This is a genomic window from Miniphocaeibacter massiliensis, assembly GCF_900232905.1.
Taxonomy (GTDB): Bacteria; Bacillota; Clostridia; order Tissierellales; family Peptoniphilaceae; genus Miniphocaeibacter; species Miniphocaeibacter massiliensis.
The window spans coordinates 1-57671 of sequence record NZ_OCTQ01000001.1 but is presented as its reverse complement, the minus strand read 5'-3'; the positions used below and the strand labels follow the sequence as shown (position 1 = coordinate 57671).

At 27.8% G+C, this 57671-nt stretch carries 64 protein-coding genes, 1 tRNA gene, 1 rRNA gene and 1 riboswitch; of the genes, 9 read left to right on the top strand and 57 right to left on the bottom strand.

The genetic code is table 11. The features are described from left to right. Positions 1-230 precede the first annotated feature (230 nt). The 8 genes from CS899_RS00325 to CS899_RS00290 form a co-directional block, all read right to left on the bottom strand. On the bottom strand, positions 231-944 hold the full coding sequence (locus CS899_RS00325) for a phosphatase (RefSeq protein WP_099202974.1): 714 nt from the start codon (positions 942-944) through the stop codon (positions 231-233). A gap of 1 nt (position 945) precedes the next feature. Continuing rightward, positions 946-1962, bottom strand: coding sequence for a tRNA (adenosine(37)-N6)-threonylcarbamoyltransferase complex transferase subunit TsaD (gene tsaD, locus CS899_RS00320; RefSeq protein WP_099202973.1), 1017 nt, complete (start codon positions 1960-1962; stop codon positions 946-948). Continuing rightward, the gene (rimI, locus tag CS899_RS00315) at positions 1955-2407 is read right to left on the bottom strand and encodes a ribosomal protein S18-alanine N-acetyltransferase (protein ID WP_099202972.1); all 453 of its coding nucleotides are present in this window, start codon (positions 2405-2407) and stop codon (positions 1955-1957) included. Before rimI ends, tsaD begins: the two co-directional genes overlap by 8 nt. Next, a complete protein-coding gene (tsaB, locus tag CS899_RS00310; protein ID WP_099202971.1) occupies positions 2401-3099 on the bottom strand; it encodes a tRNA (adenosine(37)-N6)-threonylcarbamoyltransferase complex dimerization subunit type 1 TsaB in 699 nt (232 codons plus the stop codon). Before tsaB ends, rimI begins: the two co-directional genes overlap by 7 nt. Further along, positions 3080-3553, bottom strand: coding sequence for a tRNA (adenosine(37)-N6)-threonylcarbamoyltransferase complex ATPase subunit type 1 TsaE (gene tsaE / locus CS899_RS00305; protein ID WP_099202970.1), 474 nt, complete (start codon positions 3551-3553; stop codon positions 3080-3082). The genes tsaB and tsaE overlap by 20 nt, the downstream gene beginning before the upstream one ends. A gap of 45 nt (positions 3554-3598) precedes the next feature. Continuing rightward, positions 3599-4180, bottom strand: coding sequence for an ECF transporter S component (locus tag CS899_RS00300; protein ID WP_099202969.1), 582 nt, complete (start codon positions 4178-4180; stop codon positions 3599-3601). Between the two features lie 83 nt (positions 4181-4263). After that, a riboswitch (FMN riboswitch) is annotated at positions 4264-4377 on the bottom strand. A 56-nt stretch (positions 4378-4433) separates the two neighbouring features. Further along, entirely contained in the window at positions 4434-5024 is a 591-nt protein-coding gene (locus tag CS899_RS00295) for an STM3941 family protein (RefSeq protein ID WP_099202968.1), read from the bottom strand. Between the two features lie 20 nt (positions 5025-5044). Next, positions 5045-5623: an STM3941 family protein gene (locus CS899_RS00290; RefSeq protein WP_099202967.1), complete on the bottom strand. Its 579-nt coding sequence runs from the start codon at positions 5621-5623 to the stop codon at positions 5045-5047. A 101-nt stretch (positions 5624-5724) separates the two neighbouring features. Between CS899_RS00290 and CS899_RS00285 the strand changes: the two genes are divergently transcribed. After that, entirely contained in the window at positions 5725-7011 is a 1287-nt protein-coding gene (locus CS899_RS00285) for a M18 family aminopeptidase (protein ID WP_099202966.1), read from the top strand. A 36-nt stretch (positions 7012-7047) separates the two neighbouring features. On the opposite strand, the gene CS899_RS00280 is transcribed toward CS899_RS00285, so the two are convergent. The 4 genes from CS899_RS00280 to CS899_RS00265 all read right to left on the bottom strand — a co-directional run bounded on the left by CS899_RS00280 (position 7048) and on the right by CS899_RS00265 (position 9912). Beyond that, positions 7048-7509: a hypothetical protein gene (locus tag CS899_RS00280; RefSeq protein ID WP_242491839.1), complete on the bottom strand. Its 462-nt coding sequence runs from the start codon at positions 7507-7509 to the stop codon at positions 7048-7050. 68 nt (positions 7510-7577) lie between these two features. Beyond that, a complete protein-coding gene (locus CS899_RS00275; RefSeq protein WP_164995804.1) occupies positions 7578-8231 on the bottom strand; it encodes an alpha/beta fold hydrolase in 654 nt (217 codons plus the stop codon). A gap of 11 nt (positions 8232-8242) precedes the next feature. Then, the gene (locus CS899_RS00270; protein WP_099202964.1) at positions 8243-8854 is read right to left on the bottom strand and encodes a response regulator transcription factor; all 612 of its coding nucleotides are present in this window, start codon (positions 8852-8854) and stop codon (positions 8243-8245) included. Then, positions 8851-9912 (bottom strand): histidine kinase, encoded by a 1062-nt coding sequence (locus tag CS899_RS00265; protein WP_099202963.1) that lies wholly within the window; start codon positions 9910-9912, stop codon positions 8851-8853. Before CS899_RS00265 ends, CS899_RS00270 begins: the two co-directional genes overlap by 4 nt. Before the next feature lie 294 nt (positions 9913-10206). Between CS899_RS00265 and CS899_RS00260 the strand changes: the two genes are divergently transcribed. From CS899_RS00260 to CS899_RS00250, 3 genes are read left to right on the top strand one after another with little or no spacing between them, the layout of a single operon-like run. Beyond that, positions 10207-11139, top strand: a complete 933-nt coding sequence (locus CS899_RS00260; protein ID WP_242491838.1) for an ABC transporter ATP-binding protein — start codon at positions 10207-10209, stop codon at positions 11137-11139. Next, entirely contained in the window at positions 11132-12238 is a 1107-nt protein-coding gene (locus CS899_RS00255; RefSeq protein ID WP_099202961.1) for an ABC transporter permease, read from the top strand. The genes CS899_RS00260 and CS899_RS00255 overlap by 8 nt, the downstream gene beginning before the upstream one ends. Beyond that, positions 12225-13307 (top strand): ABC transporter permease, encoded by a 1083-nt coding sequence (locus CS899_RS00250; protein ID WP_099202960.1) that lies wholly within the window; start codon positions 12225-12227, stop codon positions 13305-13307. The genes CS899_RS00255 and CS899_RS00250 overlap by 14 nt, the downstream gene beginning before the upstream one ends. A gap of 100 nt (positions 13308-13407) precedes the next feature. On the opposite strand, the gene CS899_RS00245 is transcribed toward CS899_RS00250, so the two are convergent. The 3 genes from CS899_RS00245 to CS899_RS00235 all read right to left on the bottom strand — a co-directional run bounded on the left by CS899_RS00245 (position 13408) and on the right by CS899_RS00235 (position 16644). Then, on the bottom strand, positions 13408-14115 hold the full coding sequence (locus CS899_RS00245) for an aspartate/glutamate racemase family protein (protein ID WP_242491837.1): 708 nt from the start codon (positions 14113-14115) through the stop codon (positions 13408-13410). Between the two features lie 98 nt (positions 14116-14213). Next, on the bottom strand, positions 14214-15974 hold the full coding sequence (locus CS899_RS00240; protein ID WP_099202959.1) for a cell wall-binding repeat-containing protein: 1761 nt from the start codon (positions 15972-15974) through the stop codon (positions 14214-14216). A 172-nt stretch (positions 15975-16146) separates the two neighbouring features. Continuing rightward, complete coding sequence (locus tag CS899_RS00235) at positions 16147-16644, bottom strand: hypothetical protein (RefSeq protein WP_099202958.1); 498 nt, start codon at positions 16642-16644, stop codon at positions 16147-16149. Between the two features lie 146 nt (positions 16645-16790). On the opposite strand from CS899_RS00235, the gene CS899_RS10910 reads away from it, so the two are divergent. Then, the gene (locus tag CS899_RS10910) at positions 16791-16961 is read left to right on the top strand and encodes a hypothetical protein (RefSeq protein ID WP_207204710.1); all 171 of its coding nucleotides are present in this window, start codon (positions 16791-16793) and stop codon (positions 16959-16961) included. A gap of 51 nt (positions 16962-17012) precedes the next feature. Here CS899_RS10910 and CS899_RS00230 read toward each other — a convergent pair whose 3' ends face one another. Both CS899_RS00230 and CS899_RS00225 read right to left on the bottom strand, forming a co-directional pair. Continuing rightward, a complete protein-coding gene (locus CS899_RS00230) occupies positions 17013-17792 on the bottom strand; it encodes a hypothetical protein (RefSeq protein WP_099202957.1) in 780 nt (259 codons plus the stop codon). Positions 17793-18196: 404 nt separating this feature from the next. After that, positions 18197-18273 (bottom strand) — tRNA-Pro (locus tag CS899_RS00225). A gap of 141 nt (positions 18274-18414) precedes the next feature. On the opposite strand from CS899_RS00225, the gene CS899_RS00220 reads away from it, so the two are divergent. Continuing rightward, positions 18415-19050 (top strand): YczE/YyaS/YitT family protein, encoded by a 636-nt coding sequence (locus CS899_RS00220; RefSeq protein WP_099202956.1) that lies wholly within the window; start codon positions 18415-18417, stop codon positions 19048-19050. 26 nt (positions 19051-19076) lie between these two features. Here CS899_RS00220 and CS899_RS00215 read toward each other — a convergent pair whose 3' ends face one another. The 20 genes from CS899_RS00215 to CS899_RS00120 form a co-directional block, all read right to left on the bottom strand. After that, the gene (locus CS899_RS00215) at positions 19077-19763 is read right to left on the bottom strand and encodes a 5'-methylthioadenosine/adenosylhomocysteine nucleosidase (RefSeq protein ID WP_099202955.1); all 687 of its coding nucleotides are present in this window, start codon (positions 19761-19763) and stop codon (positions 19077-19079) included. Then, positions 19753-20829: a tRNA 2-thiouridine(34) synthase MnmA gene (gene mnmA / locus CS899_RS00210; protein WP_099202954.1), complete on the bottom strand. Its 1077-nt coding sequence runs from the start codon at positions 20827-20829 to the stop codon at positions 19753-19755. The genes CS899_RS00215 and mnmA overlap by 11 nt, the downstream gene beginning before the upstream one ends. 9 nt (positions 20830-20838) lie before the next feature. After that, positions 20839-21672 carry a DegV family protein gene (locus CS899_RS00205; RefSeq protein WP_099202953.1) on the bottom strand — a complete coding sequence of 278 codons (834 nt, stop codon included), beginning with the start codon at positions 21670-21672 and terminating at the stop codon, positions 20839-20841. A gap of 8 nt (positions 21673-21680) precedes the next feature. Next, positions 21681-23024, bottom strand: a complete 1344-nt coding sequence (glmM, locus tag CS899_RS00200) for a phosphoglucosamine mutase (RefSeq protein ID WP_099202952.1) — start codon at positions 23022-23024, stop codon at positions 21681-21683. Between the two features lie 16 nt (positions 23025-23040). Next, positions 23041-24282, bottom strand: a complete 1242-nt coding sequence (locus tag CS899_RS00195; protein ID WP_164995803.1) for a CdaR family protein — start codon at positions 24280-24282, stop codon at positions 23041-23043. Beyond that, positions 24263-25093, bottom strand: coding sequence for a diadenylate cyclase CdaA (cdaA, locus tag CS899_RS00190; protein ID WP_099202950.1), 831 nt, complete (start codon positions 25091-25093; stop codon positions 24263-24265). The genes CS899_RS00195 and cdaA overlap by 20 nt, the downstream gene beginning before the upstream one ends. Before the next feature lie 86 nt (positions 25094-25179). Continuing rightward, entirely contained in the window at positions 25180-25623 is a 444-nt protein-coding gene (locus CS899_RS00185; protein ID WP_099202949.1) for a GatB/YqeY domain-containing protein, read from the bottom strand. Positions 25624-25635: 12 nt separating this feature from the next. Then, positions 25636-26262 (bottom strand): phosphatase PAP2 family protein, encoded by a 627-nt coding sequence (locus CS899_RS00180; RefSeq protein ID WP_099202948.1) that lies wholly within the window; start codon positions 26260-26262, stop codon positions 25636-25638. Beyond that, positions 26255-26872, bottom strand: coding sequence for a phosphatase PAP2 family protein (locus CS899_RS00175; RefSeq protein WP_099202947.1), 618 nt, complete (start codon positions 26870-26872; stop codon positions 26255-26257). The genes CS899_RS00180 and CS899_RS00175 overlap by 8 nt, the downstream gene beginning before the upstream one ends. Further along, positions 26872-27897, bottom strand: a complete 1026-nt coding sequence (locus CS899_RS00170; RefSeq protein ID WP_099202946.1) for a molybdopterin-binding protein — start codon at positions 27895-27897, stop codon at positions 26872-26874. The genes CS899_RS00175 and CS899_RS00170 overlap by 1 nt, the downstream gene beginning before the upstream one ends. Positions 27898-28012: 115 nt before the next feature. Next, positions 28013-29413, bottom strand: coding sequence for a dihydrolipoyl dehydrogenase (gene lpdA / locus CS899_RS00165; protein ID WP_099202945.1), 1401 nt, complete (start codon positions 29411-29413; stop codon positions 28013-28015). Continuing rightward, positions 29406-30872, bottom strand: a complete 1467-nt coding sequence (gene gcvPB / locus CS899_RS00160; protein ID WP_099202944.1) for an aminomethyl-transferring glycine dehydrogenase subunit GcvPB — start codon at positions 30870-30872, stop codon at positions 29406-29408. Before gcvPB ends, lpdA begins: the two co-directional genes overlap by 8 nt. Then, positions 30872-32224, bottom strand: coding sequence for an aminomethyl-transferring glycine dehydrogenase subunit GcvPA (gene gcvPA, locus CS899_RS00155; protein ID WP_099202943.1), 1353 nt, complete (start codon positions 32222-32224; stop codon positions 30872-30874). The genes gcvPB and gcvPA overlap by 1 nt, the downstream gene beginning before the upstream one ends. 3 nt (positions 32225-32227) lie before the next feature. Beyond that, complete coding sequence (gene gcvH, locus CS899_RS00150; RefSeq protein WP_099202942.1) at positions 32228-32608, bottom strand: glycine cleavage system protein GcvH; 381 nt, start codon at positions 32606-32608, stop codon at positions 32228-32230. 34 nt (positions 32609-32642) lie between these two features. Then, a complete protein-coding gene (gene gcvT, locus CS899_RS00145) occupies positions 32643-33734 on the bottom strand; it encodes a glycine cleavage system aminomethyltransferase GcvT (RefSeq protein WP_099202941.1) in 1092 nt (363 codons plus the stop codon). Between the two features lie 290 nt (positions 33735-34024). Beyond that, complete coding sequence (locus CS899_RS00140) at positions 34025-34471, bottom strand: MarR family winged helix-turn-helix transcriptional regulator (protein ID WP_099202940.1); 447 nt, start codon at positions 34469-34471, stop codon at positions 34025-34027. Between the two features lie 33 nt (positions 34472-34504). After that, on the bottom strand, positions 34505-35833 hold the full coding sequence (locus CS899_RS00135; RefSeq protein WP_099202939.1) for a sensor histidine kinase: 1329 nt from the start codon (positions 35831-35833) through the stop codon (positions 34505-34507). Then, a complete protein-coding gene (locus CS899_RS00130) occupies positions 35830-36519 on the bottom strand; it encodes a response regulator transcription factor (protein WP_099202938.1) in 690 nt (229 codons plus the stop codon). The genes CS899_RS00135 and CS899_RS00130 overlap by 4 nt, the downstream gene beginning before the upstream one ends. A gap of 104 nt (positions 36520-36623) precedes the next feature. Then, on the bottom strand, positions 36624-37553 hold the full coding sequence (gene whiA, locus CS899_RS00125; RefSeq protein WP_099202937.1) for a DNA-binding protein WhiA: 930 nt from the start codon (positions 37551-37553) through the stop codon (positions 36624-36626). A 2-nt stretch (positions 37554-37555) separates the two neighbouring features. Continuing rightward, positions 37556-37969, bottom strand: a complete 414-nt coding sequence (locus CS899_RS00120; RefSeq protein WP_099202936.1) for an NUDIX hydrolase — start codon at positions 37967-37969, stop codon at positions 37556-37558. A 254-nt stretch (positions 37970-38223) separates the two neighbouring features. Here CS899_RS00120 and CS899_RS00115 point away from each other — a divergent pair, with 254 nt between their 5' ends. Further along, positions 38224-39261: a M42 family metallopeptidase gene (locus tag CS899_RS00115; protein ID WP_099202935.1), complete on the top strand. Its 1038-nt coding sequence runs from the start codon at positions 38224-38226 to the stop codon at positions 39259-39261. Positions 39262-39292: 31 nt separating this feature from the next. Here the strand turns inward: CS899_RS00115 and CS899_RS00110 are convergent, their stop codons facing one another. Beyond that, the gene (locus CS899_RS00110; RefSeq protein WP_099202934.1) at positions 39293-39658 is read right to left on the bottom strand and encodes a hypothetical protein; all 366 of its coding nucleotides are present in this window, start codon (positions 39656-39658) and stop codon (positions 39293-39295) included. Between the two features lie 210 nt (positions 39659-39868). Here CS899_RS00110 and CS899_RS00105 point away from each other — a divergent pair, with 210 nt between their 5' ends. Further along, on the top strand, positions 39869-40873 hold the full coding sequence (locus tag CS899_RS00105; RefSeq protein WP_099202933.1) for a serine hydrolase domain-containing protein: 1005 nt from the start codon (positions 39869-39871) through the stop codon (positions 40871-40873). Positions 40874-40898: 25 nt separating this feature from the next. Here the strand turns inward: CS899_RS00105 and CS899_RS00100 are convergent, their stop codons facing one another. From CS899_RS00100 to CS899_RS00070, 7 genes are all read right to left on the bottom strand, one after another. Continuing rightward, positions 40899-42044 carry a double-cubane-cluster-containing anaerobic reductase gene (locus CS899_RS00100; RefSeq protein WP_099202932.1) on the bottom strand — a complete coding sequence of 382 codons (1146 nt, stop codon included), beginning with the start codon at positions 42042-42044 and terminating at the stop codon, positions 40899-40901. Continuing rightward, positions 42041-42829 (bottom strand): acyl-CoA dehydratase activase, encoded by a 789-nt coding sequence (locus CS899_RS00095; protein WP_099202931.1) that lies wholly within the window; start codon positions 42827-42829, stop codon positions 42041-42043. The genes CS899_RS00100 and CS899_RS00095 overlap by 4 nt, the downstream gene beginning before the upstream one ends. 94 nt (positions 42830-42923) lie before the next feature. Then, positions 42924-43931, bottom strand: a complete 1008-nt coding sequence (locus CS899_RS00090; protein ID WP_099202930.1) for a gluconeogenesis factor YvcK family protein — start codon at positions 43929-43931, stop codon at positions 42924-42926. Continuing rightward, positions 43897-44760, bottom strand: a complete 864-nt coding sequence (rapZ, locus tag CS899_RS00085; protein WP_099202929.1) for an RNase adapter RapZ — start codon at positions 44758-44760, stop codon at positions 43897-43899. Before rapZ ends, CS899_RS00090 begins: the two co-directional genes overlap by 35 nt. Positions 44761-44770: 10 nt before the next feature. After that, positions 44771-45532 carry a PHP domain-containing protein gene (locus tag CS899_RS00080; RefSeq protein ID WP_099202928.1) on the bottom strand — a complete coding sequence of 254 codons (762 nt, stop codon included), beginning with the start codon at positions 45530-45532 and terminating at the stop codon, positions 44771-44773. After that, positions 45519-46427: a UDP-N-acetylmuramate dehydrogenase gene (gene murB, locus CS899_RS00075; RefSeq protein WP_099202927.1), complete on the bottom strand. Its 909-nt coding sequence runs from the start codon at positions 46425-46427 to the stop codon at positions 45519-45521. Before murB ends, CS899_RS00080 begins: the two co-directional genes overlap by 14 nt. Before the next feature lie 10 nt (positions 46428-46437). Continuing rightward, entirely contained in the window at positions 46438-47691 is a 1254-nt protein-coding gene (locus CS899_RS00070; RefSeq protein WP_099202926.1) for a bifunctional folylpolyglutamate synthase/dihydrofolate synthase, read from the bottom strand. Positions 47692-47828: 137 nt separating this feature from the next. Between CS899_RS00070 and CS899_RS00065 the strand changes: the two genes are divergently transcribed. Beyond that, positions 47829-48257 (top strand): GNAT family N-acetyltransferase, encoded by a 429-nt coding sequence (locus tag CS899_RS00065; protein ID WP_099202925.1) that lies wholly within the window; start codon positions 47829-47831, stop codon positions 48255-48257. Between the two features lie 77 nt (positions 48258-48334). On the opposite strand, the gene prfA is transcribed toward CS899_RS00065, so the two are convergent. The 12 genes from prfA to rrf form a co-directional block, all read right to left on the bottom strand. After that, positions 48335-49402, bottom strand: a complete 1068-nt coding sequence (gene prfA, locus CS899_RS00060; protein WP_099202924.1) for a peptide chain release factor 1 — start codon at positions 49400-49402, stop codon at positions 48335-48337. Position 49403: 1 nt separating this feature from the next. Continuing rightward, complete coding sequence (locus CS899_RS00055) at positions 49404-49952, bottom strand: chromate transporter (protein WP_242491836.1); 549 nt, start codon at positions 49950-49952, stop codon at positions 49404-49406. Positions 49953-49962: 10 nt separating this feature from the next. Beyond that, positions 49963-50481, bottom strand: coding sequence for a chromate transporter (locus CS899_RS00050; RefSeq protein WP_099202923.1), 519 nt, complete (start codon positions 50479-50481; stop codon positions 49963-49965). A 2-nt stretch (positions 50482-50483) separates the two neighbouring features. Then, a complete protein-coding gene (prmC, locus tag CS899_RS00045) occupies positions 50484-51284 on the bottom strand; it encodes a peptide chain release factor N(5)-glutamine methyltransferase (protein WP_099202922.1) in 801 nt (266 codons plus the stop codon). Beyond that, positions 51278-52201, bottom strand: a complete 924-nt coding sequence (locus tag CS899_RS00040; protein ID WP_099202921.1) for a DUF1385 domain-containing protein — start codon at positions 52199-52201, stop codon at positions 51278-51280. Before CS899_RS00040 ends, prmC begins: the two co-directional genes overlap by 7 nt. 52 nt (positions 52202-52253) lie before the next feature. After that, positions 52254-52457 (bottom strand): 50S ribosomal protein L31, encoded by a 204-nt coding sequence (gene rpmE, locus CS899_RS00035; RefSeq protein WP_099202920.1) that lies wholly within the window; start codon positions 52455-52457, stop codon positions 52254-52256. A gap of 69 nt (positions 52458-52526) precedes the next feature. After that, positions 52527-53873 (bottom strand): transcription termination factor Rho, encoded by a 1347-nt coding sequence (gene rho / locus CS899_RS00030; protein WP_099202919.1) that lies wholly within the window; start codon positions 53871-53873, stop codon positions 52527-52529. 1 nt (position 53874) lies between these two features. Continuing rightward, positions 53875-54867, bottom strand: a complete 993-nt coding sequence (gene glpX, locus CS899_RS00025; RefSeq protein WP_099202918.1) for a class II fructose-bisphosphatase — start codon at positions 54865-54867, stop codon at positions 53875-53877. Positions 54868-54907: 40 nt separating this feature from the next. Continuing rightward, positions 54908-55555 carry a fructose-6-phosphate aldolase gene (gene fsa, locus CS899_RS00020; protein ID WP_099202917.1) on the bottom strand — a complete coding sequence of 216 codons (648 nt, stop codon included), beginning with the start codon at positions 55553-55555 and terminating at the stop codon, positions 54908-54910. An 18-nt stretch (positions 55556-55573) separates the two neighbouring features. Next, positions 55574-56188: a DUF47 domain-containing protein gene (locus CS899_RS00015; RefSeq protein ID WP_099202915.1), complete on the bottom strand. Its 615-nt coding sequence runs from the start codon at positions 56186-56188 to the stop codon at positions 55574-55576. Positions 56189-56197: 9 nt separating this feature from the next. After that, a complete protein-coding gene (locus tag CS899_RS00010) occupies positions 56198-57247 on the bottom strand; it encodes an inorganic phosphate transporter (RefSeq protein ID WP_099202913.1) in 1050 nt (349 codons plus the stop codon). A 299-nt stretch (positions 57248-57546) separates the two neighbouring features. After that, positions 57547-57663 (bottom strand): 5S ribosomal RNA (gene rrf / locus CS899_RS00005). Positions 57664-57671 lie beyond the last annotated feature (8 nt).

Below are 57671 nucleotides of genomic sequence, written 5' to 3'. Positions count from 1 at the left end.
TCCCATTCCAATGGAGTCTAATCCCTCTCCCTTTGGTAATTTTTTAGCTTCTATCCCTAATCCTACAAATCCAATAATAATACAAATTATATTTATGATAAAAGTAACAGTTTTATTACCAAATAATCAGGAATAATTGTAAATATTACTGATTATAAAATAAAAGTAATGCCTAAAATAAAACCTGTAACTTGATTTTTATTCATAAATTTCTCCGTAAAATTTATTTCTTACAATTCCGTATTAATAAAATATTCTAAATTTTTAATATTATAATTTAAAATTAAATTTTTATTAAATCCATACTCTTTAATAATTTCTTCTGATTTTGAAACATCTCCAACTTCTGTTGAAAAATGTGTATCGGTATTCATAATTATTGTAGTTCCATATTTATCACATTTTTCCAACATTTCCAATATATTACTTTTGCTATTAATCCTAAAACTTTCTTCTACCAATGAAGAATTGTTAATTTCTATAGCTACATTGTATTCCTTAGCTACTCTAGCTATTTCATCAAAATCCATTATATAATATCCATCATCTAAATGTCCTAGAATATTAACATATTTATTTTCTATTGCTCCAATAACTGCTGTAGTATTTTCTTTTTTGCTACCTGCAGCTATACAATTTCTATGAAGACTTGCAATAACATAATCTACAACTGGTAGCATGTCTTGCTCATATATTGTACCCCTAAAATCAAATATATTAGCTTCCATTCCCTTTAATATTCTAACATCATTTATAACCTTAGGTATTACTTTGAAATTTGAAAAAACAAATCTATTGGTTGTATCTTTCATTCCATATCCATGTTCTGACCAACCAAAAACCTCTAATCCTATTTCAGAAGCCCTAGCTATATTTTCATTTAACGTTGAATAGGCATGACTGCAAGCTATTGTATGTGTATGCAAATCCATTAAATTTTTCATATTATTCTCCTAACTCTAAGTTTGGATATACCTTTAAATCTAATTCATCTTTTTTTCCATTAACATAATCATAATAGGCTGCACTTCCTATCATTGCAGCATTATCAGTACAAAGAATTTTACTAGGATAATACACTTTTATTCCTTGCTCTTTGCCAACTTTTTCAGCCATTTCTATCAATTTTGAATTTGCTGCAACTCCTCCTGAAATAACAAGTTTTTTCATATCCTTTTCTTTTAATAATCTAAATGATTTTTCTATTAATACATCTAATACAGCCTGTTGGAAGCTAGCACAAACATCTGCTATATTTATTTCATTCCCCTTTTGTTTTTCGTTGTTTATATAATTCAAAACAGCTGTTTTTAAACCACTAAAACTAAAATCATAAGTTTTCTTGTCTATTATTACTCTAGGAAACTCAATTGCACTAGCATCTCCAATCTTTGCAAGTTTATCTATTTCAGGACCTCCTGGATATGAAAGACCTAAAGCTCTTGCAATCTTATCAAAAGATTCTCCTGCCGCATCATCCCTAGTCCTTCCTATTATTTCATAATCATTATAATTTTTTACATCTATTAAATAAGTATGTCCTCCAGAAACCACAAGACCAATAAATGGAGGCTCTAAATCTTTATGAGCAAGATAGTTTGCACAAATATGTCCTTCCATATGATTAACTCCCACCAAAGGAATATCTAAAGCATAAGAAATAGCCTTTGCTGATGAAATCCCTACTAATAAAGCCCCTATAAGCCCTGGGCCTTTAGTACAAGCTACCATATCTAAATCTTTAAAATCCATATTTGCTTCTCTTAACGCTTCTTCTATTATTAAATTGATACTTTCCAAATGCATTCTACTTGCTATTTCTGGTACAACACCACCATAAACTCTATGAGTTGTTATTTGCGATGATATTATATTTGACAATATTTCTCTTCCATTTCTTAAAACAGCAACTGATGTTTCATCACATGATGTTTCAATAGCTAGAATATTTAAATTATTCAAATCTTTCTCCTAAATCTAATCTCATTAAAAATCCATCTTCTACTGGATTTTTATAGTAATCTTTTATTTTTGACATCTTTTTAAATCCATATTTTTCATATAGACCTATAGCTTCAACGTTTCCTTGCCTTACTTCTAAAGTAATGTTATTTATTCCTATATCATTGCAATAATCTATTATAAACTCAAATGCTCTCTTTCCATATCCTTTTCCACGCTCTTCTTCTAAAATTCCTATATTGTGTATTTGACATTCATCTATAATAATTTGCATACCAAAATATCCTATAATTTCATTGTTTTTTACTATCGCAAAGTAATGATTGTACTCATATTTTATTATTTCTCTAAAACTATTATACGACCATGGACTTGAAAAAATTTTCTTTTCTATATCTGAAACACGATATAAATCATCATATTTCATTTTTCTTATAGCTAGCAAGTTTTCTTCCTTTTCTCTAAATCTCTCTCTGCTTGAGATTTTCTAATATATTCAGGTTTTAAGCTCAGGTAATTTTCATCATTTAATTCTTCTTTTTTTTCAAAGGCTAAAGAACATAAACTTCTCCCTATGCAGCTATTAATTGATGAAGGTGCTATAAAAGATTTACTATTACCAGATATTTCTTCTAAAATATCTTCTGTGAATTCTCCTACAAAAATAATTTCTTCATTTAAATTTTTTAATTTCTCTACCAATTCTTCAAAATATATTAAATTATCTTTTTCTATATTAATAATCTTTCCATTATCATTTTTATAAATACCATAGTAAACTCTACCACCTCTAGCATCTAAAATTGGAACTATCAATTTTTCTGTAACAATTTGTGAGGATATGGCTTCTAATGTAGATATCCCAATAATAGGTTTTTCATTTATTTGTGCAAATGTTTTTGCAACAGTCATTCCTATTCTTAGTCCTGTAAAAGATCCTGGACCTTTACCTACTACATAAAGATCTATCTCTGATAGTTTTATATTTAATTTCTCCAATAAATCATTTACCATTGGAACTAAAGTTTCACTATGTGTCAATTTTTGATTTACATTATAATCTCCTACAATAATCCCATCTTCCATAACAGAACAGCTTGAAATCATTGTAGAAGTATCAATACTTAATATTTTCATCTTTTTCTAATCTTTCTATCAATTTATTTTCTAGTTTATTTTTTCCCTCAATAACAAATTCTCTTTGAGTATCTCCTACTTTATTAATTTTAATTTCTATATAATATTTTGGCAAGTAACTGCTAGCTCTTTCTGCCCATTCAACTAAAGTTATCCCATCTGGATAATAGTAAGTATCTATATCTATACTCTCTACTTCACTTTCATCTTCAATTCTATAAAGATCTAAATGGTTTAATTCTTTATCTCCATTATAACTATTTACAAGCGAAAAAGTTGGACTAGTTACATAATTTTGTATATTTAAAGCATCTGCAAACATTTTTGTAAAAGTTGTTTTTCCAGCTCCCATCTCTCCATTTAGAGAGATTAATGTTCCATTATCTATATATTTAGATATTGCTTTTGCAAATTTATTTGTATCAATTTCGTTCTTGGATATATATTTAAACATTTTACCTCCTTAATCTATCATAAAAAAAAGAACCTGTGGGTTCTTTTATTTTTTATTTAAAACTGGTCTTAGTGGCTTGTAGAGCGTAGTTGCTACTACTGCATTTAAAACTCCCTTTACCACATTAAATGGTACTATAGAAAACAATAAAAATGTTGGAACACTATTTACTAGTGGATTTGTCTTAGAAATAATTTTTGCCCAATCTGACATATTGGCTCCATATAATGGAAATATTACATAATAATTACTTATTACTGCTAAAATCGTCATTAACATTACTCCTGTACTAAGAGCAAATATAGCACTTTTAAGTGTTCTTTTTCTTTTGTAAATAAAGGATGCTGTTAGTACAAACGCAGATGATACAACTAAATTAGATATTTCACCAATTCCACCTGTTGAAGAACCTTGAACTATAAGATTTAATATAAGTTTAATAACTATTACTAAAAAACCATATAATGGACCAAATGTAAAACCTGCTATGATAGCTGGCACCTCTGCTATATCCACACTCATAAATGGTGGTGCAAACGGAAGTGGAACCTTAGCAAACATTAAAATCATAGCTATAGCACCTAATAATGCTACTTTAATCATCCTTGACAAACTTTCGTTTCTCATTTTATATCTTCCTCCTCAATATTGAGGGGCGTAAAAAAGCCCCAAATATTCTTCGGGGCATTTTAATATACTAGATATTTAAAAGCTCTCTTCTTTCATCCAGACTATACTGTCGGTATTGGAATTACACCAATTCAACCTTTCGGCTCGCGGACTTTACCGCCGGTGAGGAATTTAACCTCGCCCTGAAGATATACTTATTATAGCATTACAATTTATCTTATTCAAGATATATTAATCTTTTTGAATTTTATTACTCTTCTTCATCTATTATTTCTAAATTTCCATTATAATTGCCATAAAAAACTGCAAAAATCCCAAATAAATCATCAATCTGTACTCCTTTTAATGTCTTTGCTGACAAAGTTATTGCTGGGAATCCCATTTTTATATTTGTTTTAGCTCCAAATCGTACATTTTTATCCATGCTTTCAACATACTCTTCTTCATTCTCTATCTCTATACATATTAATTTTGTTGATGCTACTTCTCCCATAGATATATCTTTCACGTCTTTCCAACATATAAAAGGATATTTTTCAGAATAAGATTGATACTTATTATAATATCCATCTTTGTTAAATATAAGTACAGGTTCTCTTTTAAATAAATTTTTAACACTATATACTATTGCTACAATAAAAACTACTGTTCCTACTACTGAAAAAATTATCGATATTAACGGGGTAAAAATATCTATCTTGTTTCTATATATTCCTAAGTAAATTGAAGCAACTACAAGTAATAGCGCTAAAAAAAGCACTCCTACATTTTTCATCTTACTTTCATATATCTCTATTACTTTATTCTCTATATTTAAATCTTCAAGTCCAAAATTTTCCAAATTTACTTAACATCCTTTCTTTAATATTGTTCTTCTATCCCATTTTCATATTTATATCTGCTATAAAAAGTTCCAAATAAATGAAATAGTTCCTTATTATTGAACCCTTTTAAAGAATTTGCTGAAAGACATATAGCTGGAAATCCCATTTTTATATTTGCTTTTATTCCCATTCTCATAGTTTTACTCATACTCTCAACATATTCTTCTTCATCCTCTATATCAATACAAACAAAACTTTCAGTAAACATATCTTTCAAAGAAACTTTTTTAACTCTAGACCAAGGTATAAATGGTATCTCTTTTGAATAAGATTGTTTTTTATTTAAAAATCCTTCTTTGTTCAATACAATAACTGGGTCTCTTCTAAATGATTGTTTAAATATAAAAATAAAACAAAATCCAAAAAATAAAATTACTACTACACCTGCTACAAACATAAATACCATTTTTATAGATTCAATTCCATTATCCAAAATGACAAAAATAATAAGTGCTCCCATTAATGTCATAATTAAAGACATAAAAAACAAAACTATATTTTTAAATTTACTCTCGAAAATTTCTATTATTTCATATGTTTCATTAAAATCATTCATATTATCCTCCTAATTATAGCCTAGACGATTATAACATATTAATTACTGTTATATTTAATGATATAATCATTTATGAAAAAATATTTTAATGAGGTGTAATTATGAATAATTTAACTGATAAATTAATGAATTTTATAGATAATAGTCCTTCTGTTTTTCATGTAATTGAAAACTTTGAAAAATCTTTAATGTCAAAAGGTTATAAAAAACTACAACGAGATGAAAAATGGAATTTAGAAAAAAAAGGAAAATATTATTTAACAAATAATAGTAGTACATTGATTGCTTTTCAATTAGGAAGTGATTTAGAAAATAATTTTTTTAGAATTATAGGCTCTCACAGCGACTCTCCTACTTTTAGAGTTAAACCATCACCTGAGATGTTTGAGAAAAAACATTTTGTAAAATTAAATACAGAAGTTTATGGTAGTCCTATTTTAAGTACTTGGTTTGATAGACCACTTTCTTTAGCTGGTAGAGTTACTTTAAAATCCAATGATTTATTTAATCCAGAATCTGAAAATGTAAATATAGATAAAAATTTATTAATTATTCCAAACTTAGCTATTCATATGAATCGTGAAATAAATAATGGCTATACTTACAATAAACAAAAAGATACTCTTCCTTTAATTGGGTTAATTAACGATGAATTAGAAAAAGAAAATTATCTTTTAAATATACTTTCCGAAGAATTAAATGTAGATATAGAAGATATTTTGGACTTTGATCTATTTCTTTATGATAGGCAAAAAGGTGAATATGTTGGAAATAACAATGAGTTTTATACCATTGGTAAAATTGATAATTTAGGTATGGCTCATGTTAGTATGGAAGCTCTTTTAGATTCTGATATTTCTGAATTTACAAAAGTAATTTTAGTTTCCGATAATGAAGAAATAGGTTCTCAAACTAAACAAGGTGCTGGTTCTCCATTTTTAAGGGATACTCTAGAAAGAATAATTACTTCAACTGGTGGTAATTTTGAAGATTTTGACATAGCCATAGATAAATCTTTTATAATTTCTTCTGACCAAGCACATAGTGTTCACCCTAATTATCTTGAAAAAAATGATCCTACTAACTTTTCTTTAATCAACCAAGGTCCTGTTGTAAAAGTATCTGCAAGAATGAACTATACTAGCGATGCATATTCATCTGCAATATTTGCTAACCTATGTAAAAAGGCAAATGTTCCTGTCCAATACTTTGTAAATCGCTCTGATATTTTAGGAGGATCTACAATTGGACCAATGACGACTCAAAATTTAAATATTAAATCTGTAGATATTGGAAACCCTATACTTTCTATGCACTCTATAAGAGAATTAGGTGGTGTAAAAGACCAAGAATATATTTATAAAGTTTTTTTAGAGTTTTATAAATAAGAGAAAAAATCAGCTATATTTAAATATAGCTGATTTTTATTTGCAATTTTTTTCACTTTGTTCTTCTAAATACTCTTTTATTTCACAGTTACTTAATTTTCTTATTTCAGTATTAGGATATACTTTATATTCTTTATTTGAATAAACTGGATTTTTAAAGTTTCCTTTTTTATCTTTATTTTTTGACAAATACTTTTTAAAGTCCTCTTCACTTGAAAATATCTTATAAGACTTTCTTCCATTTTTTGCAATTATTTCATATATACCACAAATTTTCTTCTCTTTTGCTTCTGCCGTTCGTAAATATAAAATAGCTAATTCTAAAGACTTGAATGGGAAATTCCACCTTCTAAGTCCACGCTTTTTATCTTTTTCTATACATATACATCTACCACAAGTTCCACAAATATATTGTGTATGTTTTTCAAGACATTCTTTAGCTTTTAATACTGGGGTTATTCTACTGTTGCTACTATAACATTCTGAACAAATTTCCATTAGATATCTCCTAACATATATTTATATATATTTAGTTTAACATCAACAACTGTTTTTTAATTTAATAATTACAAGTATTTTTTTATTACATTATAAAGTTTTTCATTATTTAAAATATAAGAAGAATGACTTTCTCCTTCAATTATTTCTAATTTAGAATTTTTTATATTTCTAGCTATTTTTTTAGTATGACTCTCCCTAACTATATCTTTAGATCCTGCCAAAACTATTACTGGTACTTGTATTTTACGTAAAAATTCTTTTTTTATATTTGGTTCTGTTGCCATTAATTTAACCTTAGGACTTTTATTAAATATATACGCTAGTTTTATTGGTATTAAAAATTTATTTTTCATACCAGATGGATACATATTTGCTCCTGCTATTATTAGTTTTGATAGTACATTCGGATATTTTCCTACAAGTATAAGTCCAGAGTTTCCACCATCTGAAAACCCAAATAAAATTGGATTTTGTATTTTAAGTCTATCTAAAAATGCTGCTACATCTTCTGCCATATCTTCATAATATAGTTCTTTTACCTCTTCACTTTTTCCATGACTTCTTGTATCTAACATATAAATTGTATATTCTTTTAAATGTTTAGGAATATCTTTGTATATGTCTAAAGTTTCTCCATTACCATGTAAGAATATTATAGATTTTTCACCTGTTCCATATTTTTCGTAATTTATATTTATACCGTTTACATTTACTATCAATTCTCGCCTCTTTATTTATTATTGAGATAATATATTGCAAGTTGTGTTCTATCTCTTAAATTTAATTTTTCTAAAATAACACTTATATAGTTTCTTACTGTTCCTTCACTTAAAAATAACTTTGCTGCTATTTCTTTGTTATTTAAACCTTCAGAAACTTCTTTTAATATACCTATTTCCTTTTGTGTCAATTCATTGCTTAAATCTACTTTACTTGGTTTATTTTCGTAAATGGCATTTATTACATCACCACCAAATACTTTTTGACCTGCACACACCGCTTTTATCGCTGGTACAATATTTTCGAAATCATCTTTTAATATATATCCATAAGCACCTAAAGAAATTGCAGACTTTATATATTCATCATCCATAAAAGTAGTTAAAAATAATACCTTTACAGCTAATTTTTTAGATACTATATAATTTAAGATATCTAACCCTGTTTTTTCTCCCATTCTAATATCGAGTAGTGCTATGTCAATTTTATTTGTTTCTAAAAGATTTATAGCATCATCATATCCATATCCTATACCTTTTACTTCTATTTCTTCATCAGACTCAACTATCGTTTTTAGAGCATATGTTATCATTTTGTCATCATCTACAATAATTATTTTCATATTTCCTCTTTTTCTATATTTATAAATATTCTAAATCCATTTTCATTTGACACTTGTAGTTGTCCATTAATAGTTTTCACTCTAGCTTCTATAGAATTTAGCCCTATCCCATACTTTAATGAACTTTTCTTACTACCATTATCTTTTACCAAAATATAAATATTATCTTCTGTTTCTCGTAAATTAATTTCTACAATTGTAGCATCTGAATGTTTAATAATATTATTTAAGCTCTCATTTATTATATATATAATAGAATATTTAAAGTTTAAGTCTTTTTCTTCATCTAAACTATAATTAAATACTATATCTGAAAAAGTATAGTCTTCAACTATTTTTTGTAGCTCATACCTTAAGTCAATATTATCTTCCTGCAAATTGTGTAAACTTCTTCTAAGTTCTGTCATAGATTCGTTCAAAGAACTTTTTATACTATTTAAATTTTGCTTTTTATTCTCATCTTTTTCTATAACAAGCATTGCTCCTATTTGAAGGATAGTTCTTGAAATAATATGTCCTACCCCATCGTGTATATCTCTTGCAATTCTATTTCTCTCATTTAGAATAGCGTTTTCTATACCTTTATCTTGTTGATCTATTAGTCTGTTATTTTCTTTCTGTAAAAATATCTGTGTCTCTTTTGAATCTATTACAAAATTCCTATATTTTTCTTCTATAAGGTAATTTTTTATATCTTTCATTTTTATTGTAAAAGCAAAAATTATCACTACTGAAACAAAAGTGAAATACTTATATTCTAATGCATAAAACACTAAAACTTCAGATATTGTAAATAATATTATATTTATAAAATTTTCTTCTCTTAATAAATAATACATAAATACAGGAATAAAAAAAGCAAATTTATATTCATAAAATATTAATGCAAAAAATAAAATACAGGTTAAATTCTGGTAAATTTTATTTTTACATAAAAATAAAATCCCCAAAAATCCTAGACAAATTACAGCTATTAAAGAATTGCCTATAGGAAAATTTAATATTAAATATATTGTTGTCACAAGCCAAATAATTAAAGAACTTTTTATATTACTCATACTTCCTCCACCCTTATTTTAGCATATTAACAATATTTAATTTAACATTAACATACCTAAATCCATATAAAATTACTTATTACTTACATTTTAACTTTTTAATTATTTAGTAACTTCTTGTATCATTCTAAACTTTGTTTTGATTTATATATATATTAATAACTATTATGACATTTGTCATATAAGTTGTGATTTTTTTCACTACTATAATTTGTCTATTTAACCGATAATATAATTACATTAAAAGTTAATTCTTTTAAACAGTAAAAATTTAAATACCCTAGGAGGTTAATTATGATAGAAATAAAAAATTTATTCAAACAATATAAGGAAGTTTTAGCTTTAAATAATTTTAATTTAACAGTTGAATATGGAGAAATTTATGGGCTTGTTGGTCCAAATGGTTCTGGAAAAACCACTTCTATTAACTGTATGTTATCTCTTCTAAAATATGATAAAGGTGAGGTTTACTTATTTGGTAAAAAAATGTCAGATTCAAGGAGTGACTTAAAAGCAAAAATAGGTTACATACCTCAAGATATTTCAGTTATTTACGATTTAAATGTGTATGATAACATAGATTTCTTCTGTGGACTTTATATATCTGACAAAGCGACAAGAAAAAAATATGTTGAAGAAGCTATTGAATTTGCGGGACTAAATGAATTTAGAAAGTTTTTACCAGCAAAGTTAAGTGGTGGACTTAGAAGAAGATTAAATATAGCTTGTGGTATTGCACACAAACCTGAACTTATAATTTTTGACGAACCAACTGTTGCAGTTGACCCTCAAAGTAGAAACAAAATACTTGAAGGAATAAAAGAACTAAATAGAAATGGTGCAACCATAATTTATACTTCTCACTATATGGAAGAGGTAGAGTATCTTTCTACTAAAATCTCTATTATAGATAAAGGTCAAATACTTGTTTCTGGCACTACTAAAGAACTTAAAAACTTTGTTGGCCTTGGAAATTCTTTAGAAGTAAATAATATTGACCTATCAAATGGATTAGAAAATTCTCTTCGTGCTATTAATGGAGTAAATAAATTACTAAAAACAAGTAACAATCTAAAGATAATAGTTGACAATGACATGGTAATTAGCAATATTATAAATCATTTAAATCAAAATAATATTATTTATGATTCACTAAATATAAAAACACCTACTCTTAATGATGTTTTCTTAGATATTACTGGAAGGGAGTTAAGGGATAATGCTTAATAATTATATTTTAAAAATAAAAGAATTTGCCCAAAATAAATCAACTATGTTTTTTAGTTTGCTGTTCCCAATAATACTAACTACATTATTTTATCTAACTATTGCAAGAATGGATAATGCTGAAGCTTTTACTTCTATTCCAATAGCGGTAGAAAATAGTTCTATATCAGAAACTTTTAAAGATATTGAAGCTTCAAAAGAAAAGAAATTATTTAAAATAGTAAATACTAAAAATTACGAAAATGATTTAAAAAATAAAAATATAAAAGCCTATATTAAAGGAAACGAAAATTTAAAAGTTATAGTTTATGATAATGATACTTCAGCTTCAATAGTATATGAAACTGTAAATATGTATAATCACATACAAAAAACATATGAAAAAGTTATGACCAGTGATATTAATGTAGATGTGGAAGAAATTTCAAAAACATATAATGAAGAAAATAATATTACTAACAAATTTGATTCTTCAAATAAAAAATCTTCTTTAATATATTTCTTTTCATTACTTGCAATGACTTGTCTTTCAGCTTCTAATCAAGGTGTTGACGTTGGAGAGATTTTAAACCCTAAGTCTGACATGGAATATGTAAAAAGAATATTAATCTCCCCTGTGCAAAAATTTAAATTACTTATGTCCCACTTTCTGGGAGCGTTGACATTTTCTCTATTTGTATCATATATAACTGTTTTATATATGTTAATATTGAAAATTCCAATTATAGACTACTTACCTAAAATTATTACAGCAGTAACTTTGGGAACTATACTTGGGCTTTCTCAAGGAATGTTAGTATCTGCTTTGGTAAAAGCAAAACTTATTACTAAATACAATATAAATGCTGTACTTTACGTTTTTAGTTCATTCTTGGCTGGTTTAATGAGTAATAACATACCTTACCTAGTAAATGAAAATTTTCCATTATTAAACTATATAAATCCAGCAACAATTATTACAAATACTTTTAAATCAATATATTACTTTGAAAATTCCGAACGGTTTTTCAGTGGGTTAATCAATACGGTCTTATTATTTGTAGTATTTTTGACTATAACTTTATTTGTATATAGGAGAAAAAAATATGAGAACACTTAAAAATTACTTTAAAATTATATATAAAAATAAATTTAGCATTCTTTTATATATTGCTATGTTTGTAGCTTTATTAAGTATAACTAATTATTCAACGGAAGAAGATTTACACAGTAATTATAGAATAAATATAGTAGATAAAGTTAAAAATGAAGATAGCAAAAATTTAATTAACTTTTTAGATGATAAATATAGGGTTACAATTTCAGACATGTCAAAAGAAGAGGCTAAAGATTTACTATTTGGTCATATGTCATCTTACGTACTATTTATCGGTAAAGATAATAATATATCTTATTTTGCAAACGAAAATACTATGGATTCTGTTGAAATAAATATGAGTATAAACGAATATCTAAGTACCACAAGAACTTTAAATACTTTTAATATAGAAAACTCTTATAAAACTACTGTTGATATCTTGTCAGATGACACTGACTTTGAAATATTAAATTCTTCAGACAAGAGTATAACAGAAGGATACTATATATACCTTACTTATATAATATTAATAATAATCTTGTCAGTTGTACTCTTAGCTTACTACTCTTTTTTAAAAGACGGTGTACAAAATAGAATTAGAATATCTAAGACCAAATTAAGTAAATTTAATTTGTCACTTTATTTGTCATCGACCATACTTATAATTGTATTTTGTTTAGGCTTTTCACTATTTGAATTCTTTACAAACAAATCTTCTATTGAAAAATTACCTTTATTTTTCTTAAATTTAGTATTATTTGCAATACCTATATCAATAGCAGCTTATATAATAAGTTCACTATCAAAAAACGTTAAATTAAACGGTTCAATGAACAATATAATAAGTCTTGTCTTATGTTTTATTTCTGGTGTATTTGTACAACAAGAATTTTTACCAGAATATTTGCTTAAAATATCTTCCATTTTCCCACCTTACTGGTATATGGAAGGAATTACAGCAGTTGCAAAATCTAATTATAGTTCACTTACAAAAGTTTTTGTAATACAAGGAATAATGACTATAGTTTTAATACTTTTAAATTCTATTCTTACAAGATACAAAAAAGGTGATTTTTCTTATTCTAGATAAAAATACTTTGTATGTTTTCTTAATGTTGTAATAATTAACTAATAAAATTTATAATATTAAATTCCCAATTATTACTTTTAAATAAATAAAAAACCCTAATTTAGGGTTTTTTATTTATAATTCCTCCTGAATACTCTATAGCTTTATTAACAAGAATATCCATTGCGTCTATACAATAGTCTTCTAATTCCGTTGGTATTTCTAAACAACTAAGCTCTGTACAAGCAAGAATAGATATTACCTTTTCTTCTGAAAGATTTTTTAATAAATCATTGAATTTAGCAGATTCTAAAACCATGTTTTCCTTTACATTATAAATAGTATCTACTGAAATTTTTTCCTCTTCTTGTGATAAAGTATAAATATCTAAGTCATTTAAAGTAGCATATTTATCATAAACTTTACAATTCATGGTTCCATATGTACCTAAAATTGCAATTTTTTTAAATTTAGTATCATTTTTTATAAACTTAATAGTCTCTTCAACCATATTAATTATATTAATTTCCGTCATTTTCTGAATTTCATCATAAAAATAATGAGAAGTGTTACATGGTATAGCAATATTTTCTACTTTTGCAAACTCCATTAATTCTATATCATCTACAATTTTATTTAGAAATTCCTCAGAAGTTCCTTTTTGAATAATTTCAGTTCTATCTGGCAAAGTAGCATGATTCGAAACTATAGAATCTATATGATCTTGATCTTTGCTTGCCTTAGTATTTTCAACAATTCTTTTCATAAATAGGGCTGTTGCTAATGGACCCATTCCTCCAATTATTCCTAGTTTTTTTATAACTTTCACCTACTTCCAAAATATACAAATCTTACCATAAAATTATACTTTATATTGTTAAATAAACCAAATATTAAACAAGAAAAAAGATAGGAAAATCCTATCTTTTAATCTATTACATTTCTTGAAGTATGGTATGTATCTGAATAATACCCACTTTTAATATTTACTATTTCTACTGTTCTTCCTGGTTTTGGAGAATGTATCATTTGATTATTTCCAATATATATTCCTGTATGAGTTATAGTTGATCCATAGCCGTTAAAGAAAAGTAAATCCCCTGGCTGTAACTTATCTTTAGAAACATATTTACCAAGTTTAGCTTGTTCTGAAGCTTTGTGGTAAAAAGTCTTTCCAGTAACTTCTTTAAATACATACTTAACAAATCCTGAACAATCAAATCCTGTACTTGGTAAAGAACCACCGTATTTATATGGAATACCTAACTGTTGCTTTGCCTTTTCTACAATTTTATCTCTAGTGTTTTTTTGAACAGGAACTTCAATTCCTAAAGCAGATTTTAGTGAATTTTCAAATTTAGAAGATACACTAGCTGTTCCTCCTAAAATATTTGCTTCACTAACCTTTTTGTTCTTTATATTGTTTTTTAACGAATCTGATATGCTATCTCCATCAACTAAATACATAGGTGCAATATCTTTAGCACCTGCTGCACCACCAGCTAAAGCATCAGCAAATTGACTACCTGTAGCTAAATATGCTGTATCTGAATTGCTAAAAAATTTATTGGAAACTTTTATACTTGTATCATACCTGTTACTTCCAACTATTCTTTCTACCTTTTTACCTAATTTATTTTTTAAGGCCTTATCTACTTCTTCTCCAACACTAGCTGTTCCACCAACAATATAAATTTTGTCTACATTATTTTTAATATATTCTTTTGTAACATCATCTATTCCATCTTTATTTGAAGGTGATGAAAATAGTATTGGATATGCATTATTTCCAGAAACTGGTCCAGATGATAACGCATCTGCATAACTTTCATTAGATACTAAAATAGCTATACTTACATTTTTTGCATACTCTTCTGTCTTTTTAGCCACTTTTACTGCAGTTCCAGTCCTGTTTGCTCCTGCAATTCTTTCAGCTGTTCCCGCTGTTTTTTTTAGTTCATTAAACACAGTATTATTAACTGCTGCATCTCCACCTATTACAAATACTTTTTTTGCACCTAATCGTTTTATTTCTGCCTTAGTTTCACTTGGTAAAGTTTTTTTGTCTGCAAAAAGAATTGGTGCATTTAATTGCTTTGATAAACTTACAGCAGATAAAGCATCTGGATAATCTATACCACTTGTTATTATTACATTCTTAGATGATGAAAACTTATCCTTAGAAATTTTAACAGCAGTAGCATATCTGTTTGCTCCACTATATCTATTTACTTTTTTTTGAGAATAGTTTTGTGCATTGATACTCATTGTAGATTTTTCAATTTTTTGTTCTACTGGATAATCTGCTTCCAATTCTTCTTGAGAAGTGTAAACTTTAAAATCCAATATATCATTTTTTACTTTTACACCATCAATTGATACAGCTTTCCATATACCAGATTTACTTGCTCTAATTATAAAATAGTAATCTTCACTATTTTCTACTTTTTGTGATTCAAATTTAAAAGTTTCATTATCTTCTGTTACGTACTCAATGACAGAATCTTCTTTTATTTTATTAACCTCAGAATACACAGTCATTTCTCCGTTTATCTGAACTTCTTTACCATCTATTAAATAATCACTTGTTTCATCAGCATATGCTGTAGTATTTAAATTAATAAAACTTAAAAATACAAATATTGCAGCAAGAAAAGCTGATATGAATTTTTTTGTTACTTTGTACATTAAATCCTCCCTTTATAACTTACACACCGTTGTAACCTTTTTGTAACTTTTCTAAATAATACTATAACATATAATTCTTAATTTGTGAAAAATTTATGCTATTTTTATTAAAATATCATTTATTAATTCAACTATTTGTAAAAATAAAAAACTATACAATTTGTATAGTTTTTTATTCGTTATATTTAAAAAATACTGACAACTTTAATCCACTTTTTGGATATTCTCTATCTTCACTTTCTAAACGAATTTCACTAATATATCCATTATCATCTACATCAAAAAATATAGGATAAAATTTAGCATACTTTATATTTTTTCCTTTTGATATATTTAGCATATTGAATATGTCATTTTCTTCATTTAAAATAATTGGATTGTCTTTCTCTCTATTTATAGAAATAACTGATAACTTTTTATTATTATCCTCAAATATTATTTCTATTTTTCCATCATTCGTAATATATTTACTTTTTCCTTTTGTTAATGAATCCATAGTTTCTATGTGTTTTAATTCACCTAGTTTTTCTACAGCATCTTCATATTCTATTCCATAAAATTCATTTATATTTATAATGGTTTCTACCGAACCTTCTTTATAGTTTCTGCTACAAGATGTTGTAGTAAAAATTAATATAATAAGAATTATATAAGATATATATTTCTTCAATTATTCCTCCATGTATATTTAATTTTTAGTAACCTATCAATTTAATAGTAGCCATCTTAATTATACATTAACTACAACTTAAAAAACTATTTTTATTATGTTAAAAAGCAAATTATGCTATAATTTACTGGTTAGGAGATGATGTTTTGTTAGATACTCTTCCGTTTATAATAGCTAGAAACATAATATCTATTATTGGTGTTTTACTATTGATATTAGGTCTATCATTGAAAAATAAAATCATTGCTTTTATAGGATTATTTTTAATTGTATTATACATTATTTTAACTATAATATATATTTTTCAAGTACTTTAAAATAAAAAAGATCCTTAGTAGAATAAAAACAATACTAACGATCTTTTTATTTTAAAGATTTTTTATATATTCTTTTGCTTCTTCTACCGAATATTCATAGTTTGTATCTTTTCGCAACAATTTTATTGCCTCAACTAGTTTATTTTCTTCTCTCATTTTTAATAATACCTTTATTAATTCTACATCAACATCTTTCTTATGTATTTCAGCATTTTTTCTATTATTCATTTCTTGCTGAACTTTTTCTTTTAACTCTTCTGATAGTTTTTCTTCATGACGTTGAGTAATTAATACTTTATTAAGGTATTTACTCTTTATCTTCTTAACTATATATGCAATAAAATTCAACATAATTAAATACTGTATAAATCTATACATAATAATAAATATTTTACTTATGCTAACCTCTGCTCCATCCTTTAATATTAGGTAAAAATCACTATTAAAATAGTATGTTGCTCCTATATTATACATAGAAGTTGTACCCTCTAAAGTTCCAAATGGACTTAATATAAACTCCAATGGCTTATTATATATAAAATTACCACTTATATCTATTAAAGTTCCAATAATCGTAAACAATATTACTATTGATAATATTGTATCATTTAGTTTTTTTATTCTATCTTCTTTAGGTAAATTAACATTTTTATAACTGCTATTTTTAATTTCCCTTAAAATTACATATACAAAAACTAATAATATGACTAAACTTTTTAGCCAAGGATTGCTAACAAATAATCTAATAAATATCCTCCCAAAAAATGGAATACTAAATACTATTATTATAAATGCAAAAGCTATTAATACTTCTATATATCTTTCTTTCATATTTCTCCAATTCTTGTTTTAATAATATATAAATTACTTTAATAGTATACTACTATCAAAATCACATGTAAATAATATAATTTTAGTTAAATTTAAGATATAAATCTATATTATAATTCAAGACTACTTTCATGGTTAAAGTAATAAAAAAATATTTTAATAAATATATACAAAAATTAGAAACATAGGAAAGTAATGAATAAAATATTTTGATTTACAAATTTAATCATAAAACTACCAGAGCTGTACTTGATTTATCTCAAAACAAAAACTTCACATAAACTATTCATTATAGTGATTTATCTGTTTAAATAAAAAAATCTTGTAGATAAACATATTTGCCTTTTATCTACAAGAAATAAAAATCCACCTAAGTCTAATTGACTTAGATGGTTAAATTTAAATGGTCGGGGTGAGAGGATTTGAACCCCCGGCCCCATGGTCCCAAACCACGTGCGCTACCGGACTGCGCCACACCCCGAAAGTGTCATCTCAACTGACGACTATTTCATTATATTATAATTGAAAAAATAATGCAAGTTTTTTTATATTTATTTTCATTAAATTTATCCTTTGACTTTTTGTTGAAAATTTGAGATGCTATGTTGACTGAGGTGATTTTTTGAAAATAAAAGAAATTTTATTTAGATGTATATTCTCTCTTGCTGGAGTAATTATTATAACATTAGGTGTTGCTTTTTTAAATGTCGGCAATGTTGGAGTAGATAATTTCACGGCTTTTAATATTTCTATGGGGAAAATATTAGGTTTATCTTTAGGACAGTTCCAATTATTGATTAATTTAGTATTTATTCTATTTATTTTTTTATTTGGCAAAAAATATATGGGAATTGGGACTTTAATTACTATGACTTCTATAGGTTTTCTTATTGATTTCTTTACAAATATATTTTCTAACCTTATATTTTTTGAGCTAACTATTTTTATCAAAATATTATTTTTAATAATAGGAACATTATTATTTACTTTTGGTGTCTCTTTTTATATAGCAGCAAATCTAGGTGTGGCTCCTTATGATGCAATAACAATGATTTTAGTCGATTATTCTAAAATTAAATACAAATATATAAGAGTTGCTCAAGATGTTTTATTTATGATTTTAGCTCTGTTCTTAGGAGGTCCTGTTGGTATTGGAACTATAATTAACTCTTTCTTCAATGGTCCGTTTATAGATTTCTTTTATGTAAAAATAAGTAATCCTTTAATAAAAAAATATATCTATACATTTCGAAAATAAAAAACCTATATAGTAATATAGGTTTTTTATTTTAATTCTTTTATAAAATTTATTGTAAATTTTGACGCTTTATTAGCTGCTACTATTTCAAGATTATCATAATCAGTTTCACCATCATCATCTGCAAAATCAGATATACATCTAATTACCATAAATGGAATATCATTAGCGTACGATGTATGTGCTATAGCAGCTCCTTCCATCTCTACACATAATGCTCCAAATTCTTCTCTTAAGTTTAATTGCACTTTTGAGTCAGAAATAAACTGGTCTCCAGTAATTATAAGTCCTTCAAAATATTCTTCATTTTTTAATACATTTTTTGCTATCTCTAAATATTTTTTCTCCACTTTAAAACTTTTTGTAAACGGATAATACTCTTCAAGTAGTCTTTTATCAAAATCATGGTACATTAATTCATCCGCTACAACCAGACTTGTATGCTTTAATTTTTTATCCAATCCTCCAGCTATTCCTGTATTAATTATTATATTAGGATTAAAATTATCTATTAGCATTTGAGTAGCTATTGCGGCATTCACTTTGCCTATTCCTGAGTCTGTAAAGGCAATTTTTTTATTATCTAAATATCCTACATTAAATTTATGATTTTTTAAATTAATTTCTTTAATATCTCTTAGTTTTTCTTTAAAACCTTCTATTTCACTTTTTAAAGCCGATACTATACCTATGATTTCTATATCACCTTGCATTTTCTATTATTCCCCCACCTACAACTATATCCCCATCATATATAACTGCTGATTGTCCTTTTGATGGTGCTCTAACTGTTTTTTCAAATTCAACAAATAACCTAGAACCTTTTTGTATTATTTCTCCTAAATGTTCATTAACTCCATGTCTAATCTTTACTGTAACTTCCTTATATTCTTTAATTTCATCAACTGCTATTAAATTGAAATCTTTTATTTCTATTTCTCTTTTATATAAAGTATCTTCATCTGATAGCGTTATATTCTTTGTTTTACCATTTATTTTGCTTACAAAAACTCTTTTACCTAAGGCAATTCCTAGTCCTTTTCTTTGACCTAATGTATAATATACTATTCCTTTATGTTTTCCTAATATATTTCCTTTTTCATCTATAAAATTGCCTTCTCCTATAAGCTCTGGATTTCGTTCTTGTATAAACTTACCATGATCATTATTTTGGACGAAACATATTTCTTCACTATCTTGCTTATTGTATGTGATAATACCCGTTTCTTTGCCAATTTTTCTAACTTCATCTTTTGTATATATGCCTAATGGTAATATAGTTTCGCTTAATGCTTCTTGAGATAAGTTATATAAAAAGTATGTTTGATCCTTTTTAGCATCTTTTGCTTTCTTAAGCAAGTATCTTTGTCTTTCTTCGCTATATTCAATTGCTGCATAGTGACCTGTTGATATATAATCTGCTCCTAATTCATGAATTTTTTTCCTAAAAGATTCGAATTTTATATATTTATTACAAGCTATACAAGGATTTGGAGTATATCCTAGTGAATACTCTTTAACAAAACTATCTATAATCTTTTTATCAAATTCTTCTCTAAAATTCATTGTATAATGAGGAATCCCCATATCTTCTGCAACCATTTTCGCTTCATTTACAGCTGTTATTGAACAGCAACCTCTATCTTCATTATAAAGAACTCCTTTGGGCACTAATGACATTGTTACACCAATTACATCATAACCTTTTTCTTTCAATAAATAAGCGGCGACAGAACTATCCACGCCACCACTCATTCCAAGAACTACTTTATTATTCATTTATTCTCCTTAAAATGCTAAAACTATTCCTCCTGTATTAGCATATACAGAGGATAGCATTCCTGTTTCTACAATTTCAATATCTATAAAATTGTATTTTTTTGCAATATCTTTTTTCAATGCTTTTGCTTTATCTGGAGCTTGACAATGTCCTATTACTAATGTTCTGTTCTCAAAATCATTGCCTTCTTCTCCAATAATTTCAACTAATTTGCTAGCCGCCTTATTGTACCCTCTTGTTTTTGTATGAACTTCTATTTCACCATTTGTTGCTGTCATAACTGGTTTAAACGATAAAGCTTTTGCTAATGTTCCTGTAAATTTAGACATTCTTCCATTTTTAACTAATGTATCAAATTTGTCTAGTATAAAATATGTTTTCATATTAGATATAAATTTTTCTACTGTTTCTACTATTTCTCCAAAAGATAAGTTTTTATCTAAACATTCTTTTATTTTTATTGCTATTGCTGTTTCACCAGAAACTGCCGACTTACTATCAAATACATGAATCTTAGCATCATTATCTTCTAAATACATAGTTTTTCCAAGCTTTGCATTCCCATAAGTTGCACTTAATTTAGATGATATTGTTATAATAAATATCTCTTTAGCACCTTTAAATTTACTCATAAACAAATTCGGTGAAGGCGCTGCTGTTGTAGGTGCTTTTGCTGACTTGTCAACTTCTTTTAGAAAGTCAACTATACTCATAGTACCATCATCCATATAACTAGTTCCATTTACATCTATGTTGAAAGGAACCAACTCTACATTTAATTTTTTACTAAGCCCTTTATTTAAATCACAGCTTGAATCAGCTATTATTATTCTATCACTCATTTTTTTACCTAAGACAACCTTTCTTCTATTATAGAAGCTAACCTATTTGCTTCTTTCTCCAAAATAGATTGATCTTTACCTTCAATCATAACCCTTACTAAAGGTTCTGTTCCTGATGGTCTTATTAATACTCTTCCTGAACCATTAAATTTATCTTCTAACTCTTTAATCTCTTTAACAATTACTTCATCTTCCATGTAACTATGTTTATTATCATTTTTTACTTTAGCATTTACCAACACCTGAGGGTAAGTAATCATAAGCTTATTCAAATCTGACATTTTTTTGCCAGAATCCATCATTGTTTCAGATATTTTTAAAGCTGATAAAATACCATCCCCTGTTGTATTGTTATCTAGAAAAATAATATGTCCAGATTGTTCTCCTCCAAGATTATATCCACCTTCTTGCATTAATTCAAGAACATACCTATCTCCCACAGATGCTTTTTCTACTTTAACTTCAATCGAATTAGCATATTCATCTAAACCAATATTAGTCATAACAGTACCAACTATTCCATTGTTTTTCAAAGTACCATTATTTTTCATGTGAAAAGCACATGCTGCTAGAAAATGGTCTCCATCTAATATTTCTCCATTTTCATCTATTGTAATTAGTCTATCACCGTCACCGTCAAATGTAAATCCAATATCTGCTCCCATTTTTTTAACCAATTCCTGTGCTAGTGAAGGATTAGTTGATCCACAATTATCATTTATATTTAATCCATTAGGTTCAACAGATATATATTCTACTTCAGCTCCTAAATCTTTGAATAGTTTTGGTGCAATACTATAAGTTGCTCCATTGCCACAATCTAAAGCTATCTTTTTACCAGTTAAATCTAGTTTAACTGTAGATTCCAAAAATTTTATATAAATATCTATAGCTTCTTCTTTTCTTTCTACAATTCCAACCTCTGAACCCGTTGGTCTTAATTCTATGGTTTTATATTCATCCATTAATTTTTCTATATCATCTTCAACTTCATCTGGTAACTTAAATCCATTTGGTCCAAAATATTTTATTCCATTAAATTCTGCTGGATTATGTGATGCTGATATTACAATTCCTGCTGCTGCGTTATAATATCTTGTTAAGTATGCAACCGCCGGGGTTGGAATAACTCCTAACAGATATACATCAAATCCCATTGAAGTATATCCCGCTACTAATGCACTTTCTAATAAATCACCAGATTTTCTAGTATCTTTTCCTATAATAATTAACTTTTTATGATTATTTTCTAATTTATGCGCAGAAGCTCTTGCCACTTTAAAAGCTAATTCAGGTGTAAGCTCTGTATTTGCTATTCCTCTAATTCCATCTGTTCCAAAATATTTCCCCATAAGTCCTCCTAATTTTCTATTTTAACTCAATTTCTATACTTGCTGGATTTATAGTCTTAGTTATATCCTTTAAACTATTAGTTTCTATATCTACTTTGTGCTTACCTCTCCATAATCCACCTATATCAATACTTAATTTAACTTCCTCTTCTTTTACCTTATTTATTGTTTCCTCTTTTCCTTCTAATGTTACTGTTATATCTTTAATATCAGCTGGAAAAATAACTTCATAATCTTTTGTATTTTTTAGAATTTCTATTTTTTCTTTTTTAATTACAAAAGTCTTATTAGCCAATCCATCTGAACTCTCTTCTTCTGATTTAACCACTATATCAATAGTTATATTTTCTTCTTGCATAAGCCCAACACCATCTGGCAACATCAACCTTGCATCAACTACCATATTATTTTTTATTTTTGATAAATCTATTGGACTTGTTTCTATTTCAGAAATTTTATCAAGTATTTTTTTATCACCTATTATTGTAATTTTTTCCTTGCTTGGAGTACTACTTTCAATGCTAATGCCTTCTGGAAGTTCATTAATCATTTTTAATTTTATAGGCACCTGTTTACTATTTGTTATATATATATTAACTTTCGCATTCTTTTCACTAATTTCAAGATCTTCAATTTTGTCACCATTTTTATCAAAAACTTCTATTGGAATATTTCTTGTAACATCTTCAGTTTCCTTTGAAACATCTACTAATACGCAAACCTTGTCTATTTTATTCATAGCTTTTTCTTGTCCTTTAATAGTTACAGAATCAGGTACTACTTCTATATTTTTAATTGCAAGATTTGTCGATGGTAAATTTCCAATTTGCTCTTCTTTAATATCATATTCTGCTGAAACAATATTATCGAATCTAAAATCTAAAAACTTTTCTGTCTCATCTTCTCTAAATACCCCTGTTGGTAATTTATAAGTAATGTATATTCTTTTTTCATCTATTCCACTTTTTAAATCTTCTTTTATAGTATTTAAGTCAATCTCTGCTTCTATTTCAGATTCTTTTAATTTACTTATTACATCTCTTTTTCCCCTTACTTTAATATATACTGTAGGTTCTATAGGTGCTATTATATCTTTGTCTAGTTCTGCTAAAACTTCTTTTCCTTTTATGTTTACTTCTACATTTCTAAATTCTCTAGTGCCTTCTGGATTAGCGTCCATTAATACATAATACCAAAGACCAAATGCAAATATTAGAGAAATCAATTTGATGGGCCAATTATTTTTTATTCTTTCCATCAGTTTCCTCCTCATTATTAACAAATTTAGCACTATAAAATTTCATCAATATACTTTCTAATGTAACTTCATCAATATACCTTTGAAGTTCGCCTCTCTCTGCAATAGATATATCTCCAGTTTCTTCAGATACAACTATTGAAAGAGAATCAGATTTTTCAGACATACCTAGTGCTGCCCTATGCCTCGTTCCCAATTCTTTAGATATTGACTGATTTTCGGATAATGGTAAAAAACACGATGCAGCTTTTATAATATCTTCTCTAATTATTACTGCTCCATCATGCAATGGAGTGTTTGGAATAAATATATTAATCAATAGTTCACTAGAAATTTTTGCATCTAATAAAGTTCCTGTTTCTATTACTTCATTTAATCCAGTTTTTCTTTCAAAAACCAAAAGTGCTCCTATTTTTTGTCTAGATAAAGATGCTAATGCATGAACTATTTCATCAGTATTTTTTTTAGCTGCTTCATATTGCAAATCTACAAATGATTTTCTAAATATATTACTTGTACCAATATATTCCAACATTTTTCTTAATTCAGGCTGAAATACTACTATTATTAATACAAATCCAGCTGTCATAGCTTGTTTTAATATCCAAGCAATGGTATATAGGTTAAGAGCTCTACTTAAAATTGAACAAAAGAAAATAGCCAGAACACCCTTCATTAATTGTTCTGCTCTAGTTTCTTTTATTAAAATATATATCTTATATATTGCAATAGCTACTATAAGAATATCTATAACATCTCTTATCCTAATCATAGACAATGTACTTATTAATTCACTAAAAAAATCATTCATCAAATCATTCCTTATTTAAATATTACAATTATAATTTTACCACATGTGTGTCAACTATAAAAATAAATAATCTCGGATTTCCGAGACTATTTCAATATTTTATCTATTATTTTGTTAATTGTTTTTCCATCAGTTTTACCTTTGAATTTTTCTAAAGTTTCTTTTATCAAAATACCCTTACTTTTTATACCAAGCTCCAAGTTCTTGTCATTTGCCAAATTTTTTATTTCTTTCTCCAACTCATCTTCAGACATTTGTTCTGGCATATAAGACTCTATTATTTCTATCCTTCTATTAGTTTCTTTTATAATATCTTCTCTATTTTTAGGTGTTGACTCTAAAGTATCTTTTGCTTGCTTAAGTTCTTTCTGTACAAAAACTATCGCTTCTTCATCTGTTAAAGTTTTCTTCTCTTCTTTTTCTGCTAATGATATAGAGGACATTAATAAAGTAATAACATTAACTTTATCTCTATCCTTATCTTTCATAGCTTTCATCTTATCTTTTCTTAAATTTTCCAAAAATGTCATATTCTTCACTCCTTAATTAAATAACAATTTAAAATAATATCCAATATTATAAAAATACATTGACCAAAAACTACACAGTAATCCTAATGCCAATCCTATAACCACATCTGTAAACCAATGTACTCCTAATACCAATCTAGATATACCTATTGTAATTCCAAATAAAACTGCTAAAGCTAGTATAGCCATTGATCCTTCAATGCTTTTTATAAGTATAAAGCTTAATGTTAAGTAAAAACTCATTCCAACTGATGAATGTCCACTTGGAAACGAATAGCCAATATGACTATATTTTTGTGATTCTGTAGGTCTTTTTATTCTAAATACAACTTTTAATAATTGACTACTAATAAAAGAAAACATTATTGAAAATATAATAGTTGTTGCTTCTATATACTGTTTTTCATGAATTAAATAGAATAGAATAGGTACTGATATCATAGAAATTACTTCTATATTTGCAAATTCTGTTATCTTATTCATAATTTTTTTTAAATATTCTAAATTATAATTATAAAATATTTCTCTAACTCTATAATCTATTTTAAATCCACCTTTTTTATATATAATAATTCCAAATAAAAAAATAGCAAAAAACACTATTATTGTTATTATCATTAATGTAAAAAAATCAATCATTCTTAAATCCTTTATTATTAATATTATATATTTCTAAACTTATAATAGAAATTGATATCCCTAACAACCATCCTGTTAATACATCTGTAGTCCAGTGTACTCCTAATACTAATCTACTTAATCCTATAAATATAGGTATAAGCATTATTAAAAAAGTCACAATTTTATTTTTATAATTAATATAATAAATTTGCGCCAATGTAAAATAAAATGCTGCACTAACTGTAGAATGTCCACTTGGAAAACTAAATCCTCCTTGGTTATAAACAAAAAATTCTATCGGTCTCTCTCTTTCAAATATATGCTTAAATATTTTCATAGTTAATGCTGATCCTACTACGGAAAATATTAGTACTAATAACAGCTTATAATTTTTTTTATATATTAAATAAATAGCAACTGGAAGTAATATAATCAAGTAAGTGGAAGTATCTCCCAGTCTTGTGAAAAACCAAAAAAATTTACTCGGATAAATATTTTCTCTAATAAAACTTAACACATTAATATCAAATTTTGTAGTATTATTAAATTTCGAAAAATAAATCCCTGCTAAAATCACAAAAATTAATGTAATAATTAAAAATTTATTTTTACTCTTTCTACCTATCATTAAACTCCTTTGCCAAATTCACAATTAGGATAATGGCAAACATCACATTTTAAGCAATATCCTCCATATCCTAGCCTTGCAATTTGCTCTCTTGTTATTTTCTTACCTGCTACTACATATGGAAACAAAATATCAAAAACCGTAGTTTTAGTGTACATTACGCATCCTGGTAGTCCCATAATAGCAGTTTCATCTTTAAAATATCCTACTAAAAACATAGATCCCGGAAGTGTAGGTGTTCCATGTGTGATTATTTGTGCTCCACTTCTACTAATCGCTGCTGGTGTTAAATCATCCGGATCTACACTCATACCTCCTGTACACAAGATTAGATTTGCACCCATATCTTTAATTTTAGTAATTGCACTTTTTATCATATCTGTATTGTCATCACAAACTTCATGATGTAGTAATTCTAAATTATACTCTTTTAATTTTTCTTTGACAACAGGTGTGAATTTATCTGTTATTCTTCCATTATATACTTCTGAGCCAGTAGTAACTATTCCTACTTTAAGCTTTTTAAAAGGCGTTATTTTAAATAACGGTGTATTTCCTCCTATTTTTTCAGCTCTATCTAGCTGTTTTTTATCTATTAACAGCGGTATTATTCTAGTTCCCGCTAAAACATCGCCCTTTTTTACTGGCAAATTTCCAGTTCTAGTTGCTATTGCAATATCGCCTAAAAAATTAAGTTCAAAAAGTCGTTCTGTATCTATTTCAAAAAATCCATCTTCTGTTGCTACAATTTCAATTTTTCCTTCCACCACATCTGTAATATCCATATAATCATTTTTACAAATATTTGCCAAGATGAGTGCAGCTTCATTTTCATGAACCATATTTTCATTTTTTTCTAATATATAAATATGTTCTTTCCCCATATCTAATAATTTAGGAATATCTTCTTCTGTAATTATATGACCTTTTTTAAAAGCAACTCCTTTATATTCATCCTTTACAATCTTTGTCATATCATGTGGTAAAATATGACCAATTGCATCTTCTACTCTGATTTTTTTCATAAATTATACCCCTTATACCAAAAACTATATAATGGTATTCTATCATATATTCGAATATATTTTTATAGTATATTTCTTAACAAAAAAAAGGAGATAACATCTCCTTTTTAATAGTTTATTTTTTTGCTACCTTTGCAGTATGAATCGATGCTCCTTCTAAACCATGAGAAGCTTCCATAAATGTTTCACTTAGAGTTGGATGTGCAAATATAGTCTTATTTAAAGCTGAAACTGGCAAATCATTTGCCATTGCTACAGCACCTAAATGCACTATATCATTTGCATGCGGTCCAAATATATGAACGCCTAAAATTTTCTTATGATCTTTAGAAGCTAATATTTTTACAAATCCATCTGTTTCACCCATAGAAACAGCTTTACCATTTCCAGAGAATAAAAATTTAGATTTGTCATATTCAATACCTTCTTCTTTTAATTGATCTTCAGTTTTACCAACCTGAGCAATTTCTGGTAATGTAAATGTAGCTGCTGGAACAACATCTTCTACAATATGAGGAGTATTTCCCATTAAACGTTCAACAAGATTTAACCCTTGATTTGAAGCAACATGTGCTAATTGAACGTTTCCTGAAATACAATCACCTATTGCAAAGATATTATCTTTACTAGTTTTTAAATCTTTATCAACTACAACTCCACCTCTATTGGTTTCAATTCCTATACCTTCAAGATTTAATCCTTCAGTAAATGGTATTCTACCGATAGCAAGTAATACTAAGTCGCCTTCTGCTTCAACTACTTTACCTTTTTTATTTTCAGCAAATACAGTCAATCCGTTAGCTGATTTTTCTATTTTACTAGCTCTATACCCTTTTTCTATCTTCATACCTTTTTGTTTGAATATAGACTGAATTCTTTTAGTGATTTCACTCTCACAAGCACCTAAGATATCAGAACCTATAACAGTAACATCTGTACCAAATGAATTATAAATACTAGCAAATTCCATTCCTATAACACCAGTTCCAACTACAACTAATTTCTCTGGTAAATAATCTAAATCTAATAACTCAGTACTTGTTATTACATTTTCTAATCTTGAACCTTCAAAGCTCGGAACTAAAGGAGCTGATCCTGTAGCTATTATAAAATAATCCCCTGCAACTTCTACTTTTTCTTCACCTTTATCTACAATAATTGTATTTTCATCTTTAAAGCTAGCATATCCTTCTATATATTCTATGTTTGGATATGAGTCAACTAAAAAGTTAACTCCTGTATTCATTCTATCTGCTACATAATCTTTTCTAGCTTTTACAGCAGCCATATCAACTGAAGGATTTTCTAATTTTATTCCAAAACTAGTAGATTCTTTTACTTGTTCAAATAATTCAGCCGTTTTCCATAAAGTTTTAGTTGGAATGCATCCAATGTTTAAACAAGTTCCTCCAGCTCTACCTTTTTCTATTAATACTACCTCTGCACCTAGTTGAGCTGCTCTAATAGCAGTCTCATATCCACCAGGTCCAGCACCTATTACTACAATCTTAGGCATTAATTTCTCCTTCATACTTTAATATTAAATCTTTTGCAGCTTTAGTCTCATCTGGTCTACCTATTAAAGTATTATGAGGAGCTGATTTTAATAATTCAGGATTAGTTTTTGCTTCATCAGCAATTTCATTCATTGCTGCAATAAACTCATCCAAAGTTTGTTTTGGCTCAGATTCAGTAGGTTCAATCATTAATGCTTCAGGTACAATTAATGGGAAGTATACTGTAGGAGCATGGAATCCTTTGTCAAGAATTCTTTTAGATACATCAGCTGTTGTTATAGTATGAGTATCATCTTTTATTCCTGCTAAAACAAATTCATGTTTATATATTCTATCCAATGGTAAATTATAGTTTTCTTTTAAGCTTTGAGCTAAATAATTGGCATTTAAAACAGCCATTGTACTAGCAGCCTTAAGTCCATCACTACCCATAGTTAATATATAAGAATATGTTCTTAACAATATACCAACATGTCCCACATTTGCTTTCATTTTTCCAAGTGAATTTGGAAGATCATAGTCTAAATAGAATGTTCCATCTTCTTTTTTCTCAACTAAAGGTTTTGGAAGGAATTTTTTCAAGAATGATTTAACTCCTACTGGACCAGCTCCTGGACCACCACCACCATGAGGTGTTGAGAATGTTTTATGAACATTATAATGAACTATGTCAAAGCCCATGTCACCTGGTCTACTTTGTCCTAATATAGCATTCATATTGGCACCATCATAATAAACTAAACCACCAGCATTATGAACTGTCTCAGTTATGGCTTTGATATTTTCATCATAAATTCCTAATGTATTAGGATTTGTAAGCATTAATCCTGCTGTATCTTCTCCTACTGCTGCTTTTAATGCATCTATATCAACCATTCCATTTGGTTTTGATTTGATTTCAATTATTTCATAACCTGCCATTGCAGCTGTTGCTGGGTTTGTACCATGTGCTGAATCCGGAACAATTATTTTGTTTCTTTGGTTTTGTCCATTAAATTCATGATATGCCTTCATTAACATTACACCTGTTATTTCTCCATGAGCACCTGCTGCTGGTTGTAATGTCATAAAATCCATACCTGAAATTTCTGATAAAGCATCTCCTACATTGTAAAGAGCTTCTAAAGTACCCTGTATATCATCATCTTTTTGATATGGATGAAGATTAGCAAATCCTTCTAATGAAACAACATCTTCATTTATTTTAGGATTGTACTTCATTGTACAAGATCCTAATGGATAAAATCCTCTATCTAACCCATAGTTTTTCATAGAAAGGTTAGTAAAATGTCTAATTACATCTACTTCACTTACTTCTGGAAAATCTAGTTCTTCTGTAGCTAAAAACTCTTCAGGAATATATGAACTTAAATCTTTGCCTTCAACATCTAAAGTAGGTAATCTATATCCCATTTTTCCTGGTTCGGATAAGTCAAATATTAATTTATCGTATGACATTATAATACCTCCTTCAAAGTTTCAACAAATTTATCCATTTCTTCCTTAGTACGCTTTTCTGTTACAGCTATTATTAGACCATTACCTAAGTCTTTATTAATTTTGCTCAAATTAATACCACCTAAGATTCCATTTTCTTCTAATTTAGCAAGAACTTCTTCTGCATCTTTATCAAATCCAATTGTAAATTCTTTAAAGAACGGTTTATCTGTTAACACTTTTACTTTATCTAATTTAGCTAGCTCATCATATAAGTAATGCGCTTTAGCTGTACTATTGTAAGCAACTTCTTTCATACCTGTTTTTCCAAGCAATGACATATATACAGTTGCTGCTAATACGTTTAAACCTTGGTTTGAACAAATATTTGAAGTAGCTCTTTCTCTTTTTATATGTTGTTCTCTCGCTGAAAGTGTTAATACCCAAGCTCTTCTTCCTTCATTATCTTCAGTTTGTCCAACAATTCTTCCAGGAATTTTTCTTAAAAATTGCTTGTTGAAAGCCAATAATCCTAAGTATGGTCCACCGAATTGAAGAGGAATTCCCAAAGCTTGTCCATCTCCAACTACGACATCTACACCTAATTCTCCAGGTTTTTTCATGATTGGTAGTGAAGTTGGATCTGTAGATTGAATAATATAAGTTTTCTTTTGTGAATGAGCAAGCTCAACAAAAGGAGCCATATCCTCTATATAACCATAGAAGTTAGGACTTTGAACTATAATAGTTCCAACTGTTTCATCTAATATTTCTTTTGCTTTTTCTAAACTTGTAACCATACCATCTCTAGGTATAATAACTAATTCCATACCTCTAGCATGTGCATAAGTTCTTAAAACTGTTATTGATTGAGGATCTGCTGTTTCAGAAATAGCAATTTTATTTTTCTTTGACATTTGAGCTGTCATTATAGCTGCCTCAGCTACTGCTGATTGACCATCATATAATGAAGCATTTGCATAGTCCATTCCAGTTAAGTTAGCCATTAATGTTTGGTATTCAAAAATATATTGTAATGTACCTTGACTTACTTCTGGTTGATAAGGAGTATATGCAGTGTAGAATTCTGATCTACCAGTTATATGGTGAATGGCAGTAGGAATATAATGATCATATGCTCCTCCACCCATAAAACAAGCTAAATCTGCTGTAGATTTATTTTTCTTAGATAATCCACTTAAATAAGAAAATACTTCTCCTTCAGATTTTGATTTAGGTAAATCCAATTCTCCTTTCATTTTCATTTCAGCTGGTATATCTGAAAATAAATCATCAAGAGAATTAACACCTACTACATCCAACATCTCCTTAATTTCTTCATCAGTATGAGGAATATATGGATAATTAGACATTAATTATGCCTCCTTTAAAAATTCTGTATACTCAGCGTCACTCATTAAACCATCTAGTTGTGATTTATCTGAAATTTCAATTTTAGCAATCCAATTTTCATAAGGAGCTTTGTTTAATAATGCTGGATCATCTTCTAAATCTTCATTAATTTCAAGGATAGTTCCTCCAAATGGAGCAAATACTTCTGCTGCTGCCTTAACTGATTCTACTGATGCTACTGAATCTTCAGCATCTATATCATCATCAACTTCTGGAAGTTCAACATAAACTATATCCCCTAAATTTGATTGTGCAAAATCTGCAATACCTATATATGCAGCATCTCCATCAACTTTTACCCACTCATGGTCTTTTGTATATAATAATCCTTTTTCTACGTTCATTTTAATCCTCCTAAATTTTATTATTTATATTTTATTATTTTTTCATATATCTTTTGCTTATTATAGTTGCTTTTGATGGTTTATTTCTAATAATTACATCAACTTCATTTCCTATAACAGCTTCATCGATATCAATTAATACATTAGCTAAACGTCTGTTTAATGTTGGTGAAAGATACCCAGTAGTTATTACTCCTATCGTCTTTCCATCTTTTTGAATTTCATATCCATGTCTTGGAATTCTTTTATCATTCATTTCAAGACCTATAATTTTTCTCTTTGGACCTTCAGCTAATTCTTTTTCTAATGCAGTTTTTCCTATAAAATCATCTTTGTCAAATTTCACTGCAAATTTCAATCCTGCTTCTAATGGAGAAATATCATCAGCCATTTCGTTTCCATATAGTGGCATAGATGCTTCAAATCTTAAAGTATCTCTACATCCTAAACCACATAATTGCATGCTAAACTCTTTTCCTGCTTCTAATAAGTCATCCCATACTTGTAAGATTCCTTCATTGGTAGTATAAACCTCAAATCCATCTTCACCTGTATAACCAGTTCTAGAAATTAATAACTTATGACCTTTGTAATCAATACCATCAACAAAATGATAATATTCTATTTTATCTAAGTCAAAATCCACTAATTTTTGAAGTACTTTTTGTGCATTCGGTCCTTGAATTGCAACTTCTCCTACTTCGTCAGAGATGTTTTTAAATTCAATATCATAATCTTTAGTTAATTTAATTAAATGATTATAATCTTTATCAACATTTGCTGCATTTGGAATAATTAAAAAATCCTCAGAATTTTTCCTATAAATAAGTAAATCATCAATTATTCCACCATTTTCGTTTAATAACATTGTATAAGCCACTTGACCATCTGCTACTTTTGAATAGTCATTAGAAAAAACATAATTCAAAAATTTTACAGCTTCCTTCCCTTTAACTGTAAATTCTCCCATATGAGAAACGTCAAATAAACCAACATTTTCTCTTACAGCACTATGCTCTTCTTTAAGCCCTACATAATCTACAGGTAAAAACCACCCTGCATAATCAACTACATTTCCACCCGCAGCTATATGACGATCATATAGTGGTGTTTTTTTTGCACTCATTATAATTCCTCCTTAGAATAGAAATAATTGTTTTAAAAAAAGAAAGTATCCCTCTCACTTATTATAAAGTAAAGTGATAAATATTACAATATGAAAACCTTATTATAATTTATATGGATTTTTTGATATTTATTTTTAAAATTAGCAAATTCATTGTGAAAATAATGTAAATTTCTATATATTTTCATTAAAATATGGCTATTGTTTCTTCGGGACTTTTTTATCCCTTTAGGGATACGTTTGCTTATGTCGTTTCAAATATACTTTACTATTGATTATAAAAAAACAACCTATTCATTAGATTGTTTTTTGTACCATATTTTATTTAAATTCTCAGATATTATTTTTTTATTTTCTTCATCTATGCAAGAAAGTAATTCTATAATCTTAACTTTCTGAATTGGATATATTTTTTCTACTAATTTAGCTCCTTTATCTGTTAGGGAAATTATAAACTTTCTTTTATCTATTTCATCTTTTACTCTCTCTATATATTTATCTTTTTCTAAGTTAGAAATTACAACAGTTATGTTACCACTTGTTGTAAGTATTAAATCCTTAATTTCTCCTACACACAAATTACCCTTGTGGTAAAGAGCTTCTATAACTGCAAATTGTGTTAAAGTTATTCCTGAATCTTTTAAGCTATTACTCAATTCCCTTTGGACTGTCATATTAGATCTGGTTAAATCTATAAATAATCTTAAAGAAAGTTTTTCATTTTCATTTTTATTCATTTACATCACCTTTTATCAAAATTTTTACTGTTATTAACCAATTTTTTTCTTATTAGTCTTTATCTTAAATGAAATAATAACCGTAAAAATATCTTCTTCTATATTTATTTCAAATTTCCCTTTCATTAATTCTATCAGGTTTTTAGATATATACAATCCTAATCCACTACCTTCTGAGCTCCTTGATTGTTCTCCTCTTACAAATTGTTCTAGTAAATCTTCCGATTTAACAACCAAAGGTTCCTTAGATATATTACTTATTGAAACCATAAGTTTACTATCTTTTACTTCAATTCTTATCGATATTGTTGAATTTTCTTTACAATATTTTACTGCATTTGTAATTATATTTTCAAAAACTCTACTTAATTGATCACCATCTACATTTATAAATATATTATCACTAAAACTCTTATATTCAAATTCAAGATTTTTATCTTCGAATGCTGAATCAAACTGCCCATAAACTTGTAATATTAACTCATTCAACTCTATTATTTCATAATTTAGATCAATATTTCCAGTTCCTGTTTTTGAAGCATCTATCAAATCAATTACCATTGTCTTTAATCTTTTAGCATTATAATCTAAAGTTTTTATATATTCATTCCTTTCTTCTGTATTATTGCTATTTTTTACTAAATCAACATAGTTAATAATAGAAGTTAAAGGAGTTTTAATATCATGAGATATATTTGTAATTAAATCTGTTTTCAACCTTTCACTCTTATATTTAGAATCCAAAGATTTTTTCATAGAGCTATACAAGTTGTCTATTAAATATATAGATTCACTATATGTTTTCTCTAAAATATTTACTTTTATTTTATTGCCATTATTCAATGCCTCAATTTTTCTGTTTAATAAAACTTTTCCCAGATAATTTTTCATAATAGATATAGAAATTTTTTGAATAATGAATATTATCAAAATTTTAACCAAATTATCGCTATTTACATCTATAATACTAATATATGCTGTAACCAAAAAAGTTTCAATTACCAAGCATTCAAAATAAACTAAAAAATATTTAAATCTAAAACCTGCAAAAAAATCAAATATTAAAAAACTATGAACTCCATATTTTTTTATAGTTTGATATATCTTGTATAAAACAAGCGTAAATACATAAATAATAAATATTTTAGAAAAAATTTCAGGTGTTAGACTATTTCCATAAACATCTAATCCAAATATGATATCTAATATTGTCATATATACAAAATATTGGACAGAAAAAAATAAAAATAAATAAAATATCTGGTCTTCAATATAACCATCTATTTTAAAATAGATATTTTTAATCCAACTAAATAACTTTTTAAACAATAATAAAATTTTTCCAAATACTTTCTTTATCATTCAATTTTATACCCCATACCATACACTGATTTTAAATGATCTGGTTTTCTAGGATTTATCTCTATCTTATCTCTAAGTCTAGAAATATGTACTGACACTATTTTTTTTACATCATAAGGTGGACTATCCCACACTTTTTCATAAATTTGGTCAGAGTTAAAAACCATACCTTTATTGGATATTAAAAGAAGCAGTATTCCATATTCATAAGGTGTAATTTTTATTGGTTCACCATCTACCAAAACTTCTTTCTTTGTATTATTTACCCTAATTCTTCCCGAAGTATAAATTTCTTGGTCAATAAATGATCCCTTATCTTTTGCAAGCTCTATTCGTCTTATATTTGATTTTACTCTTGCTAAAAGTTCTACTGGATCAAATGGTTTTGTAATATAATCATCCGCTCCAACTTCTAAACCTTCAACTTTATCTTCAAGCTCCCCTTTAGCAGATAAAATAATAATCGGCATTGCTGAAATTTCCCTAACTTCTCTTGTCAATTCTATTCCATTCATTACCGGCATCATTATATCAACTAAAAGTAAGTCAATATCTTCTTTATTAATTATATCCAAAGCTTCTTTTCCATTATAAGCTTTATGAACTTCATAATCTTGTTGTACTAAGTAAATAGATATAGCATCAACTATATCCTTTTCATCATCACAAACTAAAATATTATACATATACATCACCCAAATTTATTATATACTAAAATTTATTTAACATTACTACAATAAAGTTACAAATTTTTCAAATTTAATTATTTTTATAAAAATAGAGCCATAGCCTATCTAAATTTGTCAGCTATAGCTCTTAACTTTTTAAACCTATGATTTATTCCAGATTTTCCAACTGAAGGATTTAACATTTCTCCAATTTGCTTCAATGAATACTCCGGATTAGACCTTCTAATTTCTGCAATCTCTTGTAAATTTATATCAATATTTTCTAATCCAATATTCTCATCAATTAACTCTATATCTTCTATTTGTTTTAATGAAGCTTCTATTGTTTTATCCATATTCGCAGATTCACAATTCATGACTCTATTCACATTATTCTTTATTTCTTTTACTACTCTGATATTCTCAAACTTAAATAGATTTTGAAAAGCTTCTATTAGTGATAAAAAATCAGAAATCATCTCACTATCTTTTATATATATAACATAGTTCTCATTTCTTTCTACTATGCTTGCTAAGATATTATATGAATTTAATAATTTTACAAATTCTTTACTGTAATTGAGTTCTCCTGTAATAATTTCCAAATGATATGCTTTTTCTGGACTAGAAATAGAACCTGCTCCTAAAAAGCTCCCTCTAATATATGCTTTTTTCTTTTTTTTAGTATCTACTAATTTTTCTGGAACATCTAAAAACATAAATGAAAATGGATCATCATCCAAACCTATATCAAACAAAAAATTTTGTGCAATTTCTCCTTCTAAATATATCCTATAAGAACTTTTCTTTCTCAACTGATTATTTTTACTAACTTCTATTACAGAATCATAATCATAAATTTGTTTTATTTCTGTAAATATTCTTCTAGCAATTAAATTAATTTCTGTTGTAAATTTCAATTTTAAATTTTGATTGTTTTTTAGTATAGTTCCATTTACTCTAAACATAGCTCCTAATTCGGCTAAAATTTCTTCTTTAGAATCTACTTTTATTCTAGAAACCTCATTTTTTACATCAACGGAAAAAGACATTTTTATCCCTTACTTTCTTTTTTGTAAAAATCTTTAACCTTATTAACCATATTTTTTTCAGCATCGTGTTTTAAATAATGCATTGCTTTTTCAAAAGGCATATATGCAGCTTCTGTAAAGCCTTCTTCCCTTTGAGGAATAAGCTTTGTATCTGTTGTTTTCATATAATAATAATGTACCGTTTTTTGAACTTTTATACCATCTATATGTTTGTACCAATATTTTACATAACCAATATATCTAACTATTTCTGCTTTTACACCAGATTCTTCATTTACTTCTCTTAAAGCAGCCTCTTCTCTGGTTTCTCCTTTTTCTAAGCGCCCTTTTGGAAGTACCCAATCACCACGAAACTTTCTTAATACAGCGACATTACCTTTATGGACAACTATTCCACCTGCGCTTACCTCTTCCATGTTTTTCCTCCTTATCTGAAAAATACGTAAACTATAATTTATTATAACCTATCTAAAAAATAAAGTCAGTATTTTCTATCAAACAACTATACTGTGAAATTTGAATATATTATAATTTTCGCTGAGCTTATGTATCCTTATTTAAGATATGCATTTCATTTAAATATTATTCATTTAATGTAAATTATTGTTAATTTTTAATCTTTCTTGCTATAATATATCTGTACATATTTAATTTAATAAGGAGAGACTATATGAGTATAGACAAAAATTATATTACTAAGTTTTTAAAAGATTTACTATTAATACCTAGTCCTACTGGAGATACTGAAAAAGCTATAAAATTTGTAGAATCTGAATTTAAAAATCTAGGATTACAAACCTATAAAACAACAAAAGGTGCTCTAATTGCTTCAATAGAAGGGAAGAAAAAAGAAGCTATTACTTTTTCAGGACATGTTGATACTCTTGGATTAATGGTAAAAGAAATCAAAACAAATGGAAGACTTAAAGTTACAAAAATTGGTGGATATTCTCTTTCTACAATAGAAGGAAATTATGTAACAATTAATACATCAGAAAACAGAAATTATAGTGGTACTGTAATTTTCGAACACCAATCTGTTCACGTTTATAACGATGTCAATTCTTTAGAACGAACTTTAGACAATATAGAGATAAGAATAGATGAAGTTGTAAAATCTAAAGAAGATGTAGAAAAACTTGGAATACAAGTTGGAGATTTCATCTATCTTAATCCTAATGTAGAAATTTTAGAAAATGGTTATATTAAATCACGCCATTTAGATGACAAGGCTGGTGTAGCTGCAATTATAGGAATAGCTAAATATTTTGTTGAAAATAATATAAAGCCTGAATATACTGTTAATTTCTTTATTAGTAATTATGAAGAAGTCGGACACGGTAGTTCTTCTGCTTTACCTACAAGTACAGAGTATTTTATTGCCATAGATATGGCAGCTATTGGAAATACTCAAACTTCAGAAGAAACTGCAACAACTATATGTGTAAAAGATGGAAGTGGACCTTATGATTTAGAAACTAGAAGAATTTTAGAAAAAGTTGCTAAAGAAAAAAGTTTAGACTATAAAATAGATATTTTTATTAATTATGGTTCAGATGCTTCTGCTGCGCTTAGAGCAGGGTACGATTTTAAAGTTGGACTAATAGGACCTGGTGTAGATGCTTCTCATGCTTTTGAAAGAACACACATAAATGGAATATTAAATACTATGAATCTTGGAATAGGATTTGTTGAATCAATAAAATAACACCAATCTTGGTGTTATTTTATTCTAAATATTAATGCTCCAAATCAATTCTTTTAAAACTGATACTATCATCTTCACTTATACTCATTTTTAATCTTCCTTTGCTACCTTTACTAACAAGTTTTATGTAGTTCTTCCCTCTTGATAAATTTACATCTACCTTTTCATTAAAATTTCCTTCACTCAAATTTATTACTTCTTTTTTTGAATTTACTAATACAACTTTTATATATTCATTATCAAGCACAGAATATATATCTGCTGTTATTTTACTGTCTTCCTTTACTTCAATTTCCCATATTGTAAAAACCCCTGTGAAATTTAGTTTATAGTCAAGAGATTTTTCATCTTCTGTCTCTTTTCCTTGCATATTTTTTATAGTACAATTATCTTTCATTTCAGCTATTCTGTTATTATCATCATAAATTTTAGCTTGTCTTTTTGGCGTACAAGATACCAATAAAATTAGTATTAATATAATATATATTATGTAAGTTTTCTTCTCATATATCCCCCTATATAGTACTCAATTATATTCTATTTATTTTATGTGGTCAATTTATTGTGTTATCATATATTATATAATTATTTAAATTGAGGAGAGCAAATGCAAAGAGATTACTGGCCTACTGACGATTGGAAGTTTTCTAGTAAAGGATTTACTGAAGAAGAACAACAAAATTTAGAATCCAACATAGAAAAAGGATTCAAAAATATTGCTGGAATTGTAGTTGTGAAAAATGGTTATATAAAATACGAAAAATATTTTAATGGTCATAATAAAGAGCAAAAATATTCTGTGGCTTCTGTAACTAAATCTGTTTTATCATCTTTAATTGGTATTTCAATGAAGGATGGATATATTAAAACGTTAGATGAAAAAATTTTAAATTATTTTCCAGATTATAAGACTGACAATCCTATAAAAAAAGATATTAGAATCTTAGATTTACTTACCTGTGTAGCACCATATCCATTTGAATCTATTAATGAACCTATTGGAGAACTTATAGATTCTTCTCATTGGATGAAGTATTCCTTAAATATTCTCGCTGCTAACAAAGGACGCAGAACATTTAAATATTCTACTATAGGAACTCATATCCTTTCTGGAGTCCTTACAAAATCTAGTGGATTTACAGCAAGAGAATATGCTAATAAAGAATTATTTAATAAAATTGGTATAGATATTATTCCAAATTTCAAGATGGAAAGTTATACTGCTAATTATATATTTGGAAAAAATGCCAGAGGTTGGCAACACGATCCCCAAAATTATACTATTGGAGGCTATGGGTTAAGTCTAACTCCTAGAGAAATGGCTAAGTTCGGTTTCTTATATTTAAATAATGGTGTGTGGAATGGAGTAAAAGTCCTGCCTAATAATTGGGTTGAAGAATCCACAACAAAACTAAAATATGATTATGGTTATTTGTGGTGGCTTTATAAATATGAAGATATTGATGCATATTGTGCTATGGGAACAGGTGGCCGATGTATTTGTATTATACCTAAAATGGATACTGTTATTTCTATTGTTTCCGATTATATTCCTAAAGCTAGAAATAGATGGATTTTTATAAAAAAATATATTCTACCATTATTAAAATAAGGAATGAAAAATCATTCCTTATTTTTTACAGCATTTCTATAAATGCTGCTATTCTTGTATTTAATTGTCCTACATCTGATTGTGAATAATCTGTTTCTACACTAATATAAGGAATATTTTTATCATTATTCGCAAATCTTTTTATTTTTAAAGATTCTACTTGGAATGGCTGACAAGCCTGTAAATGCATATCTATAACGCCATCTACTTTGTACTCATCTATTAGTCTATTTAATAGTTCTATTCTATTTGGATTTGGTGACATACACGCGCAACCAATTTGAATATATTTTTCTGCAATAGCTCTTACTGGGTCATCTGTTCCTTCTTCAACATTTCTGTCAATAGCTTTTGCACCACCACAATTTTCATATCCTACTACTATTCCACCATTATTTTCTACTGCTTCAATAACTTTCTCTGTAGCAGCTCCTATTGGACATCCTGTTATTAATATTCTTGGTCTTCCTGTTATTTTTTTATTTTCTGAGTATATTTTTTCTTTTAATTCTTTCAATTGTTCTGGTATATTTTGTTTATTAAACTCAAATGTTATTCCTGTTAACACATGCCATAATTCCAACCCTGTTACTGGAATTTCCTCTTCTTTCATTATTCCATAAAAATCTTTTACTGCTGATCTTTCTGCATTTTTTATTTTAATAGCTTCTTCTAATTTTTCTTTTGTAATTTTTCTACCAAATTGTTCTTCTAATATATTTATCATCTTATGTATTTCTTTTTCCCAAAGTACAAGTCCTTCTTCACTTTGAGTATTTGGAAGTTCCATTACATGAACATTTTTTGTTTCCCCTAAGTATTCGTACATTTTCTTTTTACCATCGCAAGTAGTTTCTCCAACTATCAAATCTGAAAAATAGAAGAACGGACATTTATCTGTTATTGCAAACCCATAACTAGATTTTATTAATGGACATAAGTTTCTTGGTAAATCTTTTTCTGCTTCTGATATTGTTTCATCTGATGTTGAACAAAGTGATACAGAAGTTCCTCCAATTGCTAAAGCAAGTTCTTGTGGAAAAAATGTGCAAAAAACTCCTATTAAAGGATTTCCATTTTCTTTAACATCTCTTACTTTTAGAAATGCATTTTTCCTACCATCTGCAAAATCATCAAATATTTCTGGTAATTCTTTTCTTATATCAATCATACTCTACCCCTTTTGTTAAATTTTTCTTCTGCTATTAAGGCTGCTCCTATAGCTCCTGCAAATCTTCCTTTTTCATAACCTTCAACATTTTCTCCAAGTTTTTCTGTCAAATATTTCTTGAAAAATTTATTTGTTGAAAGCCCCCCTGTTAAAATTACTTGTCCTTGTATTCCCTGTCTTTTCACCAATTGTGATACTTTCGTTACTACAGAATCAACTATCCCAGAGGCAATATTCTCTATTTTTTCTCCTTCTCCCATCAAAGATATTATTTCTGACTCTGCAAATACAGTGCACATTGAACTAATTTTTATCTTTTCTCCCATATCTGCAAGTTCAAACAACTCTTCTAAAGTAATATTTAATCTATTTGCCATAATTTCTAAAAACTTACCTGTTCCGGCAGAACATTTATCATTCATTATGAAATCATCTACAAACCCATCTTTTAAATTAATTACTTTAGTATCTTGTCCACCAACATCAATTATAGTACAAAGATCATATTTAAATTGTTCTTTCACACCTACTCCATGGCATGTAATTTCTGTTATTTCTTTATTAGAATAAGGTACAGAAACACGTCCATAGCCTGTAGAAATTACAAATACATTTTCTTCTTCTACATTTATACTGTGTTCTTCGAGCAATTTTCTTTTTATATGTAGCGCTGTTTCCTTACTATTCCAGCCAGTTGGAAGCACAAATTCATTTATATAGTCACCTCTTATTGCTACCTTACTTGCAGTTGAACCAATATCTATACCTATACCTATAAAATTCATATTCCTCCTCCTTGTATCATTTTACATATATAACTTTTTCTTTTCAAGTTGTAAAAGATAGTTATAAAAAAAACGAGTATATGAAAATACTCGTTTACATATCATATATTTTTACTATATCTTTATTAAAGTCATCTATTATATATTTGCTTATTCTTTCTGCATCATGCCTTATATACTTATCTAGCAAATAGTAACATGGACATAATAATACTTCATAATTATCTAATTTTTCTTCGTCAGCTTTTGTATAATAAATAGGTTTAGCTTCATATTTCTGTAATACTTCATTAGGTATAATATCATTGTTTACAACAATTTTATCTATTATATCATATCCTAAATGCCTATTTATAGCTTCAACATGTTCTTTTACTCCCATATTATCTGTTTCACCATCTTGTGTCATTATATTACAAACATAATAAATTTTAGCATTTGTTCTATTTAAAGCTTCTGCTATATTCTTTACTAAAAGATTTGGAATAATTGAAGTATACAAACTTCCTGGTCCTATTATGATTAAGTCAGCATCCATAATATCATCAATTGCTTCATCTAAAGGATCAGATAACTTTGGTTCTATATATACTCTATTTATCTTTTTCTTAAAATCTTTATTTTTTTCTGTTATATTAGACTCACCCTTTAAAGTAATTCCGCCTTCAAGTTCAGCATATAATACTACATCTTCAAGTGTCATTGGTAAAACTTTACCTGTTATTGCAAGTACTTCCCCCGCTTCCTTAACAGCTTTATCAAAATCACCATATATATCATTCATTGCTGCTAAAAATAGATTTCCAAATGATTGGCCTTTTAATTTACCCTCATTAAATCTATATTGCATAAGTTTTTCCATTGCTGGTTCTGTATTTGCAAGTGCTATCAGACATGCTCTTATATCACCTGGAGGAAGTATTCCAAGTTCTTCCCTAAGTACACCTGACCCTCCGCCATCATCTGCAACTGTAACTATTGTAGTTATATTTGTAGTAAATTTTTTAAGACCTCTAAGGATTGTAGAGTTTCCTGTTCCTCCACCGATTGTTACTATTTTCAAATCTTTATTTCCAATATTTTGAATCTCTATGGGATACATAAGTTACCTCTCCTTTTTGAGAAAGCCTTTTATCTAATTCCTCTGCTATAGCTACTGATCTATGCTTTCCTCCGGTACATCCTATACCTATGACTAAGTTAGTTTTACCTTCCTCCTCATAATGAGGAATAAGAAATTCTAACATATCCACTACCTTTTCTATAAAAACACCACTTTGTTCATAACTAAATACAAAATCATACACTTCTTTATTTGTTCCATTTTTTTGTTTTAGCCCTTCTATATAAAATGGATTTGGTAAAAATCTAACATCAAAAACTAAATCCGCATCTAAAATAATACCATGTTTAAATCCAAATGACACAATAGCTACATTTAGTTTATTTGAATCTTCTTCAGTTAAATTGTAAAGTGTAGATATTCTATTCTTTAATTCTCCTAGCTTTAAATCTGAAGTATCTAGTATATATGTGGAATTAATTCTTACTTTTTCTAAAAGTTTTCTTTCCGCCTCTATTCCAGATATAATATTTCCTGTTCTACTTAATGGATGTGGCCTTCTTAATTCCTTATATCTTCTAATTAATGTTTCATCTTTTGAATCCAAGAACAAAATGGATATATCTTCTCCATCCTCTCTTAAATACAATACCTCATCTATTAATTCCTCATAAAGCGATCTAGTTCTTATATCTACAACTATTGCTATTTTAGTTATATTATCTTTGCTACTTCTTATTAATGCTACGAACTCTTTAATTAGTGCAGGAGGTAAGTTATCCATTGCATAATATCCTAAATCTTCAAATACATTTAATGCAGCTGTCTTTCCAGCTCCTGACATACCCGTTACAATTACAATTTCCATTAATTAACTCCTACCTATGTTCTAAATTTATCACTCTATCTATATCTAAATTCGCTTCTTCTATTCTTTGTATTGCTCTATCAACAACTCCAACATCTTCTGGTTTATGTGCATCACTTCCTACACTAAATTTAACCCCTGTCTTCATTGCTTCTTTTATTTCTTGAACATTTAAATGTGTATGATGATTGTTAATTTCCATAATCACATCATACTCTTCACAAACTCTAGCTAATCTTAAAATATCTACTTTTACTTTATCGCCTGGATGAGTTATTAAATTAATATTTTTCTCTTTTATTATTTTTATAACTGCATCTGTATTAACTTTAATACAATAATCTTTAATCTTCTTATTATATTTTGCTATCCTATTTAATATATGATAAATAAAAAAACTTTTTATATTTTTAAACCATACTCCACTATGATATCCTAAATTAATTTTGTCAAAATATTTTAAATCTTCATCTCTTATATCATATTTCCCATTATAATCTACTATATTTGCTTCCACACCTAATACTATATTTATTTTATCTTTGTATTCTTCCTTAAGTTTATCTATTTCTGTCCTTATTTGTGGAAGTTTTTTTCTGCTAATTCCATAAAGTGGATGTCCTGGACCATGATCTGTAATATAAATTTCTTTAATTCCCAATCTAATAGCTTGCTCAACATTTTGTCTTATTGTACCTTTACCATGATTATTTTTACTATAAATAGTATGTGTGTGATAGTCTGCTGTTAATTTATATTTATTGTTCTCCAATTATCCTTATCTCCGGTTCCAATTTAACTCCAAAATTATCCATTACAATATTTTGTACATGATGAATAACTTCCATAATATCTTTATATGTCGCATTTCCTCTATTTATAACAAATCCACAATGTTTTTCACTTACCTGTGCATCATTGTATCTATATCCTCTTAAACCACTATCATCAATCAATTTACCTGCAAAGTAACCTTCTGGTCGCTTAAAAGTAGAACCTGCTGATGCAAATTCTAAAGGTTGTTTTGTCACCCTTTTTTCTGTCAAATCATCGTAGATTTCTTTTATTTTTATAGGATCTCCCTTTTGTAATTTCATAGTAACTTCCAAAACTATTAACCCTTCATCTTGCACTCTAGAATTTCTATACCTTAAATTCATTTCTTCTAGATTATAGTCTTTTATTTCAAGATCCTTTGTAATAACTTTTACAGAAGAAACTACATCTTTCATTTCTCCTCCATAGGCTCCTGCATTCATAGTTATTGCTCCACCTATTCCTCCTGGAATTCCAGACATAGGTTCAAGACCTGTTAAATTATATTTAAATGATTTTTTAGCTACTGTAGAAAGTAGTGCCCCTGCTTGAGCTATAATTGTTTCTCCATTAACTTCTATATTTGACAATTTTTCATTAATTTTAATTACTACTTTTCTAAGTCCTTTATCGGTAACTAATAAGTTACTACCATTACCTATAATGTAGTATTCTAAATTATTATCCTTTATTATTTTTAGAGCATTAAGTAATTGTTCATAGCTTTTAGGCTCTATCATTACATCACATGGACCTCCTATTTTAAAAGTCGTATGATTTTTCATAGGTTCATTAATTTTAATATTTCCAACTAATTCTTTTGGGAATATTATTTCAAAATCTTTTAACATGTTTCCTCCACTATTTAAAATACTCTATTACATTTCTTATTAAAGAAAGAGAACCATAAATTATTATTTTCTTATCCATATAATTATTAATTGCTATATCTAGACTGTTCTCCAAGGTCTTTCCATTATGCACTTTGTCACAAAATAGCCCCACTAAATTATATATATCAGAACTTTCAACAGCTCTTTCGCTTTCAGGCATACATGATATAAATGCATAGCCCAATGGTGCCATAATCTCTATTAATTTTGCATATTCTTTATCATCATAAAATCCTACAATGAACACGAAATTTTCATTTGGATAAACTTCTTTTAATGTTTTATTCAAAGCTTTTACACTATCTATATTATGTGCTCCATCTATTATTACAACAGGATTATCATTAACTTTTTGAAATCTACCTTCCATTTTGGAATTCTCTAGTCCTTTCAATACTTTTTCTTCTTCAATTTTATACCCAATTTTATTTAAATAAGTAACTGTTTCTATCGCCATAACAGCATTGTAAATTTGCACTTCATTAATCATTTTCAAATTAATTATAAAATCTTTATAAGTTATTTTTAAGTTATTTTTATCATGTTTTAAAATTTTTATAATATTAAAATCTGGAATAATAATGGTATTATTTTTATCCTTAGCTTTTTTTATCAAAATATTCATGACATCTTCTTCTTGTTTATATAATATTACAGTTCCATTTTCTTTAATTATTCCTGCCTTTTGTTCAGTAATCTCTTGTATTGTATTTCCTAACATATCTGTGTGATCTTTTCCTATTTTGCAAATTAAAGAAACTACTGTACTCGTCATAACATTAGTAGCATCAATTGTTCCACCTATTCCTACCTCTATTATTGCAAAATCGCATTTTTTATCATAAAAATACAAAAAAGAAATAATTGTAGCTTTTTCAAATTCATGAAGCTTTATATTTAATTTCTTAGAAATATTATTAACTTTTTCATAGTAACTGTATAAATCAGTATCATTAATATTTATATTATTAATTTTAAATCTGTCATTTGGAGCATACACTGCAGGTGAAGAGAACATTCCAACTGTATAATTGTTTTCTATTAAAATATTATTAATAAAATTCGCTGTTGAACCCTTTCCATTTGTTCCTGCTATGTGTATAATTTTTAATTTATTTTGAGGGTTTTCTAAATATTCTAAGATCGGTTTAATATTTTCAGCTCCATTATAAGACCTTTCCTCATTTGAAATATTTAATATATCTTTGTTTTTATTTTTCATAATCTTCTCCACTTAAAAATTATACCATAGATATTAATGCCTATAAGAATATCTATGATTAAAAAATTTATTCTATATTATGATTTGAAAAATCAAACTGCTTATGACATAATATAAAAAACTTTATGGAGGAACTTATGAAATTTAGAAAGGCTACTACAAATGATATTGAAGCTTTAGTAGAATTGAGAAAACAACAACTTATTGATGAAGGGATGTTAGATGATAAAAATATAGACAATGAACTTAAGGAATATTTTTATCATAATTTTAATAATAATTCCTATATATCTTGGATAGCTATTGAACAAGGTAATATTATTGCAACAAGTGGTTTATGTATATATCAATTACCTCCTACTTATGCCAATCCATCTGGCAAAAAAGCATATATTACTAATATGTATACCTTAAAAAAATATAGAAGAATGGGTTTAGCAACTATACTTTTAACCAAAATATTATCTGAAGCTAAAAATTTAAATTTTTCTGATGTAATACTTAAAGCATCTAAAGATGGTCTTAAACTCTACTCAAAATTCGGTTTTATATTTTATGATAATTAACATGTACTATAACTTATAATAAAAAAAATAGAAGTTATAAATTTACAACTTCTATTTTTTATTATTTTATTCACAAATTAACTTACTAATTTTAATTTTTCGGTTTGGTCATACGTTATTAATGCATCCAACATTTCTTCAATATTTCCATCTAAGAAATCTTGTAATCTATATAATGTTAAATTAATTCTATGATCTGTAACTCTTCCTTGAGGAAAATTATAAGTTCTAATTCTTTCAGATCTATCTCCAGAACCTACTTGTGACTTTCTTGAATCAGCTATATCTTTATTTTGTTCTTCTTGCATTAAATCATAAAGTCTAGATTTAAGTATTTTCATAGCTTTATCTTTGTTTTTTAATTGAGACTTTTCATCTTGGCAAGAAACTACAAGTCCTGTTGGTATATGAGTAATCCTTACAGCAGAATCTGTTGTATTTACTGACTGACCACCATTACCTGAAGATCTAAATACATCAACTCTAATATCTTTTTGTTCTATTTGAACATCGACATCATCAGCTTCTGGTAAAACTGCAACTGTTGCTGCTGATGTATGAATTCTACCACTAGACTCAGTTGTTGGAACTCTTTGAACTCTATGAACTCCTGATTCATATTTTAATTTTGAGTATGCTCCCTCGCCTTTTATCATTATTATTGCTTCTTTGATTCCACCTACACCTTGCTCTGCTATCTCCATAACTTCTGTTTTCCAACCTTGTTTGTCTGAAAACATTTGATACATTCTAAGTAATTCCCCTGCAAATAGTCCTGCTTCATCACCACCCGCACCTGCTCTTATTTCCAAGAATACATTCTTATGGTCATTCGGATCTTTAGGAAGCAATAAAATTTTTAATTCATCTTCAAATTTTACTATATCTTCTTCAAGGTTAGATATTTCTTCTTTTAATAGCTCTTTCATATCATCATCAATCTTTTCACTTAACATAACTTTATCTTCTTCTAAGATATTTTTTGCATGATCATATTCTTTATATTTTTCTACAATTGGTTTTAAATCAGAATGTTCTTTAACTAATTTTTGCCAATTATTCATATCTTTCATAACTTCTGGATTAGAAATTTTTGTTTCTAAGTCAGAATATTTTTCTTCTATTTGTGCTAAATTTTCAAACATTTTAATCCCCTCTCCTATTACTTAGGACTAATTTTTTATATATTATATATCCTATTCCAAACACTAAAATCAAGAATATAGGACTTAAATTTAATAATTCTACAGATAATGCTACTAAAATGGCAACAATATAATGATAATACTTAAATTTGGATTTTTTACCTAATGTATATACTGCTGCAGCTATAACTGCAGCTACCGCTGGAAGAGCTCCTTTAAAAATTTTATCTACTATTTTTGTATCTGCCAGTTTGTTATAAAAATTAGCCACTAATAAAATTATTAAAAACGATGGAAGAACAGCTCCTATCATACAAGAAAAAGCTCCCTTATATCCTTTTATCTTTAACCCTATATAAATACTTAAATTGACAGCTAATACTCCTGGAAGACTTTGTGCTACTGCTAATGCTTCCATAAATTCCTTATTGTTTAACCATTTTTTCTTATCTACTACTTCCTTTTCTATTATAGGTACCATGGCATATCCTCCGCCTATGGTAAATGCTCCTATCATAAAAAACACTCTAAACATTTCAAAATACAGCATACTGCCTCCATTATAATAACACAGTGCCCAATAATCCCGCAACAAATATTACAGGTATAGGATGTACCTTTTTATATCCTACTAAATAGAAGCTTACAATAAATATCAATGTTGATATTAAGCTATCTACTCCTTCTAGAAAAACAGATAAAAATCCTGCTGCTATTAACCCTATTATTACGACTTGTATTCCATTCAAAAACCATTCTAAATATATATTACCTTTAAATTTTTGTATAAATAAATACATAATGCTCACTAGTACTATTGAAGGCAAAATCACAGCAATTGTAGCTATTAAAGATCCTATGGCTCCTGTTTTTAGATATCCAACAAATGTTGCCATATTAATAGCTATTGGTCCTGGAGTTACTTGGGATATTGATACCATATTTAGTAGTACCTCTTTGCTAATCCAACCATTTGTATAGACTACTTCTTGCATTATCAATGGTAGCATTGCATATCCTCCTCCAAAACTAAAAGCTCCTATTTTGAAAAAGGTAATAAATATTTTTAATAAAATCATATTTATCTCCTAGCTATTATACATCTATCAAAGTTATTATAATCCTTGTATATTTTTATATCTGTAAATTTATATTTTTTTAATTCTTTACTTATATCCTCAGCTTGATTATATCCTATTTCAAATGCAATATAAGAATTCTCTTTTAGAAAATTTATAGAACCTTCTATTATTTTCTTATAAAAGTATAAACCATCTTCTCCACCATATAGTGCATTTTGCGGTTCATAATCAAGTTTTCTATCGAGTTTTTTCATATCTTTATTATCTATATATGGAGGATTTGAAACTATCAAATCATACTTTAATTCTCTATCTAAATTGGAGTACAAATCACTCTCTACAAAACTACAATTTCTAATATTATATCTTTTTTTATTTTTATTTGCTAATTCAATAGCCTTCTTAGATATATCTACTCCTACTATGTTTAAGTTTATATTTTCTAAAGCTAATGTTAAAGATACTATTCCTGTGCCAACACCAATTTCTAAAATATCTTTAATATTAGAATTTAATTTCAAAATTTTTTCTACCAAGATTTCTGTTTCAAAACGAGGAATTAAAACTCCTTCTTCTACATAAAAATTTCGCCCATAAAAATTCCATTCTCCTAAAATATATTGTAAGGGATAATTATCCTGATATTTTTCATAAATTTCTAGAATTTTTTTCTCTTCATTTTGTTCTAAAACCCTATTCCTATTTAAGTAAATAGAAATTTTATCTAAGTTAAAAAAGTATTCTAATATAATTTCTCCATCTACTCTTCCAAAGAGTTTAAAAACATCATCTACTACCATATATCAGCCTTCGAATCTTCTGGTATAACTTTTTTTAGTGCAACTATTGCAACTTCTATCATATCATCTGTAGGTTCTTTTACTGTACCTAGTTTTTGAACCAAAAGTCCTGGTGCAGATAATATTTTTGAAATTATTCCATCAGCTCTACCTAACAGTCTATTTATTTCATAAGAAAAACCTGCTATGAACGGTAATGCTAATAATCTAGTTACAAGTCTCATTAATGGATTTGGCCAGCCAAAAAATGACAACACTAATATTGAAGTTATCATTACAGTAAAAATAAAACTTGTACCACATCTTCTATGAAGTCTTGAACATTTTCTTACATTTTCAACTGTCAATTCTTCTCCATTTTCATAACAATGAATGGATTTATGCTCTGCACCATGATACATAAAAACTCTTTTCATATCTTCAAGCTTTGAGACTAAGTAAATATAAGCTAAAAATATAATTATTCTTATAAATCCTTCTATTAAATTTAATAAAACAGTATTTGTGACTATTTTCTTAAACAAAGATGTGACTATTGTGGGAATAAAGAAAAATATTAATATGGATAGAGCTAATGATGATATGATCGATAAAGCCGTCCCTATAGACTCTGCCTTTTCACCAAATTTTTTTTCTAAAAAACTTTCTTCTTCATCTTCCTCATCATCAAAAAAGGAAATTGAATAGACTAAGGCTTTTGTTCCCATTACTAAAGACTCTATTAGAGATACTATTCCTCTAATAAAAGGCATCCTTAAAATTTTATATTTAGAACTTATTGTTTTATTTTCTTCTTCCGTTATCTCTAATTCATTATCTGGTTTTCTAACTACTATGCTAGTTTTGTAAGGACCTCTCATTAAAATTCCTTCGTATAATGCTTGTCCACCTATAGTTGTCTTTTTTTTATTTGCCATAAATACTCCTATATTTTAAAAAGCTAGTACTTTACGTACTAGCCCTTTTGAACTATTTAATATTATATTTTTCCTTAAATTTCTCAACTCTACCACCACGTTCTACAAATCTTTGACGACCTGTGTAGAAAGGATGACATTCTGAACAAATTTCAACTTTAATCTCTTCTTTTGTTGAACCTGTTTTAAAAGTATTTCCACATGAAACACAAGTTACTGTAGCTTCATGATATTCTGGATGAATTCCGTCTTTCATTCTTTCACCTCTTTCGTTATAGTTTACAAACATTCAGCTTTACAATTATACCATAGTATTTTCTCTTAATCAACTATTAAAATTAACTTTATTTATTGAATTTACAAATTCTTCGTTACTTTTTGTGTTTTTCAGCATTTCCATTATTTTATCTGCAATTTGTTGATTACTACTCTTAGATAGTGTTCTTCTAATCTTTCTCATAGTCTCTAACTCATCATTTGAAAGTAAAAGTTCTTCCTTTCGAGTTCCTGACTTATAAATATCTATTGCAGGAAATACTCTTAAATCTGAAAGATTTCTATCTAAATGTACCTCCATATTACCTGTACCTTTAAATTCTTCAAATATAACATCATCCATTCTAGATCCTGTATCTATTAATGCTGTAGCTAATATTGTTAAACTGCCACCTTCTTCTATATTTCTTGCTGCACCAAAAAACCTCTTTGGATGATTTAGAGCTAAAGGATCAAGTCCTCCAGATAAAGTTTTTCCTGAATATGGGCTAGTAATATTATATGCTCTTGAAAGTCTTGTTAAGCTGTCCATTAATATAACTACATCTTTACCATGTTCAACAAGTCTTTTTGCTCTTTCTAAAACTATTTCGGAAATTCTTGTATGATTTTGAGGAAGTTCATCAAATGTTGAAGCTACTACTTCACCATTTACAGATCTTTGCATATCTGTAACTTCTTCTGGTCTTTCATCGATTAATAAAACTATTAAGAAAGCTTCTGGATTATTTTTTGAAATTGCATTTGCTATAGATTTAAGTAAAGTTGTTTTTCCTGTTTTTGGTGGTGCAACTATCATTCCCCTTTGCCCTTTTCCTATTGGAGAAACCAAGTCTATTATTCTTGTAGATAATTCATTTTTATTATTCTCTAACTTTAATCTTTTAGTTGGGTATATTGGCGTTAAATCTTCAAAATTTCTTCTATTTCTTAGATTCTCTGGTCCTTCATAATTTACTGAATTTACATATATAAGAGGAGAAAACTTTTCTTTTTCTTTTTTTTCTCTCGTTAGTCCAACTATATAATCTCCTGTTTTTAACCTAAATCTTCTTATTTGAACTGGTGGTACATAAATATCTTCATCTCCAGAATTATAACCGTCAGATCTTAAAAATCCATATCCATCTGGTAAAATATCTAAAATTCCCGATATTTCTTTAGTTCCTCCAGTATTTTCTTTTACATTTGATTCTATTTCCACATCAGAATTATCTTCTTGAACGAAAATAGTTTCTTCTTTTACCGAATTGTTCCTGTCATTTATTTCTGCTTGTTTTATAATCTCTTCTATAAGTTCATTTTTACGATATTTTGATATTCCTGGTACACCTAAAGCTTTTGCTATTACCTTTAAGTCATCTATCTTTTTGTCTTTTAACACATCTAAGTCCAATCTATTTCCTCCAATTTGAGTTTCTTGGTGATAGCTGTGGTTTATTATCCAATTTATGCAATGCTTCAACAAATCTTATAGTCCCTGTTTCTGCTCTTAACATTATTGAATGAGTTTTTACAGTATTATTGGGATATTGAACCACACCATTCAAAAATTCTCCATCTGTTATACCTGTTGCTGCAAATAAGGCTTCGTTTCCTTTTACCAAGTCATCTAAGCTTAATAGTTTATTTATGTCATTTATACCCATAGTTTTGCATCTTGAAATTTCTTCATCATTTCTTGGCTTCAATCTTCCTTGAAATAAACCTCCAAGTGATTTAATTGCTGCTGCAGATATTACTCCTTCAGGTGCTCCTCCTATACCTACAAACAAATCTACTCCCGATCTCTTAAAACAAGTAGAGATACTTGAATTAACATCTCCATCGTTAAATAATTTAACTCTTGATCCATAATTTCTTATTTTTTCTACTAAATCTTTATGCCTTGCCCTATCTTGAACCATTACTATTGTTTCAGAAATTTCCTTATTTTTTATCTTTGCAATTCTTCTAATATTTTCTTCTATTGGTAAATCTAAATGTATTGAGCCAACCCCTTCAGGTCCACATGCAATTTTTTCCATGTACATATCCGGAGCATTTAACAGACATCCCTTTGGAGCTGCTGCAATAACAGAAATTGCATTATTCTGACCTTTTGCTACTAGATTAGTTCCTTCAACTGGATCAACAGCTATATCTAACTTAACAGATCCTTCCCTTCCAGTACCTAGTTTTTCACCTATATAAAGCATTGGAGCTTCATCTATCTCTCCCTCACCAATAACAACTGTACCGTCCATATCAAGTCCATTAAATATTAAATGCATTGCATCAACAGCGGCTTGGTCAGCAGCATTTTTATCTCCTAACCCCATATATCTAAATGATCTAATCGCTGCTGCTTCTGTTACTCTAACAAGGTTTAAAGGTAAATTTATATCCATAATATCCTCCAATAAAAAAGAGGGCTTTGCCCTCGTAATTTTATAAATCTTTTACTGATTCCCAATCTTTTAAAAACTTTTCTATTCCCATATCTGTTAAAGGATGTTTTAGCATTTGTTCAAAAACTTTATAAGGTACTGTGGCAATATCAGCTCCTATTTTTGCGCAATTTACTAAGTGAATTGGATGTCTAACTGAAGCACAAATAATTTCTGTATCTATATCATAATTAGTAAAGATTTCTACAATATCTTCAATCAATATCATACCATCTGAGCTTATATCATCTAATCTTCCTAGAAATGGACTTACATAAGTTGCTCCAGCTTTAGCAGCCATTAAAGCTTGAGATGCTGAAAAAATTAAAGTTACATTTGTTTTTACACCTTTATCTGAAAGTTGTTTACAAGCTTTAAGCCCTTCTTTAGTCATTGGAAGCTTTATTACTATATTTTTATTAATTGGAACCAAGTCCATAGCTTCTTTAACCATACCGTCAGAATCTAAACTTATTACTTCTGCTGATATTGGTCCATCTACTATTTTTGTAATTTCCTTTATTACATCTTTAAATATTCTGCCTTCTTTAGCAATGAGTGAAGGATTTGTAGTAACTCCATCTACTATTCCCCATGAAGCAACCTCTTTAATTTCTTCTACATTTGCTGTATCTATAAAAAACTTCATTAAATTCCCCCTAAAGAATTAACTATTTTTTAACACTATAGTTTCTAATTCTCCTGCTACAGTTTCACAGGAGTCTAAGCATTTTTCTAATAAATCATATATCTTAGTCCATGACAAAATATATAAAGTATCTTTTTCACTACTATATAAGTTTTTCATAGTTTTTAAATAATATTCGTCACCTTCTTCTTCAATATTATTAACTGTAATAATTAAACTTTTTAAAGATTTTGACTTTTTAAAATTATGTAACTCTTCCATACATTTATGCATAGAATCTACACATTTTATTATTAACTCACTTAACTTAATAGCTTCATCAGTAATATTTTCTATACCATACATATATATACTTCTTAAAACTTCTTCTAAATTATCTGTAACATTATCTAAGTAATGAGTTAATCCCATAATATCTTCTCTCTCTATTGGTGGTAAAAACTCTTTTACTAAATTTTCCATAATTTCATGTTTAATTTCATCACTTTCATGCTCAATTAAATGAATCTCATCTATCTTAGATGGTAATGTTGATTTGTCAAAAGACTTCAATTCATTGTTTAAATACTTAGCACATTCTTTTGCCTTCTCTGACATTTTAGCAAATCCATTATAATAATTATAAACTGACATATTATCTCCTTAAAACAAAATCATAAATATTTTGGCCATTATAAAACCAATAATTCCACATCCTGGGAAAGTTAATACCCAAGTTAACACCATTTCCTTGACTACTGACCAATTAACATTAGTAAGTCTCTTTGAGGCTCCAACTCCCATAATGGCAGTTGTTTTGACATGAGTAGTACTAACTGGCAAACCTAGAACAGAAGATACTAACAAGCAGAGGGCTGCCCCTAAATCTGCAGAAAAACCTTCATACTTTTCAAGTTTTACCATATCCATACCAACTGATTTTATAATTTTATATCCTCCTATAGAAGTTCCTATACCCATAACTAGAGAACAAAGTACCATTAACCAAAGAGGTATTTCAAAACTCGTTGCTTCAGAACCCTTAGCTAAAAACATACCTAACATAAAAACTCCCATGAACTTCTGTCCATCTTGAGCTCCATGCATAAATGCCATGGCCGCACCACCTGCTATCTGACTTCCTTGAAAAAACCCTTGAGTTTTACGTCTATCAATTCTTCTAAATAGCATCTTCACAATCCATACTATTCCATAACCGAATCCAAATCCTAATAATGTTGATAATCCTAGTCCATATACAACTTTAATCCATTCACTGCCATTTATACCTCTAAGGCTATTTTGTAATGCTATCGCTGCACCAGAAAGTCCTGCTATTAATGCATGAGATTCGCTTGTTGGTATTCCAAAGTACCAAGCGGCTGTTGCCCAAATTACAATTGCAAATAACGCAGCACATAAAGCAATTAGTGCATCATCTGAATGACCTCTAAAGTCAACCATATTATATATAGTTTGTGCAACTTTAGAATTTATCATAGTCATTACTAAAACCCCTAGAAAATTAAAAACTGCTGCCATCAAAATAGCTGGCTTTGCTTTCATAGCCCTTGTTGATACACAAGTCGCTATTGCATTTGGTGCATCTGTCCATCCATTAACAAAAATTACAGCCAAGGTTAAAACTACTGTAATTAATAATGAAGGATTAGACGTCATTTGACTTAAAAAACCTGAAAATGAAATTGTCATAATTACTCCTTATATTTATTCTCACCCATTGATTTTATCGCAAATAACAAATTATGTAAATATCATTAATCATTTTAATTTACAAATATAATATACCTAAAATTAAAAGACTTTAATATTAATAAAAAATTTAGAATTCGTAATAATATTTCAAAAATTATAATAGCTAAATTTATAAACTCAGCTATAAAGAAAAGAAAGAGTAAAAATAGAACTCTTTGTTTTTTGTGTATATATATTTCCAATAATTTTTTACAATAAAAAATTCCCCATACGACCATCGTATAGGGAACTTAATTGTTGGGCGAATACCTACTCTCCCATGACGTCGCCATCATAGTACCATCAGCGTAGAAAGGCTTAACTTCTGTGTTCGAGATGGGTACAGGTGTATCCCTTTCGCTATCTTCACCCTATGAAGCCC

Coding starts and splice junctions, on each gene's coding strand:
- cdaA (WP_099202950.1), bottom strand. CDS start 25,093: ATGAATGATTTTTTTAGTGAATTAATAAGTACATTGTCTATGATTAGG.
- CS899_RS00120 (WP_099202936.1), bottom strand. CDS start 37,969: ATGGAAGAGGTAAGCGCAGGTGGAATAGTTGTCCATAAAGGTAATGTC.
- CS899_RS00195 (WP_164995803.1), bottom strand. CDS start 24,282: ATGGAAAGAATAAAAAATAATTGGCCCATCAAATTGATTTCTCTAATA.
- CS899_RS00255 (WP_099202961.1), top strand. CDS start 11,132: ATGCTTAATAATTATATTTTAAAAATAAAAGAATTTGCCCAAAATAAA.
- gcvT (WP_099202941.1), bottom strand. CDS start 33,734: ATGAGTGCAAAAAAAACACCACTATATGATCGTCATATAGCTGCGGGT.
- murB (WP_099202927.1), bottom strand. CDS start 46,427: ATGTTAAAAGATTTTGAAATAATATTCCCAAAAGAATTAGTTGGAAAT.
- fsa (WP_099202917.1), bottom strand. CDS start 55,555: ATGAAGTTTTTTATAGATACAGCAAATGTAGAAGAAATTAAAGAGGTT.
- CS899_RS00135 (WP_099202939.1), bottom strand. CDS start 35,833: ATGATAAAGAAAGTATTTGGAAAAATTTTATTATTGTTTAAAAAGTTA.
- CS899_RS00260 (WP_242491838.1), top strand. CDS start 10,207: ATGATAGAAATAAAAAATTTATTCAAACAATATAAGGAAGTTTTAGCT.
- CS899_RS00040 (WP_099202921.1), bottom strand. CDS start 52,201: ATGGCAAATAAAAAAAAGACAACTATAGGTGGACAAGCATTATACGAA.
- rapZ (WP_099202929.1), bottom strand. CDS start 44,760: ATGGAAATTGTAATTGTAACGGGTATGTCAGGAGCTGGAAAGACAGCT.
- CS899_RS00185 (WP_099202949.1), bottom strand. CDS start 25,623: ATGACATTTTTGGAAAATTTAAGAAAAGATAAGATGAAAGCTATGAAA.
- CS899_RS00240 (WP_099202959.1), bottom strand. CDS start 15,974: ATGTACAAAGTAACAAAAAAATTCATATCAGCTTTTCTTGCTGCAATA.
- CS899_RS00050 (WP_099202923.1), bottom strand. CDS start 50,481: ATGATTTTATTAAAAATATTTATTACCTTTTTCAAAATAGGAGCTTTT.
- CS899_RS00280 (WP_242491839.1), bottom strand. CDS start 7,509: ATGGAAATTTGTTCAGAATGTTATAGTAGCAACAGTAGAATAACCCCA.
- prmC (WP_099202922.1), bottom strand. CDS start 51,284: ATGGTAGTAGATGATGTTTTTAAACTCTTTGGAAGAGTAGATGGAGAA.
- CS899_RS00065 (WP_099202925.1), top strand. CDS start 47,829: ATGAAATTTAGAAAGGCTACTACAAATGATATTGAAGCTTTAGTAGAA.
- CS899_RS00290 (WP_099202967.1), bottom strand. CDS start 5,623: ATGAATGATTTTAATGAAACATATGAAATAATAGAAATTTTCGAGAGT.
- prfA (WP_099202924.1), bottom strand. CDS start 49,402: ATGTTTGAAAATTTAGCACAAATAGAAGAAAAATATTCTGACTTAGAA.
- CS899_RS00180 (WP_099202948.1), bottom strand. CDS start 26,262: ATGATTGATTTTTTTACATTAATGATAATAACAATAATAGTGTTTTTT.
- CS899_RS00205 (WP_099202953.1), bottom strand. CDS start 21,672: ATGAGTGATAGAATAATAATAGCTGATTCAAGCTGTGATTTAAATAAA.
- tsaB (WP_099202971.1), bottom strand. CDS start 3,099: ATGAAAATATTAAGTATTGATACTTCTACAATGATTTCAAGCTGTTCT.
- mnmA (WP_099202954.1), bottom strand. CDS start 20,829: ATGAATAATAAAGTAGTTCTTGGAATGAGTGGTGGCGTGGATAGTTCT.
- CS899_RS00055 (WP_242491836.1), bottom strand. CDS start 49,952: ATGCTGTATTTTGAAATGTTTAGAGTGTTTTTTATGATAGGAGCATTT.
- CS899_RS00215 (WP_099202955.1), bottom strand. CDS start 19,763: ATGCAAGGTGATATAGAAATCATAGGTATAGTATCGGCTTTAAAAAGT.
- gcvPA (WP_099202943.1), bottom strand. CDS start 32,224: ATGTCTAATTATCCATATATTCCTCATACTGATGAAGAAATTAAGGAG.
- lpdA (WP_099202945.1), bottom strand. CDS start 29,413: ATGCCTAAGATTGTAGTAATAGGTGCTGGACCTGGTGGATATGAGACT.
- CS899_RS00100 (WP_099202932.1), bottom strand. CDS start 42,044: ATGATTGATATAAGAAAAGAATTACCAGAAATATTTGATGATTTTGCA.
- CS899_RS00230 (WP_099202957.1), bottom strand. CDS start 17,792: ATGAAAGAAAGATATATAGAAGTATTAATAGCTTTTGCATTTATAATA.
- CS899_RS00300 (WP_099202969.1), bottom strand. CDS start 4,180: ATGAGAAACGAAAGTTTGTCAAGGATGATTAAAGTAGCATTATTAGGT.
- CS899_RS00175 (WP_099202947.1), bottom strand. CDS start 26,872: ATGATAGGTAGAAAGAGTAAAAATAAATTTTTAATTATTACATTAATT.
- CS899_RS00115 (WP_099202935.1), top strand. CDS start 38,224: ATGAGTATAGACAAAAATTATATTACTAAGTTTTTAAAAGATTTACTA.
- whiA (WP_099202937.1), bottom strand. CDS start 37,553: ATGTCTTTTTCCGTTGATGTAAAAAATGAGGTTTCTAGAATAAAAGTA.
- glpX (WP_099202918.1), bottom strand. CDS start 54,867: ATGGATATAAATTTACCTTTAAACCTTGTTAGAGTAACAGAAGCAGCA.
- CS899_RS00130 (WP_099202938.1), bottom strand. CDS start 36,519: ATGTATAATATTTTAGTTTGTGATGATGAAAAGGATATAGTTGATGCT.
- gcvH (WP_099202942.1), bottom strand. CDS start 32,608: ATGAACGTAGAAAAAGGATTATTATATACAAAAGACCATGAGTGGGTA.
- CS899_RS00095 (WP_099202931.1), bottom strand. CDS start 42,829: ATGAATTTTATAGGTATAGGTATAGATATTGGTTCAACTGCAAGTAAG.
- CS899_RS00270 (WP_099202964.1), bottom strand. CDS start 8,854: ATGAAAATAATTATTGTAGATGATGACAAAATGATAACATATGCTCTA.
- CS899_RS00105 (WP_099202933.1), top strand. CDS start 39,869: ATGCAAAGAGATTACTGGCCTACTGACGATTGGAAGTTTTCTAGTAAA.
- CS899_RS00110 (WP_099202934.1), bottom strand. CDS start 39,658: ATGAAAGATAATTGTACTATAAAAAATATGCAAGGAAAAGAGACAGAA.
- CS899_RS00010 (WP_099202913.1), bottom strand. CDS start 57,247: ATGACAATTTCATTTTCAGGTTTTTTAAGTCAAATGACGTCTAATCCT.
- glmM (WP_099202952.1), bottom strand. CDS start 23,024: ATGGGGAAATATTTTGGAACAGATGGAATTAGAGGAATAGCAAATACA.
- CS899_RS00015 (WP_099202915.1), bottom strand. CDS start 56,188: ATGTCAGTTTATAATTATTATAATGGATTTGCTAAAATGTCAGAGAAG.
- tsaE (WP_099202970.1), bottom strand. CDS start 3,553: ATGTTTAAATATATATCCAAGAACGAAATTGATACAAATAAATTTGCA.
- CS899_RS00140 (WP_099202940.1), bottom strand. CDS start 34,471: ATGAATAAAAATGAAAATGAAAAACTTTCTTTAAGATTATTTATAGAT.
- gcvPB (WP_099202944.1), bottom strand. CDS start 30,872: ATGTCATACGATAAATTAATATTTGACTTATCCGAACCAGGAAAAATG.
- CS899_RS00170 (WP_099202946.1), bottom strand. CDS start 27,897: ATGAAAAAAATCAGAGTAGAAGATGCAATTGGTCATATTTTACCACAT.
- CS899_RS00090 (WP_099202930.1), bottom strand. CDS start 43,931: ATGTATCCCATAGAGATTCAAAATATTGGAAATAAAGATTTGAAAATA.
- CS899_RS00325 (WP_099202974.1), bottom strand. CDS start 944: ATGAAAAATTTAATGGATTTGCATACACATACAATAGCTTGCAGTCAT.
- CS899_RS00250 (WP_099202960.1), top strand. CDS start 12,225: ATGAGAACACTTAAAAATTACTTTAAAATTATATATAAAAATAAATTT.
- rpmE (WP_099202920.1), bottom strand. CDS start 52,457: ATGAAAGACGGAATTCATCCAGAATATCATGAAGCTACAGTAACTTGT.
- CS899_RS00265 (WP_099202963.1), bottom strand. CDS start 9,912: ATGAGTAATATAAAAAGTTCTTTAATTATTTGGCTTGTGACAACAATA.
- CS899_RS00070 (WP_099202926.1), bottom strand. CDS start 47,691: ATGAAAAATAAAAACAAAGATATATTAAATATTTCAAATGAGGAAAGG.
- CS899_RS00285 (WP_099202966.1), top strand. CDS start 5,725: ATGAATAATTTAACTGATAAATTAATGAATTTTATAGATAATAGTCCT.